The following is a 55,853-nucleotide window of genomic DNA, read 5'->3' on the forward strand; positions in this document are numbered from 1 at the left end:
GGACGCCGGTACCGCGCAACGCCAAGGACGCCGGTACCGCGCAACGCCAAGGACGCCGGTACCGCGCAACGCCAAGGACGCGGGGCCCTCAAGGCGAGCGCATCTCCCCGCCCGTCCCGTCACGCGGGCCACGACTCACCCGTGCCACGACCTCCACAGCGCCGCGTACGCCCCGCCCGCCGCGACCAGCTCCTCGTGGCTGCCCAGCTCGCTGATCCTGCCGTTCTCGACGACGGCGATGACGTCCGCGTCGTGGGCGGTGTGCAGCCGGTGGGCGATGGCGACGACGGTGCGGCCGTCGAGGACCCTGGCCAGGGACCGTTCCAGGTTGCGGGCGGCGCGCGGGTCGAGCAGGGACGTCGCCTCGTCCAGGACCAGCGTGTGCGGGTCGGCCAGTACCAGGCGGGCCAGCGCGATCTGCTGGGCCTGGGCCGGGGTGAGCGCCAGACCGCCCGAGCCCACCTCGGTGTCCAGCCCGTCGTCGAGCGCACGGGCCCAGCCGTCCGCGTCGACCGCGCCGAGCGCCGCCCACAGCTCGGCGTCCACGGCACCGGTCCGCGCGAGGCGGAGGTTGTCGCGCAGGGAGCCCACGAAGACGTGGTGCTCCTGGTTGACCAGGGCCACATGGGAGCGGACGCGCTCGGCGGGCATCCGGGACAGCTCGGCGCTGCCCAGGGTGATCCGGCCGTCCCGGGGCGCGTAGATCCCGGCGAGCAGTCGGCCCAGCGTGGACTTTCCCGCGCCCGAGGGGCCGACCAGGGCCAGCCGCGTGCCGGGGGAGACCTCCAGGGACACCTTGCGCAGGACGTCCACGCCTTCCAGGTAGCCGAAGTGCACCCGGTCGGCGTGCACATGGCGTCCCTCGGGCGCCACCGACGGATCCCCGGCGTCCGGCTCGATGTCCCGGACCCCGACGAGCCGGGCCAGCGACACCTGGGCCACCTGCAGCTCGTCGTACCAGCGCAGGATCATGCCCACCGGGTCGACGAGCATCTGAGCGATCAGCGCGCCGGTCGTCAGCTGGCCGACGTCGATCCAGCCGTGGAGGGCGAACACACCGCCGATCATCAGGACCGAGGCGAGCACGGTCACGTGGGTGACGTTGATGACCGGGAAGAGGACCGACCGCAGCCAGAGCGTGTACCGCTCCCAGGCCGTCCACTCCCGGATCCGGCGCTCCGACAGCGCGACGCGGCGATCGCCGAGGCGGTGGGCCTCGACGGTGCGCCCGGCGTCCACGGTCTCGGCGAGCGCGGCGGCCACGGCGGCGTACCCGGCGGCCTCGGAACGGTAGGCCGAGGCCGCCCGCCGGAAGTACCAGCGGCAGCCGACGATCAGCAGCGGCAGGGCGAGCAGCACGGCGAGCGCCAGCGGCGGCGCCGTGACCACCAGCCCGCCCATCAGCAGGACCACCCACACCACGCCGATCGACAGCTGCGGCACCGCTTCGCGCATGGCGTTGCCGAGGCGGTCGATGTCCGTCGTGATGCGTGACAGCAGGTCGCCGGTCCCGGCCCGCTCCAGCACTCCGGGCGGCAGCCCGACCGACCGGACGAGGAAGTCCTCGCGCAGGTCGGCCAGCATCCGCTCGCCCAGCATCGCGCCGCGCAGCCGCACCTGACGGACGAACACGGCCTGGACGGCCAGCGCGGCCACGAAGAGCCCGGCCGTGAGTTCCAGCCGCAGGTCCCGGGCCCCCTCGGACACCCGCTCCACCAGTCCGCCCAGCAGCCAGGGACCGGCCATCGAGGCGATCACGGCGGCCGTGTTGACGGCGACCAGCAGCAGGAACGCCCGCCGGTGCCGGCGCAGCAGTTCGGCCACATAGGCGCGGACGGTCTCGGGGGCGCCGACCGGCAGGGTGTTCGCCGTCGTCGGGGCCGCCGGGTCGTACGCCGGTGGCGCGACGCCGATCATGCCTTCTCCTCGATCTCTTCCAGTTCCTGCAGTACGTCGTCGTCCTGCAGTGCGTCGCCCTTCAGCACGTCCTTCAGGGCGACCGAGCCGTTCAGCGCGGTCTCGTCGTCCGTCTCGCGGGTGACCACCGCCCGGTAGCGGGGCTCGGTACGCACCAGCTCGCGGTGGGCGCCGACCGCGACGGCCTCGCCCTCGTGCAGGAACACGACCCGGTCGGCGCGGTCCAGCAGCAGCGGGGAGGAGGTGAACACCACGGTCGTGCGCCCCGCGCGCAGCTCCCGTACGCCCTGCGCGATCCGGGCCTCGGTGTGTGAGTCGACGGCCGAGGTCGGCTCGTCCAGGACGAGCGCTTCGGGGTCCGTGATCAGCGACCGGGCGAGCGCGAGCCGCTGGCGCTGACCGCCGGACAGGGACCGGCCGCGTTCGGTGATCCGGGCGTCGAGGGGATCGGCGGCGTCCAGCGAGCCCTGCACCAGGGCCGCCAGCACGTCGTCGCACTGTGCGGCGGCCAGCGCCTCCCGCGGCTGGACGACGCCCGACGCGGGTACGTCGAGCAGCTCCCGCAGCGTGCCGGACAGCAGCACCGGGTCCTTGTCCTGGACGAGGACGGCCGTACGGGCGCTGTCCAGCGGGAGTTCGTCGAGCGGCACACCGCCCAGCAGCACCGAGGTGCCCTCCTGGGACGGGTGCCCGCCCAGCCGTTCCGCCAGCAGGCCCGCCGCGTCCGGGTCGCCGCACACCACCGCCGTGAGCCGCCCGGCTGGCGCGAGCAGCCCGGTCTCCGGGTCGTACAGGTCACCGCAGGGGGCGCCGGCCGCGCGCGATCCGGCGGTGTCCGTGGGCCGCTGAAGCGACAGCACTCCCGCGGCCCGCTTGGCGGAGGGCCGGGAGAAGGAGTACGCCATGGCGATCTCCTCGAAGTGCCGCAGCGGGTAGGTGAGGACCATCACCGAGCTGTAGACGGTGACCAGTTCGCCGACGGTGATCCGCCCCTCTCGCGCCAGCCGCACGCCGTACCAGACGACGGCGATGAGCAGCAGACCGGGCAGCAGGACCTGGATCGCGGAGATCAGGGACCACATGCGGGCGCTGCGCACGGCCGCGTGACGGACCTCCTGGGAGGCGCTGCGGTAGCGGTCGAGGAACAGTTCCTCGCCGCCGATGCCGCGCAGCACGCGCAGGCCGGCGACCGTGTCCGAGGCGAGTTCGGTGGCGCGTCCGGCCTTCTCGCGCTGGGTGTCGGCGCGCCGGGTGGCGCGGGGCAGCAGGGGCAGCACGGCGAGCGCCAGCGCGGGCAGCCCCACGGCGACGACCACGCCGAGCGCCGGCTGGTAGACGAGCAGGCCGACGCAGACCAGCACGACGGTGACCAGGGCCGCGGTGAAGCGGGACAGGGCCTCGACGAACCAGCCGATCTTCTCGACGTCACCGGTCGAAACCGCCACCACCTCACCGGCCGCGACGCGCCGGGTCAGCGCCGAGCCCAGATGGGCGGCCTTGCGGGCGAGGAGTTGCTGGACGCGGGCGGCCGCAGTGATCCAGTTGGTGATCGCGGTGCGGTGCAGGAAGGTGTCGCCGACGGCGTTGCCGACGCAGGCCAGCGCCAGCAGGCCGCCCGCCAGGGCGAGCCGGTCGCCGGAGCGGTCGACGACGGCCTGTACGGCGACGCCGACACAGAACGGCAGCGCGGCGACGGAGGCGAAGTGCAGCAGCCCCCAGGCCAGCGACTTGAGCTGACCGCCCAGCTGATTCCGGAAGAGCCACCACAGGAATCGGGGACCCGAACGCGCGTCCGGCACGCCTGGGTCGGGGTACGGAAGGTCTTGAATCTGCATGACGTCCCAGTGGCTCGTGTCAGGGGGGATGGGGTCCGGCCGAAGGCAGCAAACCGTGACAGGTTCGCCTCGCCGCGTGGCCGGAGGCAACAGGTTTTCCGCCCACCGAACGGAATCGGCCCGGCCTCGGCGGCCGGCGTCCCCGCCGAGTTCGGCACCGACTGGCACGACCCGGTCACGGCCGCCCCGCCCGTGGCGAGGCCGTCCGGCACGTCCTGCGAAGTCACCCTCGCCCGGGCGCAGTTCGGTGACTTCGGCCCGTACCGCGGCACCTGCGCCCCGTCCGCCGGCCGCGGCGACGGCTGGAGCAGAGTGGTGCTGCGGCTCGACGGCGAGGTCAAGGGGCGCCAGTGCGACCGGCTCGGCTGCCTCCGCGTCGGCGGGATCGAGGTCTTCCGGAGCCCGGACACTCACCCAGGCGTGCCCGAGGGGCAGTCCGGCCGGAGCACGCCCGTGAACGTCCTCGTCCGGCAGGACGAGCAGCGCGAGCGGGTCACTGGGAAGCCCACCGTGCACAGCGAGGGCGACCTCGCCAAGTCGTCTCTGCACACGCCCGGTTCGCAGCACGCAGTCGACACCGAGGGCCCACCGGCTGACCGTCGGCGGCTACGTCGACACGTCGCACGGCCGCGTCGGAACCACGGTCAGCCGCTCGTTCGCCCACGCCTCCACGCACCCCTGGACCGACGGTGAGGCAACGGCACTCCCGAAGCCGCCTGGACCGACGACGAGTCGGTGACCGTCGGCAGCCGGACCGCGCGGACCCGCTTCACCTGCACGATGGGCGGTACGACCACCCTCGGCGCGGGCGACCGGCTGCGCACCTCGCTGACTCTCGGCGACCGCGCCACTGCCGTGACGCTTTTACATGGCTGAAACGCCGCGGCCTTGTGTGCGATCAAGACAGCCTCCAGGCTGTCCGAAAACGGAAACTGCATTCCGCATCGCAGAAGCCCCCTGCTTCTGTGCGCCCCGTCCCCTAGGAGACTTCGTGCCGCCGTCCGTACCGTCCCTCCCGCGACGCGTCGCACGCACTCTACGCACCTCGCTTTTCGCGCAGGTTGCCTGCGCGCTCGTCCTCGGAATCGTCGTCGGAAAGCTGTGGCCTGACACGGCCACGGCGCTCCAGCCGCTCGGCGACGGTTTCACCCGCCTCATCAAGACGGTCATCTCGCCGCTCGTGTTCTGTGTGGTCGTCGTCGGCATCGCCAAGGCCGGTGACCTGAAGGCCTTCGGCCGGATCGGGGTCAAGGCCCTCGTCTGGTTCGAGATCGCCTCCACGGCCGCCCTGGTCATCGGTCTCGTCGCCGCCAATGTCGTCGGCCCGGGCAGGGGCATGAACGTCGACCCCTCCTCGCTGAACACCGCGGCGGTGGACGAGACGACGGGCGGCGGGCATCTGCCCACCACGACCGAGTTCGTCCTGAACGCACTGCCGGAGAGCTTCGTCGGCGCCTTCGCCGGGAACGAGCTGCTCCAGGTCCTCATCCTGGCCTGCCTGGTGGGCGCGGCCCTGCTGCACCTCGGGCACACCAAGGTGCCGAAGATCCTGCCCGCGATCGAGCAGGCCCAGGAGATCGTCTTCGCGGTCGTCGGCTTCATCATGCGGCTGGCCCCGCTCGCCGTGTTCGGTGCGATGGCCCACCTGGTCGGCAACTACGGCCTGGGTGTGATGCGGACGTACGCCAAGCTCATCGTGCTCTGCTATGTGGCGGCGGTGCTGTTCGTCGCGCTGCTGGCTGTGGCCCTGAGGGCCGTGACCGGCCTCAGTCTGTGGAAGTTCCTGCGCTACATCCGCGAGGAGATGCTGCTCGCGCTGGGTACCGCGTCCACCGAGTCGGTCATGCCACGCGTGATGCAGAAGCTGCGCCGGGCCGGCGCCCGCGACGACGCCGTGGGGCTGGTGCTCCCCACCGGCTACTCCTTCAACCTCGACGGCGCCTCGCTCTACCTCTCCATCGGCACGCTGTTCGTCGCCCAGGCCGTGGGCGTGGACCTCGGCCTCGGCCAGCAGATCACTGTCGTGCTGGTGCTGATGCTGACCAGCAAGGGCATGGCGGGCATCCCCGGTTCGGCGTTTCTCGCCCTGTCCGCGACCGCCTCGTCCCTGGGGGCGATCCCCGCCGGAGCCGTCGCGCTGCTGCTCGGCGTGGACCGCATCATGGACTCGATGCGCGTCGTCACCAACCTGCTCGGCAACTGCGTGGCAGTCTTCGCGGTGTCCCGCTGGGAGGGGGCCCTGGACACCGCCCGGGCGAAGAGGGTGCTCGACGGGGAGGACGCCTCCCCGCCGGACGACGGCGAGGAGGGTCCCGGCGGCGCGGCCGACGCCGAGGCGCTGGCGCCGGGAATCCCGGCCCAGAAGGCCAAGGAGCTCAAGGAGCCCGCCCCCGAGGCCGGTTGACCGAAAAGAAGGCGGGCCGTGACCACCGCTCCGGCGGCCACGGCCCGCTTTCGTGTGCCTGTCAGCAGGGCCGCACCGGCGTCCCGTCGATCAGTGTGTCCAGCAACCCCCCGAGCGCCTCACGCTGAGCCCCCGTGAGCGGAGCCAGGATCTCCTCAGCGGCCGACCTGCGCGCCGCCCGCAGCTCGCGCAGCGCGCCGCGGCCGTCGTCCGTGAGCTCGATGCGGATCACCCGCCGGTTCGCCGGGTCCGGGACCCGTCGTACCTTGCCGCTCGCCTCCAGACCGTCGACCAGCGTCGTCACGGCCCGCGGCACCACCTCCAGGCGCTCGGCCAGGTCGGCCATGCGCGGCGGTGAACCCCAGTGCGCCAGCGTGCGCAGCAGCCGGGACTGTGCCGGGGTGATACCGAGGTCGCGGTGCTCCAGGTGGCGCTTCTGGATGCGGTGCACCCGGCGGGTGAGCCGCAGCAACTGCTCGGCGAGCAGGCCGTCGGGGTCGGGCGTGGTCATGCGGGAACAATATCAGGATGCTGTTCATTGTGAGTCTAGGTAACAATGAGCTACGATCCGATCCGCCGCATCCCTCGTAGGAGCCCATGCATCCCGACCGTGAAGCCCCCTGGACCCCGCCGGCCGACGCGAAGCAGCAGCCCCGGCAGGTCCGCCGCATCCTCGGCCTCTTCCGCCCCTACCGGGGCCGCCTCGCGATCGTCGGCCTGCTGGTCGGCGCCGCGTCGCTGGTCTCGGTCGCCACGCCCTTCCTGCTGAAGGAGATCCTCGACGTCGCGATCCCCGAAGGGCGTACGGGCCTGCTCAGTCTGCTCGCCCTCGGCATGATCCTCAGCGCCGTCCTCACCAGCGTCTTCGGAGTCCTCCAGACCCTGATCTCCACGACGGTCGGCCAGCGCGTCATGCACGACCTGCGCACCACCGTGTACGGCCGGCTCCAGCGGATGTCCCTGGCCTTCTTCACCCGCACACGCACGGGCGAGGTGCAGTCGCGCATCGCCAACGACATCGGCGGCATGCAGGCCACCGTGACCTCCACCGCGACCTCCCTGGTCTCCAACGTCACCAGCGTGGTCGCCACGATCGTCGCGATGCTCGCCCTCGACTGGCGCCTGACGGTCGTCTCCCTGCTGTTGCTGCCGGTGTTCGTGTGGATCAGCCGCCGCGTCGGCAACGAACGCCGGAAGATCACCACCCAGCGCCAGAAGCAGATGGCCGCCATGGCCGCCACCGTCACCGAGTCGCTCTCCGTCAGCGGCATCCTGCTCGGCCGCACGATGGGCCGCTCCGACTCGCTGACGAAGTCCTTCTCCGACGAGTCCGAGGAACTCGTCGACCTGGAGGTGCGGTCGAACATGGCAGGCCGGTGGCGCATGGCCGTCATCACGATCGTCATGGCCGCCCTGCCCGCCGTCATCTACTGGACCGCCGGCATGGCCTTCCGGTTGGGCGGCCCCGCGGTCTCCATCGGCACGATCGTCGCCTTCGTCTCGCTCCAGCAGGGCCTGTTCCGTCCGGCCGTGAGCCTGCTGTCGACGGGTGTGCAGATCCAGACCTCGCTCGCCCTCTTCCAGCGCATCTTCGAGTACCTCGACCTGCCGATCGACATCACCGAGCGCCCCGACCCGGTGTGCCTCGACCGGGTCAAGGGCGAGGTCCGCTTCGAGAAGGTCTCCTTCGGCTACGACGGCAAGGGCGGCCCGGTCCTCGACGGCATCGACCTCACCGTCCCGGCCGGTGGCAGCCTCGCGATCGTCGGCCCGACCGGCGCCGGCAAGTCCACCCTCGGCTACCTGGTGCCCCGGCTCTACGACGTCACCGGCGGCCGCGTCACGCTCGACGGGGTCGACGTCCGCGACCTCGACTTCGGCACCCTGGCCCGCGCGGTCGGTGTCGTCTCCCAGGAGACGTACCTCTTCCACGCCTCGGTCGCCGACAACCTGCGCTTCGCCAAGCCCGGTGCCACCGACGAGGAACTCCACCAGGCGGCGAAGGCGGCGCAGATCCACGACCACATCGCGGCCCTGCCCGACGGCTACGACACCGTCGTCGGCGAGCGCGGCCACCGCTTCTCCGGCGGGGAGAAGCAGCGCCTGGCCATCGCCCGCACCATCCTGCGCGACCCGCCGGTCCTCATCCTCGACGAGGCCACCAGCGCGCTGGACACCCGCACCGAGGCCGCCGTCCAGGACGCCATCGACGCCCTGTCGGCCAACCGCACGACCCTCACCATCGCCCACCGGCTGTCCACCGTGCGCCGCGCCGACCAGATCGTGGTCCTCGACTCGGGCCGCGCCGTCGAACGCGGCACGCACGAGGAGCTCCTGGAGCAGGGCGGCCGGTACGCGGCGCTCGTACGCCGGGACGCCCAACTGGAACCGACAAGATGAAAATATGCCGGGTTTGTGGCGATATGCGGGTTACCGTGCCCGCATGCAGAAGAACACTCCGCCACGGAGCACGATTCGACTGACGCGCCGGGGCCGCATCGCCCTCGTCGCGACCGGAGCCGTCGTGGTCGGTACCGCCGTGGCGGTGCCGCTGCTGACCCTGGGGACCGAGGAGGAGGGCCGGCCCACGACCCTGGCCGTCCCGGAGGGCTGGCGTGCGAGCCAGGTCTACGCGGCCGTCGACAAGGCCCTCGAACTGCCCGCCGGAAGCACGAAGAAGTCCCTGGACAAGGCCACGCTGAAACTGCCGAACGACGCCGAGGGCAATCCGGAGGGCTACCTCTACCCGGCCACCTATCCGCTCGAGGAGAAGACCACGCCGGACAAACTCCTCGCGCTGATGGTCGACACCGCGAACGAGAAGTTCAACGGCGCGCCCATCGCCGCCGGGGCGCAGCGCAACGCCATGAACGTGTATCAGGCCGTCACCATCGCCAGCCTCGTCCAGGCGGAGGCGGCCACCAGGGCCGACATGGGCAAGGTGGCCCGGGTCATCTTCAACCGTCTCGAACGCGGCATGCCGCTGCAGATGGACTCCACCATCAACTACGCGCTCAATCGCTCCACCCTCCGCACGACGGAGAGCGACACCCGCATCGACAGCCCCTACAACTCGTACCAGCGCATGGGCCTGCCGCCCACGCCCATCGACAACCCCGGCGAGGAGGCGATGCGCGCGGCCGTCAACCCGCCCCCGGGGGACTGGCTGTACTTCGTCACGGTCCGCCCGGGCGACACCCGCTTCACGGCTGACTACCAGGAACACCAGCGCAACGTCGCGGAGTTCAACGCACAGAGGAAGAAGAGCGGGGCGCAGGCGGCCGGGTGACAGCCCGTGGACCCCGGTCCGCGTCACGCGGCGGCCGGTTCCCGTTCCAGCAGCCGCCTGATGTCCCGTACGGCCGCGCGGCCGGCCCGGTTGGCTCCGATGGTGCTGGCCGACGGGCCGTAGCCGACGAGGTGGACGCGGGGGTCCGCGGCCGCGTGCGTGCCCTCCATGCGGATGCCGCCGCCCGGGGCGCGCAGCCGCAGGGGCGCGAGGTGGTCGATGGCGGCGCGGAAGCCGGTGGCCCACAGGATGACGTCGGCGTCGATGTGGCGGCCGCCGGTCCAGGCCATCCCCGTGGGTGTGATGCGGTCGAACATCGGCTGCCGGTCGAGCACCCCGTCCTCGATGCCCTGCCGGATCGCGTCGTTGAGCGGCAGCCCGGTGACCGAGACGACGCTGCGGGGCGGCAGTCCCTGCCGTACCCGCTCCTCGACGAGCGCCACCGCCGCGCGGCCCGCTTCCTCGTCGAAGGGCCCCTCACGGAAGACGGGCGGGCGTCGCGTCACCCAGGTGGTGGCCGCCGCGTGCGAGGCGATCTCCAGCAGATGCTGGGTGCCCGAGGCGCCGCCGCCCACCACCACGACCCGCTGCCCGGCGAACTCCTCGGGCCCGGCGTACTGCGCGGTGTGCAACTGCCGTCCCCGGAAGGTCTCCTGGCCCGGGTAGCGCGGCCAGAACGGCCGGTCCCAGGTGCCGGTCGCGTTGATCAGGGCCCGCGCCGGCCACACGCCGTCCGAGGTCTCCACGAGCAGCCGCCCGCCGGTCCCCTCACGCACGGCCCGTACGTCCACCGGGCGCCTGACCCGCAGGTCGAAGGTCCGTTCGTACTGGTCGAAGTACGCGCTGATCACCTCGGCGGACGGCCGCTGCGGGTCCGCGTCCGTGAGCTCCATGCCCGGCAGCGCGTGCATCCCGTGCACCTTGCCGTACGTCAGTGACGGCCACCGGAACTGCCAGGCACCGCCGGGGCCGGGGGAGTGGTCCAGCACGACGAAGTCGCGGCCCGGCTGGTAGCCGGATCGCCGCAGGTGATAGGCGCCGGCCAGTCCGGCCTGACCCGCGCCTATGACGACCACGTCGACCTCGCGTGTGTTGTTCACGCTTCTACCAACCGGGACGAGGCCGTGGATCTTCCCTCCATGGATCTTCCTGCGCGGATCTTCCCGGCGGACCGCTCGCGCGGCGCCGAACGAGTGGACTCCTCCGGTCGGCGGACCGCAAAGGCGCCGGCCGGGGAGCCGCCTGGTGATGATCCTCCCGACCCGCCACCTCCGGAAGAGGCGCCCCTCATGCGACGTACCCCCTCCCGCCGCCTGTTCGCCGCAGCACTGCTCGTGGCGTCCGTACTGGCCCCCATGGCGGCGTTGCCCGCCACGGCCGCCTCCGTCCCCGCCCGGCACGACCGCGACACCTCCACCCGGCACGACCACGACACCTCCACCCGGCACGGCCTCGGACGCGAGGTCTCCGAACGGCTGGACCGGGCCATCGCCCAGGTCCGCGAGCAGGCCGGCATCCCCGGTGCCGTAGTCGGGCTGTGGATGCCGGGCAAGGGGAGCTACGTCCGCGCGACCGGTGTGGCCGACACCGTCACCCGCATGCCGATGACCGCCGACTCCTACGTCCGGATCGGCAGCGAGACCAAGACCTTCACGGTCACCGCACTGCTCGAACTGGTCGACGAGGGCCGGATCGCGCTGGACGACCCGATCGCGAAGTACGTCCGGGGCGTGCCCAACGGCCATCGGATCACGCTGCGCCAGCTCGCCGGGATGCGCAGCGGCCTGTTCCCGTACACCGCCGACGCCGGCTTCATCCACGACCTGCTGAGCGACCCGGAGCGCTACTTCAACCCCCGCGAGGTGCTCACCTACGGCTTCCGGCACGCGAACACCTTCGGGCCGGGAGAGGACTTCCAGTACTCCAACTCCAACCTCGTCCTGCTCGGCCTGGTGATCGAGAAGGTCACCGGTCGCAAGCTCGCCGACGTCATCCACGAGCGGGTGCTCCGCCCGGCCGGGCTGCGCCACACCCTGTTCCCGCGGGACGACGAGTTCCCCGAGCCGCATCCGCGCGGCTACACCGACCAGACGCTCAGCGGCGAGGTCGAGGACGTCACGAACTGGAACCCCAGCTGGGCCTGGGCGGCCGGGGCGATGATCTCGGACCTGCACGATCTGCGCCGCTGGGCGAAGGTCGTCGCCACCGGTGAGCTGCTCAGTCCCGAGACCCAGGCGCAGCGGCTGCGGATGCTGCCCACCGGGTACCCCGGGACCGACTACGGCCTCGGCATCTTCGAGACCAACGGCTGGATCGGGCACAACGGCTCGATCCCGGGCTACGAGACGGTGACCGTCTACCTGCCCTCGCAGCAGGCCACCCTGGTCATCATGATCAACACGGATGTCACGGTCGAGGGCCAGGAGCCGTCGACGCTGCTCGCCCGGGCGGTCACCGCGGTCGCGACCCCCGGCAACGTCTACGACGGCTCGGTCGTCACCAGGCCGTGACGCGCGGCTTCCCCGCCCCGTGGCGTGGGAGCCCCACGGCCGCCTCACGACCGGTGGAGGGGCGCACCCGTGTCGTCGACGGCGGCAGGCCGCCGTCGAAGCGGGTGGGGGTGAACCCGGCGACGTCCACCTCGCGCGGGATGAGATGCCGTGACGCGTGGCGGCGGTCTTTGCTCGGAAGCGGTCAGCGGCTTGTCGACGGCGATCGTGATCCACGTCGTCCAGGTGCGCCGTACGGGGCCCCTGCTCGCAGCGGCGTCCCGATCGGCGGGGCGTCCGTGTAGCCATCCGGCCCGGCGTGGTCCGGGGGAGCCCGGCGTGTGCGTCAGGATGGGGGCATGTCAGATGTCTTCACCACCCGAGTTCTGAACGTCAGCACCGGTACCGCGGAGAGGGTCCTCGACATCACCGGCGACTGCGAGTCCTTCCTGCGTGAGGCGGCGGCCGGCCGCGACGGCCTTCTCAACGTCTTCGTCCCGCACGCCACGGCCGGCATCGCCGTCCTCGAGACCGGCGCCGGCAGCGATGACGACCTCCTGGCCGCGCTGCACACCCTGCTGCCCGCCGACGACCGCTGGCAGCACCGGCACGGCAGCCCCGGCCACGGCCGCGACCACGTTCTGCCCGCCCTCGTCCCGCCTCACGCGACCCTGCCGGTGCTGGGCGGCCGGCTGGAGCTCGGTACGTGGCAGTCGGTGTGCCTGGTGGACACCAACAAGGACAACCCGGAACGGAAGGTGCGCCTGAGTTTCCTGGGATGAGCGCGCTCCCGCCGCCCCGGCCTGCCGGCCGCCGGTCCCACGTGGCCCGGGCGCGCCGTGACGTCCGCCCGTAATGCCCGTATCCTCATCAATGCCAGATTCTCTTCCGAGCAGCGGCCTACCGCGGGCGCAAGTGAGGCGAAGAGTGGTTCGGTCCGGCGAGGAACCCAGGTCGGCGGGGCGTGCGACGGACGGCACGGGGCCCGCCAGTCTTCGTGAGCTGTTCCTCCAGGGTGAGCCGGTCGAGACGGGCGTACGGACGTCCATCCTGAGCTCGTGGCAGCGCTGCCGGTCCCTGGGCCTGTCGCCGGACACGCTCGGCCTCCCCTTCCGGGAGGACTTCGACCCGGGCGGCCGAATCGTCCGGGCGGCCCTGCCGGTGCTCGACCGGCTGCAGGCCACGTTCGCCGGCAGCCAGGTCAACATCTCGGTCGCCGACGCGAACGGGACGGTCCTGCTGCGCCGCTTCGGGGACCCGTCGATGGTCAGGAGCCTCCCGGCCATTCAGGTCGTCCCGGGGTTCGTCTTCGCCGAGCAGGTCGCCGGTACCAACGGCATCGGGCTGGCCCTGGCGGAGCGGCGGCTCATCCGCGTCTACGGCGCCGAGCATTTCGCGGAGCGCTCCCAGCAGAGCGCCTGTGTCGCGCTACCCGTCCGTGACCCGCTCAGCGGGCGCATCGAGGGCGTCCTGTGCCTGGGCTATCCGCGCGGCTTCGAGCGGCCCGCACTGGGCGTCGCGATCCGCAGGGCGGCCGACGGCATCGAGCGGCGGCTGCTGGGGCAGAGTTCCGCGCGCGAGCGGGCCCTGTTGCGGACGTACCTGGCCACCGGGGCCGGGACGCCCGGTCCGCACCGTGGGGTGGCATTGGACGCGCTGGCGACGGAGTTTCACCCCCGCGACCAGGCCATTCTGAGGGAGAAGGCGGCCGAGCTGATCTCCGGTGCGCAGCGGGGAGCTGCCGAGGTGACCCTGCCCGACGGCCGGCGGGTGGCGCTCGTGATCCGTCCGGTGACGAGTGGCGCCGGTGTGCGGGGCATCGCCGTCGAGGCCGTGCTGTCCGGCTCCCCGGCGGTGGAGCCGCTCGTCATACCGCACCAGATGGACGAGCTGTCCGGCCTCACCGCCCCCGCCGCGCGCCCGCCGATCACCCTGCCGTCCGGGCACGTCGCCGTGGCCCCGGGCCCGGTCGTCACGACCGAAGGAAACGGCGGGACAGCGAGCCCCGGCGGGACCGACGGCCCGGGTGAGCACCGCGGGTCCGGAACGCCCGCCGTGCCCGTCGCGGCGCACAGCGACCCGCCCGCCGCCGGGCCCGCCACGGCCGACGGCCGCCGGACTGCCTCCGAGCCCGCCGCGTCCGGCAGTGACCGGACCACCGCCGACCCCGGTACGGTCGGCACCGCTGACGGGGGCAGGGGTCTCGCCGGGCCCGGCGGGGTTCTCGCGGCCGGTGGGGGCCGTGGTGCGGGCGAGCACGCGGAAGCGGCGTTCCCAGCCCGGGGGCTGGTGATGCTGGGGGAGCCGCAGGTCGGGGCCTACGCCCTGGCCGCGCGCCGCCGTCTGGAACTGCTGTCCGAGGCCAGCACCCGCATCGGCACCACCCTGGACGTGCGTCGCACCGCCGAGGAACTCGCCGAGACCGCCGTGCCCGGACTCGCCGACTTCGTCACCATCGACCTGCCCGATGCCGTACTGCGTGGCGAGGAGTCCGCCGACCCCCTCGCCGACCTGCGCCGCACGGTCGTCCACGGCATCCGTGAGGGCCTGCCCTTCACCCCGCCCGGCAAGCGCGTCGACTTCGGCCCGGCCGCGCCCCAGCTGCGCTGCCTCGGCAGCGGCGAGGCTGTGCTGGAACCGGACCTGAAGGCCGCCGCGGGCTGGCTCGCCCAGGACGCCGAGCACGCCGCGCCCCTGCTGGCCCACGTGCACTCCCTCATCGCGGTGCCCCTGCTCGCCCGCGGTGTCGTCCTGGGTGTCGCCTGCTTCTACCGGGCGGAGGGTTCCTTCGGGGACGACGACCGCTCCCTGGCCCAGGAACTCGCCTCGCGCGCCGCCCTGTCCATCGACAACGCCCGGCGCTTCACCCATGAGCGCACCATGGTCCTCGCACTCCAGCGCCGGCTGCTCCCGCACGGCCTGCCCGACCAGGACGCCGTGGAGGTCGCCCATCGCTACCTGCCCGCCGAATCCGACGTGGGCGGCGACTGGTACGACGTCATCCCCCTGTCCGGCGCCCGCGTCGGACTCCTCGTCGGCGACGTCGTCGGTCACGGCATGCTCTCCGCGGCCACCATGGGCCGGCTGCGCACCGCCGCGCGCAGCTTCGCCGAGCTCGACTTCCCGCCGGACGAGGTCCTCACCCACCTGGACAACCTCGTGGGCCGCCTGGACCGGGAGGACCCCGACGGCAAGGGCGCCGGCGTCATCGGCGCGACCTGCCTCTACGCCGTCTACGATCCGGCCGCGCAGCGGTGCCTGATGGCCCGCGCTGGTCACCCGCCGCCCGCGCTCGTCCGGCCCGACGGCACCGTGACCTACCCCGACCTGCCGGCCGGGCCCCCGCTCGGCCTCGGCGGCCTGCCCTTCGACACCGCCGAGGTCGACCTTCCCGAGGGCAGCCAGCTGGTCCTGTACACCGACGGGCTCATCGAGGACCGGCACCGCGACGTCGACGTGGTGCTGGAGCAGTTGAGCGAGGCCCTGGCCCATCCCGAGCGTGCCCCCGAGGAGACCTGCCAGGCGATCCTGGACACCGTGGCGCCCGCTCACCCGCACGACGACATCGCCCTGCTCGTCGCCCGCGTCCACGCCCTGGATCCCGGCCGGATCGCCGCCTGGGAGCTGTCCGCCGACCCGGCCCTCGTCGGCGAGGTCCGGGCGTCCGCGATCCGGTGGCTGTCCGACCGGGGGCTCGACGAGGCCGCGTTCGCCGCGGAGTTGATCCTCAGCGAGCTGATCACCAACGCCATCCGGCACGGCGCCGGGCCCATCCGGGTGCGGCTGCTCTACGGCCGGACCCTGATCTGCGAGGTCTCCGACGCCAGCAACACCGCACCCCACCTGCGCCGGGCGGCCAGTACGGACGAGGGCGGACGGGGTCTGTTCCTCGTCGCGCAGCTCTCGCAGAGCTGGGGTACGCGCTACCTGCCCGAAGGCAAGGTCATCTGGGCCGAGTGCGGGCTCGACGCGGCCTGACGCGGCCACGGACCCAGGGCGGCGGCCGCAGGCCGATCCCGCTCCGGCCGCCCTGGAGGTCTCGCCCCGGAGGAGTCGCGGCGATCCGAGAAATGCCCGAAATGCTGTAATTTGATCGCGTGCGCGACGCTCCCGACACGCCCCCGGAGACGGCTTCACCCTTCGGGCCGGAACCCCTGGTCCGGATCCGCGGACTCAGCAAGCGGTTCGGCGGCACCGTCGCGCTGGCCGGGGTCGACCTCGACGTGTACGCCGGCAGTGTCCTCGCCCTCCTCGGGCCCAACGGCGCCGGGAAGTCCACGCTCATCAAGATCCTCGCCGGAGTCCACCACGCCGACGCGGGGCAGATCACCGTCGCCGGGGAACCCCTCGGCGGCCCCACCGTCGCCCGGAGCATGTCGTTCATCCACCAGGACCTCGGTCTCGTGGAGTGGATGACGGTCGCCGAGAACGTCGCCCTGACCACCGGGTACGGGTGCCGGACCGGGCTGATCTCCTGGCGGCGCACCCGCGCGCGCTGTGTCCGGGCCCTGGGGATCGTCGCCGCCCACCTCGACCCGGACACGCCGGTCTCCGCTCTCGCGCCGGCCGACCGTTCACTGGTCGCGATCGCCCGCGCCCTGGCGGCTCACGCACGGCTCATCGTCCTCGACGAACCGACCGCCCGCCTGCCCGCCGCGGACTGCGCCCGGCTCTTCCGCGTCCTGCACGACCTGCGCGACCGCGGGCACGCGATCCTCTACGTCAGCCACCGTCTGGACGAGGTGTACCGGGTCGCGGGCACCTTCGCCGTCCTGCGGGACGGCCGCGTGGTCAGCCACGGCCGGCTCGCCGGCCGCAGTCCCGCGCGGCTGGTCCGCGACATCGTCGGCGAGGCGGACGGACCGGTCGTCCACCGCCCTGCCGCGACCCCGGCCGACGCACCCCCCGTCCTGACCCTCGACGGCGTGCGCACGGCCCGGGCCGGACCCGTCGGCTTCGAACTCGCGGCCGGGGAGATCCTCGGCCTGGTCGGTCTCTCCGACGCCGGGCACATGGACCTGGGCCGCGCCCTCGCCGGCGCCCGGCCCCTCCTGGCCGGGCGGGCCCTGCTGCACGGGCGGCCGTACCGGCCCCGCACCGTCGCGGAGGCCGTCGCCCTCGGGGTCGGGCTCGTGCCGGGCGACCGGCTGCGGGAGGGCTGCCTCGCCGAGCTGACCGTACGGGAGAACCTCCTGGCCAACCCGAGCGCGGGCGGCCTGCCGGTACCGCGCTGGATCGGCCCCCGCGGCGAACGGGCCCGGGCCGCCGCCCTGATCGAGCGGTTCGCGGTGCGCCCCCGCGATACCGAGGCCCCCATCGCCACGCTGTCCGGCGGCAACCAGCAGAAGGTCATGATCGGCCGCTGGCTGCGGACCGACCTGCGGCTGCTGATCCTGGAGGAGCCGACCGCGAGCGTCGACGTGGGCGCCAAGGCCGCGATCCACGGCCTGCTCCACGAGGCGCTGGAGGCGGGCCTCGCGGTGCTGCTGCTGTCCACCGACTTCGAGGAGGTGGCGAGCGTGTGCCGGCGCACGCTGGTCTTCGTGCGCGGAACCGTGACGGCCGAGCTGAGCGGCCCCGCCCTCACCGTCGCCGGACTCACCCGGGCGGCCTCGGCCATGCTCCCGTCCACGGGCGGTCACCCGTGACGCCGCCGTCCCGGCCGCGGCGCCGTCCCGGCGGCCACCACATCGGCGCCTACGGCCTGCTCGCCCTCACCGCCCTGCTCTACCTGGTCTTCTCCCTCGCCCTGCCGGACACCTTCCCCACGCTGGACACCGTCGACTCGATCCTGTCCAACCAGTCGATCCCGGCCGTGCTCGCGCTCGCCGCGATGGTGCCCGTCGTCACCGGCGCGTTCGACCTCTCGATCGGCTACGGCCTCGGCCTGGCCCATGTGATGGTGCTGCAGCTCGTCGTCAACGAGGGCTGGCCCTGGCCGCTCGCCTGCCTCACCGTGCTCGCCGGAGGACTGGTCGTGGGCGTCCTCAACGGTGTCGTCGTCGAGTTCGGCCGGATCGACTCCTTCATCGCAACCCTCGGCACCGGCAGCATGATGTACGCCGTGACCGGCTGGATCACCGACGGCGGCCGGATCGTCCCCGGCCCGCAAGGCCTGCCGCCCGCGTTCACCGACCTCTACGACTCCTCGTTCCTCGGTCTCCCCGTCCCCGCCTTCTACGTGCTCGCCCTGGCGGCCGTCCTCTGGCTGGTGCTGGAGCGGATGCCCCTCGGCCGGTACCTGTACGTCGTCGGGTCGAACCCGCGCGCGGCCGACCTCGTGGGCATCCCGACCCGCACGTACACCGTCTACGCGTTCGCCGCCTCGGGCCTGATCGTCGGCTTCGCCGGTGTGCTGCTCGCCGCCCAGCAGCAGATCGGCAACCCGAGCGTGGGCCTCGACTACCTGCTGCCCGCCTTCGTCGGCGCCCTCCTCGGCTCCACGGCGATCAAGCCCGGCCGGCCCAACGCCCTCGGCACCGTCGTCGCCGTGGCCGTCCTCGCCGTCGGCCTCACCGGCATCGCCCAGCTGGGCGCCGAGTTCTGGACCGTCCCGCTGTTCAACGGCGGCACCCTGCTCATCGCCGTGGGCCTGGCCGGATACGCCGCCCGCCGCCGGCTGCGCGGCGGCGCGGCCCGCGACGCACCCGCCGCGCCGCCCCCGTCCTCCCCGGCGCGGGAGGGCGGCACGGCCCCGCCCTGACCCTCCCGGCGCGTCCCGCCGCTTCGATCCCCTCACTGGAGCTCCCGTGCACCGCACCCGCAAGGCCGCCCCCGCAGTCCGCACCGCGCGGCTCGCCTTCTGCGCCCTGCTGGCCACGGCCGCCGCCCTCACCGGCTGCGAACGGGGCTCCTCGGACGGCGCGGACGAGACCGTGACGGGTTCGAGCGGCTGCCCCGCCGTCCACGCCCGGGCCCGGGAAGCCGTCACCCGGGCGGAGCGGACCGACATCGACTGGGGTGGACCCACCGGCGGCCCCGCGGCGGTGCCCGGCAAGACCATCGTCTTCGTCGCGCAGACCATGACCAATCCCGGTGTCGCGGGCGCGGCGAACGGGGTCCGGGACGCCGCGCGGGCCATCGGCTGGAACGTCCGGGTCATCGACGGCGGCGGCACCCCGGCCGGCATCCAGGCGGCCATGAGCGACGCCGTCGCCCTGCGGCCCTCGGGCATCGTCATCGGCGGGTTCGACCCCGACTCGACGGCCCGGCAGGCCGCCCGGGCCAACGCGCAGGGCATCCCGCTCATCGGCTGGCACGCGGTCCCCGAGCCCGGCCCCAGCCGGCAGCCCGACCTCTTCACCAACGTCACCACCCGCGTCCAGGACGTCGCCCGCATCAGCGCGCAGTGGATCATCTCCGACTCCGACGGCCGTGCCGGGGTCGTGCTCATCACCGACGCGTCGATCCCCTTCGCGCGGAACAAGTCCGACCTGATCCGCGAGGAGCTGGAGAGCTGCCAGGGCGTGCGGCTGCTCTCGGTGGAGAACATCCCGATCCCGGACGCCAGCAGCCGCACCCCCCGGGAGATCTCCTCCCTGCTCTCCCGCTTCCAGGACCGCTGGACCCACTCCGTGGCCATCAACGACCTGTACTTCGCCGACGCCGCCCCCGCCTTCCGAGCCGCCGGGGAGAAGGGCTCCGGGCCGCCCTTCAACATCGGGGCCGGCGACGGCGACCCGTCCGCCTTCCAGCGCATCAACAGCAGGCAGTACCAGGCCGCGACCGTACCCGAGCCGTTGTCCCTCCAGGGCTGGCAGATCATCGACGAGTTCAACCGCGCCTTCTCGGGCCGTCCCGACAGCGGGTACGTGGCCCCCGTGCACATCGCCACGGCCGGCAACAGCGAGGGTGCCTCCAGCTGGGATCCGTCGGGCTACCGGGAGGCCTACCGGCGGATCTGGGGGAAGTGACGGCCGCTCAGGTGCCGATCTCTTCACGGAACATGCACGGAACCTCGGAATCCCTTTAGGTTTCAAGGGCTACTGTCGCGTCAGTCGAGTGGCCGCCGGGGGCCGATCCGAGCGGGGCCCGTCCGCGGCGGCCCTCGCTCCCCCCCCCCATGAGGCACAGGAGGCCCGGTGTGCACGACGGCGACGTAGTGGTGATCGGCGGCGGCTACGCCGGTGTCCGGCTGGCCAAACGCCTGGACGGCACCGCCCGGGTCACGCTGGTGGACCGCAAAGAGGTCTTCTTCCACCGCATCGCCTCCCTGCGCGCCGGAGTGCACCCCACATGGACGCAGACGCCCTTCATCCCCTACGACCGGCTGCTGCGCCACGGCCGGGTGGTCACCGGCAAGGCCGTCCGCATCGACACCGCCGAGCGGCAGGTCGTCCTCGCCACGGGCGAGCGGCTGCCGTACGACGTGGTCGTGATCGCCACCGGCGCCGACTACCCCGAGCCGGCCCGCTTCACCGGTACCACGACCGAGGAAGCGGCCAAGTCGTTCGCCGAGCACCAGCGCAACGTCGCCACGGCCGAGCACGTCCTGGTCGTCGGCGGCGGCCCCGGCGGCGTCGAACTCAGTGCCGAGATCCGCCTCGCCCGCCCGGACGCCCGGGTCACCCTCGCCCACTCCGGGCCCGCGCTGCTGGACGCCACGGGCAGTGCCCGTCCCGGCCGCAAGGCCCTGGCCTGGCTGGAGTCCCACGACGTCGAGGTGCGGCTCGACTCCTTCATGTCGCCCGGCAACGACTACGGCACCTACCGCGACGCCCGCGGCACCGTCATCGACGCCGACCTGTCCTTCTGGGCGACGGGCACCACCCCCAACACGCTCTGGCTGCGCCTGGCCGGCCACGGCGACTGGCTCAACGGAGCCGGCCGCGTGAAGGTGGACCGGGCCCTCCGGGTCGAGGGCTGGCTGGACGTGTTCGCCGTAGGCGACGTGAACGACGTCAGTGAACTCAAGATCACCCCTGCCGCCCTCGCCCAGGCGGACATCGCCGCCCACAACATCCGCTCCTACCTGCAGAGTTCCGGCAGGCACCGCAAGGAACCGCGCCTGTACCGCCCGATCCAGCGCACCCCGCTCATCGTGCCCTTCGGTCCCGCCGACGGTCTGACGGTGCTGCCCGTGCCGGGCGGCGAGTCAGCCGTTCTCGGCAGCCGCACCACCACCCTGGCCAAGGCGAAGAGCCTCATGACGCCCTACATGCGCCGTCAACTCGGCTACACGGCGGCCTGACCCGCGGCCGCCCCGCCCCACCACCCGACCCCCCCTCGTTACCCGCGAGTTCAGCCTGGGGTAGGGTCCCCACCGTTTCCGGCTACCGACTGATGGTGTGCCGGTACAGGGCGTGTCGGAGGGTGGGCAAGAGGATGGAATCCCAGCGGGGTGACGGCGGATCCGTGGACCTGGACGACACGAGGCTGGAGACACTCGCTCCCGAACCGCTGCTGACCAGGGACTACGAGGTGCGTCCCGCGCTCGTGTACGAACGGCTGCGGCAGCGGCACGGCCCGGTCGCGCCGGTCGATCTGCTGGGGGTGCCGGCCTGGCTGGTCCTCGGCTACCGCGAGTCGCTCCAGGTGCTCCAGGACGACGACGGCTGGCCCAAGGGCCTGGAGAACTGGCGGGCCCGCTCCGAGGGCAGGGTGCCGGCCGACTGGCCGCTCGGACCCTCCCTGGAGGTCAACCACATCCTGATCCAGGGCGGCCCCGGCTACCGGCCCCTGCGCAGCGCGTGGGACGTCGCCCTCAGGCCCTTCCAGGACCCCCGCAACCCCCAGGCCAAGCGTCTGAAGGCCGCCGTCACCGCCTACGCCGACGAGCTGATCACCCTCGTCGGACAGGGCGGCAAGACCGGCGTGGCGGACCTGTCCGCGCAGTTCTCCCGGCCGCTGCCACTGATGGTGGCCAGCCATCTGCTGGGCTTCCCCGGCTCACAGGGCGACGACGCGCTGATGGACATGTGGCGCGTGCTCGACGCCGGCCCGGACGCCGAGGCGGCCCTGGAACGCCTGCTGGCGACGCTGGCCGAACTGGCCGCGCAGAAGCTGGAGAAGCCGGGCGACGACTTCCCCTCGTACCTGCTGGCCGCTCACCCGGATCTCTCGCTCGACCATCTCGCCCGTGAACTGTTCATGCTGCTCGGCATGACCTCCGACCACGTCGGCATCCTCATCTCCAACACCGTCGTGGAGGTCATCTCGGGCGAGGGCAGCGTGCGCGCCAGCCTGTCCGCCGGGATGGTCAGGGAGACCATGAACCGGGTGGTCATGCGCAAGCCGCCCCTGGTCAACTTCGTCCCGCGCTTCGCGGCCGGGGACACCCGGCTCGGCAACTACACGATCCGGGCCGGCGACCCGGTGTGGGTCTCCCCGGGCGCGGCCCATGCCGACCCGCTCTTCGCCGACCACGTCGCCTCGGGCACCACCATCAGCACCCGGGCCCACCTGTCCTGGGGAGCCGGACCGCGCCAGTGCCCGGCACGGGAGCTCGCCTCGACGGTCGCGGCGGTCGGCGTGGGGCGCCTGTTCGAGCGGTTCGACTACCTCGATCTCGCCCTGCCGGCCGACCAACTGCCGTGGCGCTCCTCGCCGTTCATGCGCGGGCTGCGCTCCCTGCCCGTGCACTACGAACTCGCCTCCGCGCCGCCCCCGCGGCCCTGGGCGGACGACCCCGCGCCGGGGGTGGCCGAGGAGGTCCTGCCGGACCCGTCCGCCCGGCAGCGCTCCTCGCTGTGGCGCTATCTGACGGGCCTCATCCGCGGCGGCCGCTGACCTGGAACGACCGAGTCGAACGCCCATCCCGCACCGGCGTTCCTCACGGTCCCGGGATGACGCTTTCACGCCGCACGCGTGACAAACGGTGCTGGCCGGAGGACCCCCCGTGCTGGGATGCTCGTATCAGATCCCGGGACAGGGCGCGAGGGCCCGCGGGGGCCGGGCAGGTACACCTCGATGACCTGCCCGGCCGTTCCTCCGGCAGGGCACGGAGCGGGGACGTGCACGGGGCCGTGAGGCTCACACCCAACCCGACTCCGCGGCGATCCGGATCGCGTCGATCCGATTGCGGCCGCCCGTTTTCCGGGTGATCGCCGACAGATGGTTGCGGACCGTCGCCGCGGTCAGGCACAGCCGCTCGGCGATCTCCCGCGTGGGCGTGCCGTCGGCGGTCAGCCTCAGCACCTCCACCTCGCGCGGAGTCAGCGGATTCGCTCCCGCGTCCAGCGCCGCCAGCGCGAACTCGGGGTCGATGAACCGCTGCCCCCTCACCAGCTTGCGGACACCGTGGACGAGCCGGTCCGGCGGGGCGTTGGTGCTGATGACACCGGCGGCGTGCAGACCGAGCATGCGGCGCAGCCGCTCGGGAGTCGTCGAGGCCATCATCAGCAGCATCCGGCACTCCGGCAGCCGTGCCCGCAGCTCACCCCGGACGGCGATCTCCTCGCCCTCTCTGGAGTCCACGCCGATCACGGCCACGTCCGGACGGCACGCCAGGGCACGCGCGACCACGTCACCGTTGCCGTCGGCCTCGGCGACGACCTCGATGTCGTCCTCCCGCGACAGCAGAGCGGCGAACGCTCCCCGCACGAGACGGGTCTGCTCGACGAGAAGAACGCGGATCACGGTCGCTCCCTCTCCGCCGTACGCGGCCCGCAGGGCCACCTTGCTCGGATTATCGCCGCACACCGCGGGAATTTCAGGTCGGTCCGTGGCGCGACCGACCGTCCCGGGAGCGGCCGCCCACACCGCAAGGGCGGCCGCCGGGACCGGGGGTGATCGAGTGGTGAGGCCTTGGAGCCGGGCGTACCGTCGAACGGTGGACACCGCAGGCAGCAGCCCGCAGCCGGCTTCACCACAGGCGACCACCACCAGAGAGTCCGGTGGTGGCGGAAACGCGATGGCCCTGCTCGTCATCGCCTCGTGCCAGTTGATGGTGGTCCTCGACATCACCATCGTGAACATAGCGCTGCCGCACATCCAGAGCTCGCTTGAGTTCTCCACCACGAGCCTGTCCTGGGTGGTGAACGCCTACACCCTCACCTTCGGCGGCCTGCTGCTGCTCGGCGGCCGGGCCGGCGACATCCTCGGCCGGCGGCGCGTCTTCGTCTTCGGCGTGCTGCTCTTCGTACTCGCCTCCCTTCTGGGCGGCTTCGCCCAGAACGCCGGCCAACTCCTCGGCGCCCGCGCCCTGCAGGGCGTCGGCGGCGCCATCGCCTCCCCGACCTCCCTCGCCCTGATCAGCACCACCTTCCGCGAAGGACCGGAACGCAACCGCGCCTTCGGGGTCTTCGCCGCGGTCTCGGCCGGCGGCGGCGCGATCGGCCTGCTGGCCGGCGGCATGCTGGTGGAGTGGCTGAACTGGCGGTGGGTGCTGTTCGTCAACGTGCCCATCGGCCTGCTCATCGTGCTGGCCACACCGCGCTTCATCAGGGAGTCCGAACGCCACCCCGGGCGCTTCGACATCACCGGCGCACTCACCTCCACCGCGGGCATGGTGCTGCTCGTCTACGGCTTCATCAGGGCCGCGCAGGACGGCTGGCGCGACGCCCTCACCATCGCCTCGTTCGCCGGAGCGGTCGTCGTCCTTGTGGCGTTCATCCTGATCGAGCGGCGTTCGAAACAGCCCATCACACCGCTGCACATGTTCGCCGACCGCAACCGCGCGGGCACCTACGGCATCATGCTGTGCCTGGCCGCCGCCATCTTCGGCATGTTCTTCTTCCTCACGCTCTTCGTGCAGAACGTGCTGGGGTTCAGCCCGCTCGCGGCCGGACTGGCCTTCCTTCCGGTCAGCGCGGTCATCGCCGTCGGCGCCGGACTGGCCTCGCGGTTCCTGCCCGTCTACGGGCCCAAGCCGTTCATGGTGGGGGGCGCGATCCTGGCGGCGGTGGGCCTGGCCTGGCTGACCCTGACCGACGTCCACTCCACCTACGCGGGCAGTGTCCTCGGCCCCATGCTCGTCTTCAGCCTCGGCATGGGCATGGAGTTCGTGTCACTGACCCTCATGGCGCTGTCCGACGTGCCCACGCCGGAGACCGGCGCGGCCTCCGGACTCCTCAACGCCACCCAGCAGGTCGGCGGCTCCCTCGGCCTGTCCATCCTGGTCACGATGTACGGCACGGCCAGTACCAACGAGGCGGACCAGCAGGTCCCGGCCTTCCTCGAGCAGGCCACCCCCGCCGAGCGCATCCGGTTCGAACGCACCGGGCAACTGCCCAAACCCTGGTCCGACGAGATCCTCACCGCCGGCGTCTCGGCCGCCTTCATCATGGCGGCGATCTTCACCGCCGTCGCCGCGCTGATCGCCCTGGTCGTCATCCAGGTCCGCCCCTCCGACCTGCAACGCCTCAAAGGAGGAGCGGGCCCCGGCCCGGTGTGAGGCCCGCTCCCAGCGCTCTGACGGCCCGCTACGAACCGATCCGCGCCGCGATGACCGGCGCCAGCCGGTCGGCGATGACCCGGTGCCCCCGGTCGTTGGGGTGCACCGAGTCCGACAGATCGGCCGACCCCAGCCAGCCCGTCGTGTCGACGAAGGACACCCGCGCGTCACCACCGGCGACGGCGGCCTTGACCGCGGCCTCGGTCTGCGGGACGAACCGTCCCCGGAACGTCTCCAACGCGAAGATCCACGCCTGCGGGTACGCGGCCCGCACCTTGCGCAGCAGACTTCCGTACGCCGACTGGAACTGCGCCGAACTCACCCCGTGCCCGACGTCGTTGGTGCCGAGGTTGATGACGACCGCTTCGGCCCGGTAGCGGGAGAAGTTCCAGTCGGGCGTCGCCGCGTTCGGGTTGAGCTTGGTGAACTGCCGCTCCAGCCCCACGCATCCGTCCGCCGCGGCCACCAGGCACGCCCCGCCCTGCGCGATCTGTGTGTGCTCGACGCCCAGCCGCTCCCCGATCAGCCAGCCGTACGCGGTGCGGGCGTTCTGCGAGGTCGTCGTGCCCACGGTGATCGAGTCGCCGACGAACTCCACCAGTCCGCCCGGGGCCGGCGGCGCGAACGTCGTTGCCCCGCTGTCCAGGACCAGTCCCTGGAAGACGGCGTCGCCCCGGTACGACCCGGCCACCACCTGGTAGTTGACCTGGAGGGTGTGGTTGCCGGGGGAGAGGGCCGACGGGGTCAGGTTCACCGTTCCCTTGACGTCGTCGTAGAACTTCACGGGCCCGTTGTCGATCCGCGCCCACAGGTCGATCGTGCCCCGCTGCTTCAGCTTGACCGTCCGGCCGGTGAAGCCGACCCGGTAGTAGGCGCCCGCCCAGTACGGGGTGTAGGCGGTGCCGGAACTGGTGGTGTCCCAGCGGCCGACGAACTTGATGTTCGGGTCGCCGGGCTGCCCGGGAGCGGCCGCCTTCACCTTGGCGGTGCTGCCGAGCCGGGCCCGTACGACCGGAGCCAGACGTTCGGCGAACCTGGCGTGCCCCGCCTCGTTCGGATGCCCGTTGCCGTCCTCGTAGTGGGTGCCGTCCGTGAGCCAGCCGGTGGTGTCGACGTAGTGCACCCGCGCGTCACCGGCGCTGTTGCGGGCGCTGACGGCGGCCCGGGTCTCGGTGACATAGCGCTTCTTCAGCGTCTGCACCGCGAACAGGTGTGCCGTGGGGTACTTGGCGCGCACGTCCCGCAGGAACGTGGTGTACGCCGACCGGAAGGCGGCGCCGGACACCCCGTGCCCGATGTCGTTGGTGCCGAGGTTGACGACGACGGCGTCGGCGCGGTAGCGGGAGAAGTCCCAGTTCGTGTCACCCGTGCTCGCCGTCCTGAAGAACTGCCCGCTCAGACCGGCGCACCCGGACTGCGCGACGAGGCAGTACCCGGACCGGGCGATCTGCGTGTGCCGCATGCCCAGCCGCTCTCCGGTCCGCCAGGCGTACGAGTCCAGCGCCAGCCGGTCGGTGAGGGCCCCGGCCGTGATGGAGTCGCCGACGAACTCCACCAGCCCCGTCGGGGCGCCGGCGGCGACGGTCCGGGCCCCCGGGTCCAGGACCAGGCCCTGGAAGACGGTGTCGCCGGAGCGGTAGGTCACGCGCAGGGTGTGGGTGCCGGGGGAGAGCGGCCGGGGAGTGAGGTTCACCGTGCCGCGCACGCCCGCGTGGAAGACGTCCGGTCCGCCGTCGATGCTCGCGTAGAAGTTGACCGCGTTCCTGGCCCTGACCCTGACCGTGGTGCCGGTGAAGCCGGTCTGCAGATAGGCGCCGGTCCAGTGGGGCACGGCCGCGGTGCCGGAGGAGGTGTCCCAGCGTCCGACGTAGGCGATGTTGGGGTCGGACACCGAGCCGTCACCGGGGGCGGCCTGCGCGGGCGAGCCTCCGGCCCAGGACAGCAGGCAGACCATGAGTACGGCCGCGAGGAGGGCCGGCAGGGCGCGTCCGGGGGAGGTGTGGGGGGAGATCTGCACGGGGTTCCCTTCACATGGATGGAGTGGGAGCGCTCCCATAGGCAGCCTTTCGAGAGAACCAGTGAAACGGTTCAACGTCAAGTGGTTGACTGCGGAAGGAGTTTGAGAAGCGGCATCGACCGCTGCTCGTGCGCCGCCGGGGCCGTTCGGCCGAGTGGCGGGTGTCCGCGGCGCTCTCCGTCGGGTGAATCCGTGCCCGGCGGTGCCCGAAACGCCCTCCGCGGCGGAACCCTCACTGGGTGAGCGAAGGAGGAGGACAGCCACGCCGGCTCGGGCGGCTGCTGCGCGACGGGCTCGGCGTCCGCCGCGCCCTGCACCGGCGCCGGCTGATGCGGCAGGGCTACGACCGGACCAGGACCTGGCGGGTCCGCAAGAACGGCGGGTACGTGGCGCTGCTGGTGCTGACGTTCCTCGGGGCGCTGCTCCTGCTGTTCCTGGCCGTCACGGCCCTCATCACCCTGCCGCAGGAAAAGAGCTTCGAATCACCCGTCAGATGGATCGACCAGCAGTGCACGGCGGACAGTTTCAGCTGCACCGTCCTGCAGTCGCTCTTCATGCCGTTCCTCACCCTCGCCCTGGCCACCGTCACCTATCTGTTCTTCCGGTTCAGCCATGTGCGCCGGGCCTACGTGCGCAAGGCACTCGGCGATCCTCATGAACTCGTGGAGACCGCGGGCGGCATCTTCGGCCGGGTCGTCGGCCGCGACCAGCTCTGCTCCGTCCTCATGGAGGACCTGCGCGACCGGCGCTTCCGCCGTACGCACGTCGTCGTCGGCGGCATCGGCACCGGCAAGACGGCGCTGGTGGTGCTGCTGACCCAGCGGCTCGCGGAGCGCGGCGCGGTACCCGTGCCGCTGCGGCTGCGCGCCGCCGACAACAACCTGGACTTCCGCGAGCTGGCCTTCGAGCGCTTCTGCCGGGAGGTGCAGGGCCACATCCGTTCCGGCGCGGAGGCCGAGAAGGTGTGGCGGCGGCTGAGCCAGCAGGGCCGGATCGTGGTGCTCGCGGACGGCCTGGACGAGGCGCTCACCACCGAGGACCTGACGGAGGAGCGCGACACCCTCATCCGACTGGCCATCCGCCGCGCCAACGAGGAAGGCCTGCCCCTGATCATCACCTCCCGACCGCACGACTCGCTGCGCGGCATGGAGGCCTCCCTCACCGAGCTGGAGCCGCTGAGCGAGGAGGCCGCCCTCACCTACATCTCGTCCGGAGGCGCCGGGGAGGACCGGCAGCGGCTGGACTGGATCGTCGAGCGGGCGGGCATCGCGGAGGCCCCGACCTATCTGGAGATCGCCGCCGAACTGCACGAGCAGGGACTGCTGGAGCGTGCCCTCAGCGCCCCCAGGGAGGAGGAGGCGGTGGAGACCCGGGGCGGCGACCGGGCGTCCCTGCGGTTCCATCTGTTCGAGACCTGGCTCAGCGCCCTCATCAGCGGCCGCTTCCGGCCGCACCTGCCGCTCTCCCCGGAGGAGCGCCGCTCGACGGTCCACTACCTGTCCGCGCTCGCCTGTGTGGGGCTCGCCCTCGACACCTCCGAGGTGCGGTTCGCCGACGTCGTCGACGAGCAGGACCCGGCACGCTCCCGCTTCCCCGAGATCGTCAGGGAACTGGCCCGCAGGGTCGGCGACAGCGGCATCGACCTCAGGCTCGCCGCCCACTGGGGAGCCCGCATGGAGCTGGTCGAGCTGGGCGGGGACCGCGTCCGCTTCCAGCACAGCGTGATCCAGGCCCAGCTCGGGGCCCGCTTCCTGAGCGCGGTGATCCACCCGGACGTCCCGGACGAACCGCGCCAGGGATCGTTCTTCCCGGCAGCCTTGCAGAGCCCGGGCCGGGAGCTGCTGATCGCCATGGTCCTGCACTCCCGGCTGCCCGACGGCGCCTGCGTCCACGAGGAACCCGGCGCGGCCGGCCCGGACGGGACGTGCTGGTGCCCGGTGAGCGCCGCCCGGGACCTCCTGATGGAGGCCGCCTGCCAGGCCCAGAAGGTCCGGAACTCCGGCCACGACAACGACGACAGGCAGGAGGTGCGTCCCCTCTTCGGCCGCACCCTGCACAGCAAGGCCCTGGAGCTCTACGCTGCGGCCCTGGAGATCGACAGCGTCGACGCGGAACCGGAGCAGCATCTGATCGCCATGCGGCTGTGCACGTCCTGGCCGGATCTGCGGGCCCGCGACCCGCACACCCTGCAGACCGCGAAAGCCCTGCTCGTGGCCCGGTTCGGGGAGGCCATGCGCGGAGTCGCCCAGCGCCAGACCCTGCGGCCGGCCTACCTGGAACTGTTCGAGATCGCGCGCCTGGAGCCGTCGTACGCCGTCCGTCTCGCCATCGCCCAGGAGATCGGGGCCGGCGGTGACCTCGCCTTCACCGCGCTCCAGCCCCGGTTGCGCGGGCCCCAGGCGGTCGAGAACCTGCGGGTCGAGCGGGGGCCCGACTGGGTGATGGAGCTGTACGACGAGCAGCAGCCCGAGCTGGTGGGCGAGAGGGAGAGCAGGCTGCGCCGGCAGGGCGAGGGCCAGGTCGCCCGCATGAAGCGGGAACTGAAGGAACGTGAGCAGCAGCGGCGGCAGGAACGCCTGCGGGAGCGCGAGGACCGCGAGTCCGAGGAACGGCAGTGGCGGGACAACACCCTGTGCGCCTGGCTGATCCCGCTGCTCGTCGGCTCGGTCACCACCCACCGGCACCAGGACACGCCGTACGCGTTCCTGGAGAGCTGGGTGCGCCGCGTCGGCATCCCCGAGGACAGCCCGGACTCGCACGCCGGCCTCGACCTCAACGTGGAGGTGGCACTCGCGCAGGGATTCAAGTACGCGGCGAACCGCCGGCACCGCCATCCGCACGCCCGGTCCGAAGCCCGTGAGTACCTCAGCGAGCAGGCCTGGGACATGCTCAAGCGCACCCGCTTCTGGTTCACCCGCCTCACGCTGCTGCACGCGCTGACCCTCTGGGACCTGCCCGACGGCGCCGCGAACTCCCACCCCTCGAGCGGCCACGGCTCCGACCCCGCCCAGCAGGTCCGCCAGTGGCTGGCCCGGCCGGACGGCGAACCGGAGCACCCCTTCGTGACGGCGGCCGCGAAACTGTGCGTCTGGGCGCTCGAGACCCGGCAGCCCGAACGGTTCCTGTGGGTCGACGAGTCGGGCGTCGCCGCGCACGTCGGATCCCAGACGTCCCGGGGCGAGGCGCGCAAGCACAACCTCTGGATCCCGCCCTCCACCGGCTGGAGCGCCCTCCACCCGAGCGCGCAGCAGCTCCTCGCCGACGTGCTGCTGCTTCTCAACCTGGCCGAACGGGGTGACTGGCCCACCGACCGCATCCGCCGCCTCCAGCACACCGCCCGCCCCGACCTGCCGCCCTGCCTCACCCTGGACCGCACCCCGCTCGACCCCGGCCGCACCGCCGTCCGCACGGCCTCCTCCCAGGCGGGCTCCAACTGCCGCGACGACTGCGCCTTCGAACTGTGCCCCTACCCGCCCAAGGGCCTGGACGGCCAGCGCGTCGAACTGGGCGAGGCCTTCTGCCGCGCCCAGTCCACCCTCCTGTCCCACTCCCGTTCGGGACTGCGCCGCAAGGCACCCTGGCAGCGCCGCACCAACCTCACGGAGTTGCGGAGGTTCTGGGAGTCGATGGGGCACCGGGCACAGCACAATGCCCGGCCGCGGTGAGCCGGCCCCGCCGCCGCGCGGACCCGGCAGGGCGCTGCTCGACGGCCGGACCGTGGCTGTCAGCTGTCAGCTGTCAGCTGTCAGGCCGGGGCCGGGGAAACGTCTCCAGGGCCTCCGCCAGGCCCGACGCGTCGGTGCCGAGCTTGCGGTACACCGACGACAGTAGTTGCCGCACACCCTGCTCGGTGAGGTTCAGTTCCTTGGCGACGACCGCCGCGGCGCGGCCCCGCACCGTCCCTTCGGCGGCCTTGCGCTCCTGCGCGGTCAGCGTGTCGGTCTGTGCGTAGCGCAGGGGCAACGGCCGCAGCCCGGCCGCGGACAGTTCCCGCCTGGCCCGGGCGGCGAGGCCCTCGGCACCGCAGTGCACCGCGCCTTCCAGGCCCTGGTAGAGCCGGTCGGCGGCGTCGTGCAGCCGGCCGGCGCGGGCCAGCGCGGCGCCGTGGCCGACCAGGGCGCGGGCCAGTTCGTACGCGGCGGGCGACCGCTGCAGATGGTCGACGGCCTGCGCGTGCAGATCGAGCCCCGCCTCCCCGCCCGTCACCTCCGCCTGGGTGTGCAGCGCCTGCCCGATCGCCGATGCCGCGCCGAAGTCCCGGGCCCGCTTCACGGCGTCCTGCGCGTGGCGCACCGCCCGGTCGGGAGCACGGCGGGACAGCGCCGAGGCCAGTCCCAGCTGCCAGGGGCACCAGGCGGGGTTGCGCCAGTCCCGGCCCTCCAGCCACTCGCCGACGCCGGACAGCAGGGCAGCGGCGTCGTCGGAACGCCCCTCCGCCAGGAGCAGCTCGGCGTGGACGGTGCGCGGGTCGGGGTAGATGACGGCGTTCGGGATGACGTCGCCGTACTGATACCGGTCGGCGAGCCGGCGTGCCGCCACGACGCGGCCGCGGGCCAGCAGGGTCTGGATCAGGATGCCGACGGCGAACCACTGGGCGGGCACCGCGCCTTCCACCCGGTCGGCGATGCGCAGGCCCTCCCGCACCAGGTTCTCGGCCTCGGCCAGGCAGCCGCGGCGGTACCGGATGTACCCGGAGAGCGTCTGCCCCAGGGCCAGATGGGAGCCGTGCCAGCCCTTCGACGCACACTCGGCCATGCCCTTCGCGAACAGTTCCTCCGCCCGCCGCGGCTGGTCGCAGTACATGAACACCAGCGCGACCGAGACGGGAACCTCGAAGCCGCGGTTCTCATGGGTCCAGCTCAGCCCGCCGCGCAGGGCCTCCTCGGCGTACCCGAGGGCCTTCTGCCGTGGCTCGCCGCACATCATGGCGTCCCAGGCGCGCAGTCCGAGGATGTAGCGCTCCTCCAGACCGCGGCCGGGCAGCCGGTCGGCGAGCCGGGCCAGCGCCCGCGAGCGGCCGGACGAGTCCGCCTCGTCGGTGCGGAACGCGCTCCACACGAAGTGGTCGGCCTGCATCCGCAGCCGGATCCGCGGATGGGCGGCGGCCCGCTGTGCCTCGTCGGCGGCCACGGTCGCCGCTTCCGCCATCCGGTCGGTGTGGGCCAGCGCCTGGGTCAGCCGGTACACCATCGAGGCACGCAGCTCGGGGTCGGTGCCCGGTTCCGCGAGTGCCTCCCGCAGATGCGCCACGGTGGCCGTGGGTTTCATGAGGAAGGTCGCGCAGGCGAGTTCGTGCAGCAGCGCGGCGCGATCCTCCGGCAGAGGCGGCTCCTGCAGGGCCCGGTTCAGCAGCCGCCGGGCCGCCTCCGGGGCACCGGAGTGCAGCGCTTCCCGGGCGGCCTCCCGCAGACAGGCGACGGCCTCGGTGCTGCCCTCGCAGGGCACCTCCAGCAGATGCCGGGCCGCGGCGGCGTGCCCGAGCCCGGCCGCCCGGACGGCCTCCGCGGCCGAGTTGTGCATGCCCTCCCGCAGGCTCGGTCCGATGGACCGGTAGATCGTGGTGGCGATCAGCGGGTGGACGAACTCCAGGCTCTCGCCGGTCCCCTCGCCGTCGGCCAGGATGCGTGCGGCGCGCAGCTTCTCCGTGGCTTCGGCCGCAGCCGTGCTGCCGAGCGCCGCGATACGGGCGGCCAGTTCCGGCGAGATGGCCTGCCCGAGGACGGCCGCAGCGTAGGCGAAGCGGACGGTGGTGGTGCCGAACCCCTGGAGCCGTTCGATCAGTCCGGGCCCCTTCACCGCGGCTGCCAGGTCGCGCATCGCGGGCAGGTCCTCGCTGGTGCCCCTCAGATTGCGCTCGCCGAGCCTGATGGAGAGTTCCACCGCCTCGAACGGGCTCCCTCCGGTGACCTCCCAGCATTCCTCGCAGAACTCGTCCTCGGCCTCTTCACCGACCTCGTCCCTGACGATCCGCGCCACGGCCGTGGCGCTGAGCGGCGCGAGGGCGAAGGGGCGGGTCCCCAGGCCGGCGGCCGGGGCGCTGAAGGCAGCCGCTTCGAGGGGCAGTTCGTCGGGCCGGAAGGCGACGGCGATCAGCAGCGACAGGTCCACGGCCCGGGGTGCGAACGAGGCGAGCCAGCTCAGTGACTCGACGTCTGCCCAGTGCAGGTCGTCCAGCAGCAGGACGACGGGTGCCTTCATCACCGCGAGGCGGGTCATCACCCAGTCGAGACCGTCACGGACCCCCGTCGGGTCCGGAACATGACCGCTCGGCGTCGCGACCAGGCCGAGCGCGGCGGCGACGATGTCGTACCAACCGCCCAGGAAGGTACGGAGCTCCTTCTCGTCCATCGACGCCAGCGCGGGCTGGACGACCTGGCGCACCACGTGGAACGCCAGCTCCTGCTCCTTCTCCCCGCCCCTGCCCGACAGCACGGTGAACCCCTGCGCCCGGGCGCGGGCCCGCGCCTCGCTCAGCAGGGCCGTCTTGCCCATCCCTCCCGGGCCGGTGAAGGCGAGGAGTCCCCCGCGTGGCGCCTGGGGCACGCCGTCGACGGTGTCCCGCAGGCTGGTCAACGCCGAGTCGAGCGCCCGGAGCTCCCTGCGCCGCTCGAGCAACGGCCGGGCTTCGGGCGTGGGTTGCCGCAGCTCGTGCGCCATGTGCCGTACCGCTTCCTGTCGTCGGCCATCGGGAGGCAGCGCAGAGCGTACGCCTCCCGATGGGCGTTGTTCCGGATTCTGGAACGAGCACGACAAAGAAGGGTGAATGACCCGCTGTTACTGCGTGACGTGCGGGCTGCGCGGGTACCGTGGCTCGAATGGGCACCCGCCCCGCGGTCTGACGCAGCGCCCCCTCACGGCAGGGTCGGGGCCGCCGCGTCCGCGTAGCGCGGCACCGTTCGGGACCAGTAGTAGCAGCCGCGGATCCAGCCGGCCATGCCTTCCACATAGCCGGCGCCCGAAGGGCTCAGCTCCGGTTTGATCTCGTCGTAGAGCCTCTCGAACTCGCGGATCGTGCGGTTGATCTGCTGGATGGCCAGGGTGACGGCCACCGGCAGGGGACAGCGGTGGGCCCGCTGGTAGGCGAGGGCCAGGTTGATCATTTCGCCGGACCGTTGCTCCTTGACCGCGGAGAAGAGGTCGGGGATCCACACCGCCGCGTCGGCCGACAGCCGGCTCAGGTGCCGCATGAGCGGGTGATGGAGTTCCGCGGAGGTCAGCTCGCAGGGCTGCGCGGCCTCGCACAGCGGGTAGAAGGGCTCGACGCCCGCGGTGAGGGACCGTATCGAGGTGCACAGCCCGGACCCTATGGGGGAGGGGTGGCTCTGGGCCACCGCCTCGTACAGCAGGCCGTGCACGTACTCACGGCTCTTCCACGCCCAGCGCGCGGCCTGTGCCGGTGTGCACCGCTCGCGGATCTGCCGGTAGAGGTCGGACAGGGCCGCTCCCAGCGGGGTGCCGGGCGGTGCGCCGTCCCGCAGGATCGCGATGCTCTCGCACAGCATGGGCAGCAACTGGCCGGGCCGGTGCCGGCCGAGCTCCTCGGCCCGGTCGTCGAAGACGAACTGGTAGGCGATCTGGTGGGCGACGAGCTGCAGAATGCCGGGATCCGCGTCAGGGCTGTTGTAGGACGCCAGCTCGGCCGGACGGGTGTGGGAGATCATGGCCGAGACCCCGGGTTCGTCGCTCAGCCCCGTCGCGCGCAGCCAGTGGTCGACACCCGCCGCGGCCGCCGGCTCGTGAGGATTGCGCCGGAACGGGAAGGGCATGTACAGGTGAGCGTCGATCAGTTCCACCAGGGTGGAGGCAGGAACCACGTCCTGCGCGACGGCCGCCCTTTCCTCATGCGTGGTGGACACCGTTGTCACCGCCCCTCCGGGCCTTCTCCACGCCGGGCGCGGCCGTCGTGGCTCCGGGCGCGAGGGTCACGGCGTGCGGCGCTGTGCCGCCCGGTGCGTCCGCCCGTGCCGTGCAGATCATCGTCAGGGACCTCGGTCCCAGCGTCGCCCCGGGGCGCGGTGGTGCGATGCGCCCGGCCGGATGCCTCAGCCGCCAGCGGGCGGCGACGGTGGCCAGGGCCACCGTCATCTCGGCCATGGAGAACAGGTCGCCGATGCACTTGCGGTTGCCCGCGGCGAACGGGATCAGCGCCCCGTGCGGACCGGCGGCGGCATCGCCCTCCAGCCGGCGCTCCGGCAGGAACCGGTCGGGTTCGGGGAACGACGTGGGGTCGTGGTGCAGGAGATACGGGCTGTAGAGGACCGTGGTCCCCCGCGGCAGCCGGCGTCCGGCCAGCTCCGTCTCCCGGGTCGTGACGCGCGTGAACAGCCAGCCGGGCGGGGAATGGCGCAGCGTCTCGGTGAGCACGGACCGGGTGTAGACCAGGCGCGGCAGGTCGTCGACGCCCGGTAACCGGCCGGCGAGGACGGTGTCGACCTCGGCGTGCAACCGCCGCTCCACCTCCGGGTGCTGGGCCAGGAGGCTGAAAGCGGAGGCCAGGCACATCGAAGGGCTCTCGGAACCGGTGAGCAGGAGGGACACCAACTGGTCGTGCACCTCCCGGTCGCCGGCCGGTATCGCGCCGTCCTCGGCCTCGGCCAGCAGGAGCTCCAGCAGATCGTCGCGGGGAGTGCCCCGGCGGCGCTCGGCGATGGCCGCGTCGATGAGCTCGCGCACCCGCTCCACCGCACGCCGGTAACGTCGGTTCGCGGGCGTGGGAAGGCGGAACAGGACGTCGACCGGAACGACCGTGCGCACGAACAGGCCGCGGACGATGGCGGTGAGGCAGTGCCGCACCTCGTCGGCCGCGGCGGGCCCGAGCGAGTCGGACAGCAGCAGCCTGCTGATCAGCCGGGTCGTCAGACTCAGCGTGGCGGCACTGACATCGACCTGCTGCCCACTGCGCCAGTCACGGCAGAGCGACTCGGCCTCCTCGGCCATCAGGTCCGTCCGCGCGGCGACGGCGGCGGGGCGGAAGGTGGGTTGCAGCAGTCGGCGCTGGCGCCGGTGCTCCGCATGCGGGCAGGTGACGACGCCGTTGCCCATCAGCGCCCGCAGCCTCTCGTACTGCGGTCCGCCCTTGTCGAACGTGTGGGTGTCCCGCAGCATCCGGTGGACCAGTTCCGGGTGACACACCATCCAGGCCCGCTGGGGGCCGAGGCGTATCTCGACCAGATCGCCCCGCGCGGGAAGAGAATTCAGAAAATCCAGCGGTCGACGGAACAAGGCGATACCGTGGCCGATGGATGGGAATATGCCTGGAGCAGTACCAACCGTCCATGCCTGTTCCGATTCAGGAACGCAGCCGTTCATCGAATACCACCTGCTTCAGTCGACCTGGGAAAACGGTGACGTTTCACCGACGTGGTGCTTGACCCATGTCCTGCCCAGTCCACGGCGGTCGCCGACTTGACGAACCCTTTCTCCAGGGGGGCGCACGGGTGCACGGGGAAGCGCTGGGTGAATCACTTCCGATGCACGTTCTGTGACAGGTGTTCATCTTCCGTCACGTCGGCTCCTCGAAGAGCCTCGACATCCTTTCCGTATACACGGATCCGGAGAAGAACGCCGCTGTGAAGGACCGGGCGGCCCCATGGCCGACGGAGGGGCCCGTCCGGTCCCCCCGGTCAGGTGCGGCGGTAGCTCTCGGGCGGCGCCAGATACCCGCCCACCGGCCCACCCGTGTCGATCACGATCTGGTCCACCGTCATCCCCGGATCCACCATGAACACCCTCAGCACATGCTCACCGGGCGCGGACACGGTCACCCGGGCCGTCAGCTTCTCGATGCCCTCCTCCACATTGCGGGCCCAGGCGTCGCCCCGGTTGCCGGTGGCGATCGCCTGGCCCGACAGGACCGTCGGGGGCTGGTCGTCGAGGCCGACCGCGAGGCGCCGCTTGCCGCGTTCGTCGAGGGAGGGCAGCCGGAAGACCGTCACCGGGAACGTGCCGGCCGTGCTGAACCGGACCCGGTACCGCAGCTCCGGCGACCGGGTGGTGAGATCCTCGGTGATCGGCTGCGCCGTCGTAGGAACCGCCTCGACAGCGGCCGCACGGCGGCCCAGCCCGCGGACGATCCGCCACCGCGCCCTGCCGCGCGGCACCGCGCGGTCGAAGTGCGCGGCGTCGATCGACACATAGCCGTGGGCCTCCACGAAGCCGCGGGCGCGCCGGCGGGCCCGCTCGCCGTCGTTGACCACCAGCAGCGGCACCTGGATGCTCCGGCCGGCACCGGCGAAGGTCAGCGTCGGACGGTGTGTGCCTTCCGGCACCCGCGGCCAGTCGATCTCGGCCCACACCCGGATCTGGTCGCTGAGTTCGCCGTCCGTCGCACTCAGCCGGATCCATGGGGCGCTCGGCTCGGCCCGCCACTCCAGCGGCAGGAAGCCGGTGTTGAAGACGTCCACGAAGCGGCGGCCCCGGGTGTAGGAGGAGAAGGACAAAGGACGGTCGGCTCCCGTCTCATTGCCCTCGGAGGCCAGGCCCAGGCCGGACGTCTCCTGCCGGGGAAGCCTGGTCACGGCCGGGCGGCCCGGCGCCTTCGGGATCTGGGAGGGGTAGGGGTTGACGATGCCGTCCCACTTCCCGCCCGCGATCTCGGTGGTGTAGCGCCGGGTGATCGCCTGCTCCTCGGCGTGCGCCGCCTCGGCCAGGTCCGCGAAGCGGTTGGTGCCCGCCCCCCGGCCCTGCCGGACGGCGAGCGCGTTGCGGTCCGCCCAGTAGTACTTCAGGTTCATCAAGTACGCGCCGTGGACGGGGTATTCGACCAGCTCGTAGTAGGCGTCCCGGTAGGCCTCGGGCAGCTTCGAGCCCAGCCGCCGCGCACGCTCCAGCAACTGCTCGTAGGCCGTCATGCGCAAGCCCGCCTCGTCGCCGTGGTGCACCGTCGAGAAGACCGCACGGTCGATGAACTCCGGGCGCCGCTCCGCCGCCAGGCGGTAGTACTCGGTGCGGACGGCGGCGATCTCCGAGCCGTACCGCCGGCCGAACTGCCGCCCGGCCCACTCCACGAGGAAGTCCTCGACGTCGCCGGGGCCCCAGCGGTCCACGTCCCAGGCCATGTCCAGGCAGAAGGACAGCCCCGTCTCGATCGACTTGATGTCACCGACGTTGAAGATCCACATGCGGTCCACCTGGTGCTCGTGGACCCGGCGCAGCTCCTGCCACACCTTGCTCAACTGGGTGGTGTCCAGCCACAGATAGCTCCGGGGGCGTCCCCAGTAGGAGAGGTGGTAGTAGATGCCGTTCCCGCCGGGGCGGCGGCGCTCGGACTCGTTCGGAAGCTGGCGCATGTTGCCGTGGTTGTCGTCCGGCCAGATCAGCGTGACGTCCTCGGGGACCTGGACGCCCGCGTTGTACAGCTCCAGGACCTCCTTGTACGGGATGAAGATCTGCGGCTCGGCCGCCGGGCCGACCTCCTCGGCCAGGATGCGGCGCTGGTCGGCGATGATGTCGTTCATCACCGCGACCTTCTCCGGGACGGTGGTGGCGTACTTCGTCTCCAGCGCGGAGTCGTGCAGCCCGCGCATGCCGATCGTCCAGCTGCTCTCGAACGCGGCGTTCTGCCGGGCTCGGGCCCGCCAGTACGCGGAGATGACGGAGGGGTTCACCGTGTAGTCGTAGAGGGGCGGGGTGCCGTCTTCGGCCCGGTGCTCCTCGGCCCACGGCTCCCATTCGTGGACGCCGTTGCGCAGCATGGCCTCGGGGTGGCTGGAGCCGATCACGATGCCGTAGCGGTCGGCCAGTTCGGGGTTCTCGCGGTACTTGTTGAAGAAGTCGGAGTAAGGGTGCATCGCGGGCCAGAGGTAGTTGGCCTTGAGGCGGAGCAGCAGCTCGAAGACCCGCTCGTAGGTCTTCGGGCCGATGTGCTTGTCCGGCTCCTGGGTGCGGTGGGACCAGGTGGTGAGGTTCTGCTCGTCGTTGATGAAGATGCCCCGGTAGCGGACGGCGGGTTCCCCGCGGATGAACGGGCCCGCCGGGACCGTCACCGTGTCACGGCGGGCGACGGGGACGTCGGCCCACCAGTACCAGGGCGAGACGCCGATGCGTTCCGAGGTGTCGTAGACGCCGTAGACCGTGCCGCGGCGGTCGCTTCCGGCGATGACCAGGGCGCGTCCGACGCCGGGCAGCGGGCGGTCCACGACCTGGGTGACGGATGCCTCCCAGCGGCCCTTCACCCGGGAGACGTCCAGGCGTCTCTGCGAGACGAGCCGGTCGATCACCGGGCTCGCGCCGATCGTCCCCACCAGGACGAGGAGTTCGGCCCGCCGCGGCACCGTGTGCAGGAGCCTCGGCCGTACGCCGCCGACGCGCTCCACGTCCGCCTGGAGGTCACCGGCGGCGCGGAGGACGGCGGGGTCGTCCGCCGCGTCCACGAACACGTCCACGGCGGTGCCGTCCCGGAGCAGCGGGAAGCCGGAGCGGCCGGCCGGGGCAGCGGCCTCGGCGGTGGTGACGGGAAGCAGGGGAGCGGCGCCTGCGGCTGCCATGCCCCGTAAGAAGGACTTGCGGGTCACGGACGGGAGCGACGGTATCTGCGGCACTGGGCACTGCCTTTCCGCGACGGCTCCGCGGCGGTTCCTCGTACGGGCCGTCGGCGGGGCTGCGCGCACAGGGGATTGGCATGAGCATTATGGAAAGCGCTTGCCGCTGCACCCTAGGCGAGGCCGCAGGAGGGCGTCCAGACGTGGGCGGTGGGTCCGCTGTCGCACCGCATCCGCCGTGATCACTCCCGTCAACAGCGCGGTTCGCGGCGGGACATGGGCCAACGGCAGGGGGCGGGCCGGGGTGGGCGCTGCCGTGCGTCCTGAGGGTCATCGGTAGGTTGGCGCTTGCCTCGTCCGCCCCCCCCACGGAAGGTCAACCCGGTGCGCCCTCGACGTCTCCGTTCCGCTCTCACCGTCCTCAGTGCCGTCGCGACCGCGGCCACCCTGGCACTCGGCCAGGCCGGCCCGGCCACCGCCGACACCCAGCGGTCCGCTCCCGCCCGCCAGGCGGCTGCCGCCCACGGCCTCACCTCGGTGACCGACCTGCTGGCCCAGCGGCTGCTGCTCGCCGACAAGGTCGCCGCCGCCAAGTACGGCACGGCCACGCCGATCGACGACCCGGCGCGTGAGGCGCAGATCCTGGAGGACGTCAGGGCCCGGGCAGCCGGCCTCGGTCTCGACCCGGACGGCGTGGCCGCCGTGTTCCGGGACCAGATCGAGGCGAACAAGCTGGTGCAGCGCGGTCTGTTCGCCCGCTGGGACGCGAACCCCGACGAGCGCCCCACCGAGCGTCCCGACCTGGCCAAGGAGGTCCGCCCGGCCCTGGACCGCATCACCACCGGGCTGCTGGCCGCGCTGCGGGAAACGGAGCGGGCCCGGGGCGTGCCGCCGTGCGGTCCGCGCCTGGCCGCGGCAGCCGGCTGGTCCGCGTACACCCACCGGCTCGACGTCCTGCACCTGGAAGGGCTCGGGCGGGCGCTGCCGTCGGTGTGTGCCGGCTCCTGGTAGACCCGCCGTTCTAGAGAGAACCGCCGGTCTCGACGAGCCGGGCCAGGTTCGCCAGGGCCATGCGCGTGCCCGTCTCGTTGTCGGCGGCGGGCACGGCGTCCGGGATGCCCTCGTGGACCATGAGGACGTCGGTTCCGCCGCCCTCCGCGTCCGTGAGCGTGGTCGTCAGCGTCATGGCGCCGCCCAGCGCGGGGTCGGCGGCCTCGAACTCGAGCACCTCGACCACCTGCTCGTCCGGCACCAGCCGCGCGAAGCGGCCGTGGTAGGTGTCGGTGCGGGCGGCCGACTTCCCGGAGGCGTCCGGCGCCTCGTAGGTGAGCGAGACACGGAACCTGCCGCCCTCGCGGGGGTCGAACTCGTGCACATCGCCGCGCATCCCGGCCGGCACCCGCCAGCGCGCGATCGCCTCCCCGCTCACCAGCGCCCGGTAGACGGCGGCACGGGGGGCGTCGACATGGCCGGAGACCCGGGACGTGTACATGCGCCCACCCTAGGCGGTGTGGTCCGCCCCGTTCGGCAACGGCGGTTCCGCGTCGAGGCGGCGCAGCTCCTCGTCGGTCAGGAGGCGCGAGCGGAGCAGGAAGCGGACGCCCTCCGGGGCCTCCAGCGAGAAGCCGCCGCCGCGGCCGGGAACCACGTCCACGGTGAGGTGGGTGTGCGACCAGTACGTGAACTGGTCCGCGCTCATCCAGAACGGGGTGTCACCGGCCACGTGCCCCAGGAGGACGTCCGAGGCGCCGACCCGGAACTCGCCGCGCGGGTAGCACATCGGGGCGCTGCCGTCGCAGCAGCCGCCGGACTGGTGGAACATCACCGGCCCGTGCGCCCCGGTCAGTCGCCGCAGCAGTTCCTCGGCGGCGGGGGTCAGTTCGACACGTCCTGTGCGCACGGTCATGCGTTCCTCCTGGCGGGACGGTGGGGTTGGGACCGGTCCGTATCGCGAGTTGTCCAGTATCCGCCCCCGTACGGGCGGGGGCCACAGGGCGGGCGCGGTACCTGTCCGCTCCCGCCTCGTGCGGCGCTCGGATCAGGCCGCCGTGGCCCCACCGCCTCGTGCCAGGCCGCTCCTCGGTGATGGCCTGCCGCCAGGCGGGCACGACCCTGGGCGGCAGGTCCACCGCCAGGGCGCACGGTCATCCGGCTGCCCGTACGGTACGTGGCCACGAACCGCCGCTCGGGCAACTCCCCGTCCACGACCGCGGTTTCGCCGTGCCCGGGTGCGGTGGGGCTTCACGTCTTCGGCCGGGGGCCGCCGGCCGCAGGGTGGGGATGCGGCGGTGGCGGTGTGTGTTGGGGGCGGCCGGCCGGGCTCTTCACCGGCCCGTCGACGACTCCCTCCGCCACACCGTTATCGAGGCCGACGCCCGCCTCCCGGCCGTGCCGCCCGGACCGGGTACCTGGCCGGGGGCGCTGGTTGAATGCCCGGCATGATCGAAACCGACACGCACGAGTCCGACCGCTGGGTCCGGTACTTCGCCCGGCGCGGATACCCCCGTGCACGGCGGCTCGCCTCCGGCATGGAGGGGACCGTCTACCTGCTCGGGGAGGGGACCGTCGCGAAGGTGTGGGCCGGGCGGGCTCCCGGGAACTTCGGTCTCACCCGACGGCTCTACGCCGACATCGCCGGGTATCCCCTGCCCTTCGGCACTCCGCGGATCCTCGACGCCGAGGAGTGCGACGGGGTGCTCGTCAGCTATGAACGCGAGCTGGGCGGAAGCCCGTTGCGCACCGACGGAGACGCCGAGCCGCCCGCCCGTGACCTGCCCCGCCGGGAGACCGACGCCCTGCTCACCGTCCTGCGCGGGCTGGCCTCCGTCCCGGGCAGCGAGGCCATGCGGCGCCTGGTGATCCAGGGGGACGACCGGCCGCTGTGGCAGGGCCACGCCCGCTTCTCCGACGCGCTCGCCGCCCTCGTGGAGCGGGCCGCCGGCCGGAACCGGGAGGCCCTCGCCGCGCAGGTGCCCGGGCTTGCGGACGTCGTGTCCGGCACGGCCGCCTCGCTGCGGGCGCTGCCCGACCGGGCCGACAGCGTCATCCACGGCGACCTGGTGCCGCCCAACATCCACGTGGACCAGACCGGGCGCCCGGTCGCCGTCCTCGACTTCGGGTTCTGCACCACCGCGGGCGACCCCGCCTTCGAGGCCGCGGTCACGGCAGCCGTCTGGGACATGTACGGACCCCACGCCGCCCACCACACAGCCGAGCTGAGCCGTCTCTTCGCCCGGGAACTGGGCCATGCCGAAGAGGTCCTGGCCCTCTACCAGAAGGCCTACGCCCTCATCACGTACGACCTCTTCGGCATGGGCCCGCACGACGGCCACTTCCGCTGGTGCGCCGCGCTGCTGAGGTGACGGACTACAGCAGGTCGCGGGGGACCTTCTCGTTCCAGGTGCGGGAGAAGACCCGCCGGTCGGCCTCGTAGGCGTCGAGGGTCGCGTCGACGAAGAAGTCCGTCTCGTCGCACGTGAGCCGGGTGTGGGTGACCACCCGCACGTCCCAGTCGTCCCGCTGGAACCGCATGGTCCACGTCGTCTCGCCGCCGACCGAGGTGAAGTCGTCGGCGACCGCCGTGTAGCGCTCGTGGGCGCGACGCCCGGCCTCCAGGCCGATGTCCTCGAAGCGGACCGTGCCCCGGTCCTTCACGATGTCCAGCTCGGAGTGGTAGTCGATCAGGTCCCGCTTGACCTCCCAGCGCTCCTCCGGGGGGGTCACCTGGGTCATTTCGAGCGGGGGAGTGCCCTCGGGTTCGCCGAAGGGGGACGACGGCACCTCGTCGGGCTCGTCCACCGGCCGCACCGGCAGGGTGAGCGTGCTGGAGTTTTCGTGGACGCTCAGCAGGGCCGGCTTCGGCGCCGGCCAGGCCAGCGGCCAGTAGGACGTCGACAGGGACAGCCGGATGCGGTGGCCCGGCGGGAACGCCTGCGCCACACCGTTCAGCGGAAGGGTGGCCCGGTAGCGCCGGCCCGGCTCCAGCGGCTCGGGGGATTCCGTGCTGTCACGGCGGGTCAGGTTCAGGATGCCGTAGGAGACGCGGGTGGCCGCGCCGTCGGGGCTCACGTCGGACAGTCGCGCGGCCACCATGGCGACCGGCTCGCTGACCGACAGGTCGAGCTCCACGCTCGGCGAGCCGAGGATCTCCAACGGCTCGGTCAGCGGCGCGCTGTCGAAGACGAGCGAACCGCCGTCCTCCTCCCGCTGGTCGTAGGGCAGGTCCGGGGGCGCGTTGTAGGAGGCCCACTTGCCGGCGAACTGGCCCACGGACAGCGGCGAGCGCACGGTCATCGCCGCACCGCTCCCGGATGCCGTTGCCGTCCCGTCCCGCGCAGGCCCGATCGTGTGCCGGGTGAGCGGGTGCGTCACGGGCCGGATGTGCGGGGACGGCCAGTCCGGCTCGCCGACCCAGCGGCCCGGCCGCTCCTCGTAGGACGTGGAGGGCGGCACGCTGTCCTGCATCCACGCCATCAGCACGGGGCCGTCCATGACGCCGTTGTCGACGCCCTTGAGCCAGTGGTCCCACCACCGCACCAGCTCCTGGAGGTAGCCGATCGCGGGGCCGGGCTCCCCGAGGTGGGGGAACTTGTGCGACCAGGGGCCGATCAGGCCCTTGCGGGGCACGTCCAGGTTCCCGAGCAGCCGGGTCACGGCGTTGGAGTAGCCGTCCGCCCATCCGCTGGAGGCCAGGACCGGGCAGCGCACGCTCGCGTAGTCCTCGCACACCGAGGCGTGCCGCCAGTAGTCGTCACGGCGCTGGTGGCGCAGCCACTCCAGCACCCAGGGTTCGGTGTTCTCCAGCCGTTCGTGCCACATCCCGCGCCAGCGGTCGCCGACCACGGCCGGGTCGGGCGGGCAGGTGCCGTAGGCGAACATCGTGCCCGCCTCGGCCAGGTTGTCCGACAGCAGGGCACCGCCCATGTAGTGCATGTCGTCGGCATGCCGGTCGTCGGTGAACGAGGCGATGGCGATGGCCTTCAGGCTCGGCGGTCGGCGGGCCGCCACCTGCAGCGCCGCGAACGCGCCCCAGGAGATGCCCATCATGCCCGTGCCGCCGTCGCACCAGGGCTGCTCCGCGAGCCAGGCGAGGATCTCCTCGGCGTCCGCCTGCTCCCGTTCCAGGTACTCGTCGCGCAGCACGCCCTCCGAGTCGCCGGTGCCGCGCAGGTCGACGCGGACGCAGGCGTAGCCGTGCCCGGCGAGGTAGGGGTGGTGGATCGAGTCCCGTACGGCCGTCAGATCGCGCTTGCGGTACGGGATGTACTCCAGCACCGCCGGCACCGGCTCCTGGTCCGAGGAGGTGGGGCGCCAGATGTGCGCGGAGAGCCGGACCCCGTCGGACATCGGGATCGTGACGTGCTCTTCCTCCTTCGTCTCGTACGGCAGGTTGGTCACGTAACGCATGGAACCCACGTGCTCCTCACTCTCGCGCGGCGTCGTCCTCGGCCGGGGCGTCCTCGAAGGCCAGGCCCAGGGCGGCCACGCAGTGGTCGAACTTCTCCCGCAGCTCCGCCTCGTCCGCACCGCCGGTGTAGATGTGCGCGAGCTCGTAGCTGTAGCTGTCCTGCCCGGGGAGGTCCGAGAGCCGGTCGCCCTGCCCGGGGATCACCTCGATGCGGACGCCCGGGGTCTCCCGTTCGATGCGGGCGATCTCCTCGGGGCTCGGCACCCGGCGGACCACTCCGTCGGTGAACCAGCGGTGGTACCACTTCGCGGCCATCGCGTAGGAGCCCTCGCGGTGCGGCATGTGCGGGTCCTCGCCGAGGGCGAGGCTGATCATGCAGTGGTGGTTGGGCACGCCGTCGACGTACTGGAACAGCTCCGCGTGCGACTGGGAGTGCCGGGGGTTGATCTCCAGCAGATCGATCTCCTGGGTCCGCGGATCGTAGAAGTACTCGATGCTGAAGGTGGCCGAGTCCATCCCGATCTGCCGCATCACGCGCTCGCTGACGTCGTGGAGCCGGGCGATGACCGGCGGCGGCAGCATCGAGGGGTACTGGTGGCGCAGGAAGCAGGCGGAATCCGGGTACTGGATGGAGTCCAGGACTCCGTAGACGGTCACCTCGCCCTGGTGGACATAGCCCTCCACGGCCACCTGGACGCCGGACATCGCCTCCTCCGCGAGACAGACCCGGCCGCCCACGCCGTTCATCTCCGGTGGCAGGTCGATGCGTTCGAGGATGTGCTCGAAGGGCCGGCCGATACGGGATATGCCGTCCCGGATCTCGGCGACGGCCTTGCGGAACTCCTCTTCGTCACCGACTCCGAAGGCGAGTTCGGACGAGTACGAGAGCGCGGGTTTGAGCCACATCGGGAAGGCCACGTCGTCCGGCGGGCGTGGCGGCTCGGCCGACAGGTCGACCTGGCCGAAGCGCGGGTGCCGGTCGGTGACCTTCTGCTGCTCCAGCCGGCTCCAGTACTTGTGCTCGCACTTGACCACCGACTCAAGGCTGGTGCTGCGGGTGCCGTAACGTTCGCTCAGCATCGGGACGAGGGTGCTGACCGGGAAGTCCCAGTAGCCGACGATCGCGTCGACGCTGCCGTCGAACGCGTCGAGCACACCCTGGGCCTTGTCGAGCAGCGTGGGCAGGTGTGCTTCGCCGACCTGAAGCTCCTCGATCGTCAGCAGCTGGTGAAAGCGCAGCTGGTCGGCTCCCGGGACCTGCTGAAGCGTGGGCAGATTGGCCTCGTCGAGCCCGATCACGAAGACGTTCTTCACCGTCTCGTCAGACACGGCTCTCCTTCCGACGGCGTACGGCCCGAAGGCCGCCTTGCAAGATCGTCGGAGTACCCCTCGTGCCTGCCGGCATTCCGGTCCGGGCACCGTGCCCGATTCGGACGGGAGGGGACATGCCTGCCGCCGTCATGGGAACGCGGGGGCGGGCGAGGACGGCACGGCCGGTGAATCGGGCCGCGCCGTGTGCGGCACCGGCCCACGGGAAGTCGTTCAGACCCAGCAGGAGAAGTCCGCGCCCCAGGCCGTGTCCGAGCCGGGCCCGTCCAGCGACTCCGACCAGCAGCAGCGGTCCGGGTCTCGAGGCCGGCCTGCGCACTGCACCGGACGAGCCGTCGACGGGCCGCCGGGAAGCCGGCGGCATGACCGCGCCGATCACCGGCGGCGGACTCCGGCATCGCACGGGCCGTGGCGCTGCTGTCCACACGGGAGGGCGCCGACGTATCCCTCGTCCAGCCGCCCGAGGAGCGGGTGGATGCCGAGCGCGGGCGCGGCGAGGTGGCGGAACAGGGCAGGCGGTGCCTGCTCCCGCCCGGCGACCTCTCCGCCCCCGGCGTGCTGCCGCGAGCCCGTCGAACGGACGTCGGCGGAACCCGGCGCGCGGGAACAGCCTGGTGAGCAATGCCGCCCGTCTCAACGGACAACGGGAACCCGGGCAGGTGACCGCGCGGGGCGGGCGTGCCGGCATGGTCGCGCGGGCCCGCCCCGGACACCCCTCAGCGAAGCGGGTCCCGCACCTGCCGCCGGACGGGCTCGCCACATCGGCAGCCTCTGGAACGCGCGGCCCGGCCCGAGGAGATGGCGCCGACGCACGTCCACCTCGCCTCCGGCGCCGACTCCGGCTGCACCGTCGGCGAGGTCACCGCGGTGACCGGCGGCATCGTCGACACGCGGTAGCCCCGGCTCACAGCGCGGCGGGCAGGGGCTGCTCCGCCCAGATGGTCTTGCCCGTGGCCGTCTGGCGGCTGCCCCACCGCTCGGCGAGCTGGGCGACGAGCAGCAGGCCTCGTCCGCCCTCGTCGAAGACCCGGGCCCGGCGCAGGTGCGGCGCGGTGTTGCTGCCGTCGGACACCTCGCAGATGAGGGTCGAGTCGCGGATCAGCCGCAGTTCGATGGGGGCGCCGCCGTACCGCAGCGCGTTGGTGACCAGCTCGCTGACGATCAGTTCGGTGGCGAACTCCGCCTCCGTCAGACCCCATTCGGCCAGCTGCTCACCCGCCATCTTGCGGGCCCGGGCCACGGCCGCGGCTTCCGGCGGCAGCTGCCAGGTGCGGACCTTCCCCGCGTCGAGCACGGCCGTCCGCGCCAGCATCAGCACGATGTCGTCCTCGGGCCGGCCGCTCAGCACCGTGCGCAGCACCCGGTCGCAGGTCTCGTCGAGCGTCCCCGCGGGGCTGCTCAGCGCTCGGTGCAGCAGGCCGAGCCCGGCCTCGACGTCGTGGCCGGGCGCCTCGATCAGGCCGTCGGTGTAGAGGGCGAGCAGGCTGTTCTCCTCCAGTTGCACCTCGGCGGCCTCGAACGGCAGGCCGCCCAGACCCAGCGGCGGCCCGGCCGGCAGATCCAGGAACCGTACGCCGCCCTCGGGCGTGACCAGCGCGGGCGCCGGATGCCCGGCGCGCGCCATGGTGCAGCGCCGGGACACCGGGTCGTACACCGCGTACAGGCAGGTGGCACCGACCTGCCCCGACGCCTCCTGCGCGCCGCGCACCTCCGGGCCCTCCTCCCGGTCCAGCCGGATGACGAGGTCGTCCAGCTGGGTGAGCAGCTCGTCGGGCGCGAGATCGACGTCCGCGAGCGTCCGTACGGCCGTCCGCAGCCGGCCCATCGTGGCCGACGCCTGGATGCCGTGGCCCACCACGTCGCCCACGACCAGGGCGACCCGGGCGCCGGACAGCGGGATCACGTCGAACCAGTCGCCCCCGATGTCCGCCCCGGCCCCGGTGGGCAGATAGCGGTAGGCGACGTCCATCGCCGCCATCTCCGGAGGCCGCTCGGGAAGCAGACTGCGCTGGAGCGCCAGCGCCGTACGGCGTTCACGGGTGAAGCGGCGGGCGTTGTCCACGCTCACCGCCGCCCGGCCGACGATCTCCTCCGCGAGCAGCAGGTCGTCCTCGCTGAACCACTCCGCCGTCCGGTGCCGCAGGAAGTGCACCAGACCCAGCGTCACACCCCGGGCACGCAGCGGCACCATCATCACCGAGTGGATCATGTACGTGGACATGGACTCGGCACGGCCGGGGGAGGCGTTGAGCCACTCCCGCAGCTCCGGGTCCCCGGGCCGGTGCCGGGCGCCCCGGCCGCTGCCCAGGGTTCGCAGCGGCAGTGTCCCCACCGGGTAGCGGGTCGTCTCGCCCGTGGCGACCACCGACTCCGGGCAGCCCTCCAGTACCGACCGCTGGGCGGTGCGCCGCACGGTGACCGGCGTGTCCGGCGGCAGCGGACCCGGCTCGTGCCCCAGGGCGACGGACTCCAGCAGATCCACGGTGACGAAGTCCGCGAACCCCCCGGTCACGGCGACCTCGGCCATCTCCTCGGCCGTCCGGGTCACGTCCAGGGTGCTGCCGATCCGCAGACTGGCCTCGTTGAGCACCGCCAGCCGGCGGCGGGCCCAGTACTGCTCCGTCGTGTCGAACACGGTCGCCGACATGCCCTGGACCGCGCCGGCCTCGTCCTTCAGCGGTGACAGGAACATGGACCAGGCGTGCGGCCCGGTGTGGCCCGGGGCCTTGCTGTGCTCCTCGTGGAAGATCATCTCGCCGGTGCGCAGGACCTCCCGCTGGAGGCGGTCGTAGGTGTCGAAGGGCGGGTTCGGTTCGATCTCCCACAAGGTCAGGCCCTTCATCTCCTCCTCGGGCCTGCCCATGACCTCGGCCATGATCTCGTTGGCCGCCACCAGCCGGGCGTCCCGGTCGTAGACCGCCACCGGCACGGGCAGCTGGGCGAGTGTGAGGTCCCACAGCGGCAGGGCCCCCCGGCCGGTCCGCGCCGCCGGGTACGCCGGCACGGTGCCGGTCACGAGCCAGCGCCGCCCGCCCGCCGCGTCCGCCAGCGGCGTCCCCTGCAGCCGGACCACGACGCGGTTGCCCTCCCGGTGCCGCAGCGCCACCTCACCGGCCCAGCGCCGGCCGTCGGCCACGTGCCGCCGCGTGGACTCGGGGAGATCGGCCGCGAGCAGGCCGGTGACGGGCATGCCCAGAAGCTCGGCGGGTTCGTAGCCGAGCAGACGGCGGGCTCCGTCGCTCCACGCCATGATCGCCCCGTCGGTGTCGACGACGACCGCCAGGTCCTCCGGTACGCGTCCCTCCACGGTGCCTCCGGATGTGCCGCCCCTGCCTGTTCACGAGTTCCTGCACCCGATTGTCCCGCTACCGGCTCGCTGAGGCTCGTCTGCCGAGGGCTCCTGCGGTGACCAGCAGGAACGCTCATACGGCCGCGCGGATCGCCTGCTCGAACCCCTCGCCGTGCCCCTCGGCGAGCCGCTCCACCCGTGTGTCCTCCCCGGCGCGGCAGGGTGATCCTGGCGCCGAGGTGGCCCGTCCCTGGACGGCGGAACCGTCCCGGACGCGCGCCTGGGGCCCGGGGCTCTCCCGGCCCTGCGGGGTCCGCTCTTCCACGTGCGTTGATTCGGCAGGGGGCCGCCCGGGTCCGTCAGCCGGCCAGGCGCTCCACCAGCAGGAACCCGCCGATGACGATCATCATCGCACCGGAGGCACGGGTCACCACCCGGGCCGCGGAGGGCCTGGTCCTGAGGACCGTGCGGGCCAGGACTCCTACGGTGAGGTAGACGACGGCGCAGGCCGTCATGTGCAGCGAGCCGAGCAGGCCGGTCTGGCCGGCGACCGGCCAGGCCCCCGCCGGGTCGATGAACTGGGGGAACAGGGAGAAGTAGAGCAGCAGGGCCTTGGGGTTCAGCCCGCTGATCCCGATTCCCCTGAGCATGACCCGCAGGCGGGAGGAGCCCTCGGTGCCCGCTTCCTCCTGGGAGACCGCCAAGGCGGCCGGCTGCCGGAGCACCCCCCAGCCGAGCCACACGAGGTATCCGGCCCCGGCCACGGTCAGCGCGGTGAGCAGCGTCCCCGAGCTCGCCACGATCACCACCAGTCCCGCCACGGCGAGCAGCGTGTACCCCGCGTATCCGGCGATCAGTCCGGCGACCGCCGGCACGACCGACCGGTCCCGCAGACCCGCAGTGATCGCGTAGGCCCAGTCCGCGCCGGGGGTGAATACCAGCAGCAGGTCCACCGCCAGGAAGGCCGCCAGCGTGGTCGTGTCCATCGATCGTTCCCTCTCACATGCTGGGGTGCGAGAGGAAGGCTAGGCCGGGTCCGGCCGAAGGTGTTCCCTTCTTTACTCCTTGATCGCGGAATCTGGGGCAGAATCTTCTCCATGGATGCCCTGGACCGGAAAATTCTTACCGAGCTGCAGTTGGACGGCCGCCTCACGGTCACGGAACTGGCCGCGCGCGTGAAACTGAGCGTCTCGCCCTGCCACCGCAGGCTGCGCGATCTCGAACGCGAGGGTGCGATCCGCGGGTATCGCGCGGTGGTGGACCCGGCCGCCGTGGGCCTGAACTTCGAGGCCCTGGTCTTCGCCACCCTGCGCTGGGAGGACGCCGACACGGTCTCCGCGTTCGAGGAGGCGGTGGCCAGCGTCCCGCACGTGCTCCAGGCGCAGCGCCTGTTCGGCGACCCCGACTACCTCCTGCGGGTCGCCACCACCGACCTGGCGGCCTTCCAGCAGCTCTACGACCAGCAGCTCGCCCGGCTCCCCGGGGTCCAGCGCCTCAACTCCACCCTCGTGATGAAGCACGTCGTGGACGACCGCCCCCTGCCCGAGTGAGCGGCCCCCACGCGTGCGGCGCGCCTCAGCAGCCCAGCCCTCCGGCGAACGGCATCGACCGCCACTGCTCGACGGCCGGTTTCAGCGCGTCCACCAGCAGGGGCAACTGCGGCGCGAGCGCGAGGCAGGCCACCGCGCGGGACATGCCCACCGCGTCGACGACCCGCAGCACGTCCTTGTCCAGCTGTCGCAGCCCCAGACGGTCGGCTGCCGCGTCGTACGCGGCCTCGCACTCGGGGCCGAGGGTCGCCAGATCCCACTCGACTGGCCCGAGCGTGGTCAGTTCGAAGTCGGAGTACAGCGCGCCGTCCGGCCCGGAGACGATGTTGGCCGCCGGGGCATCCCCGTGGACCGGCTGGAACTCGATGCCGGGGAACACCGCCTCGAATCCCGCGCGTGAGCCGACGACCGGCTCCAGCACCTCCCACTCGCGCCGCGCCCGGTCGAGATCGGCCGGCTCCAGGAGATCGGGGCGCGCTTCGAGCGCGGCGAGCCCCTCGGTGACGAACCGCGGTTCGGCCGCCGAGAGGAACGGCAGCTCACCCGGGTAGGAGCGCAGCGCGGCGTGCAGGTCGGCGACCAGACCGGCGTGCTGCACGAAGTCGGGCTCGGTGCTCTGGTCCAGCTCGACGAACTGCCAGAACGTCATCGAGAACCCGTCCCGCCGCACGGGCTCCCGCGGCACGAGCGGACTCGGCGGGATCACCGGGTGCCCCTGATCCGCGAGCCACCCCACCACGTCCAACTCCTGCCGCTGCCGGGCGGCTTGGGAGTCGGCGTCGGCGTACGGCGGCAGGACGGCCGGCACCCTGACCACCACGGGTGACGGGGCCAGGTGCACCACGACGGAGAACACGTCGTACATGACCCTCGCGTCGGTCACGTCGAGGCCGAGATCACGCCCCGCGACGACGGCTGCGGCGAGGGCGCGGGAGGTGCGGGCAGACATCTGCTCGGGTGTCATGAACCCTTCCATGCTGCGATGGTGACACGCCGGGCGTGGAGCCGCACCGGGTCAAGGACCGCCATCCGCTTTGGGCGCCCGGGTCGACAACCGGTGCACCGCAGGGCAACCGGCCGGTCCGCGCCCGTCCTGGCGTGGCCGGGCCCCTTGCACCAGTCGCTCGGAAGCGAGGAAGCGGCACATGCCGTACATCACCGTGGGCCAGGAATACTCCACCGCCATCGACCTGTACCACGAGGACCACGTCTCCCGGCAGCCGGTCGACCTCATCCACGGCTGGGACGACGGATGCGGCAGAGCGGGAACGTCCCGGCGGAGCGGCTCGTTGCCCATGAGTTCACCCCCGCCCGATCGCCGGCCCAGGGAGCACCGTGCCCGACACCACGCCCGACCCGTCCACCGTCCTCCCCGCACTCCCGGCCCTGAGCGCGCAGGCCGAGCGGCTGATCGACCTGGGGGTGCACGAGATCGCCGGGCTGTCCGCCGACGAGATCCGCACGTTCGCCGCGAGGGCCGGTGCCGAGGGCGGCGGTGCCCTGCTGGCCGTGCACCAGGACCGAGCCCCCGCCTCCGCCCTCGCTCCGTCGCTCCGCCGCGACGGCAAGCCGGGCTTCGTCGTCGTCGACATGTCCGACGTCGACGAGTTCGCCCCCTACGCCGTCGAACTGCCCGACGCCCCGCTCTACGTCGTCACCGGCATCGACAGGGGCGACCACATGGCCAACTGGTCCCCTGACGAGGCACTGCCCGCCCTCACCAAGGAGGACCGCACCCCGCTGGTGCTCACCGAGGGCGTCCACTGGGTGCTCCAGCAGCCCGAGGCCCTGGAGCGCAACCTCTGCTTCATGACCATCGGCTCCCGGCTGCGCAAGCCCAACGGAACCCTGGACGCCCGCACCCCGGCCATCTGGATCAGCAACGGCACCGGCCGGGACGGCCGCGAGCGCCGCAACGCCCCCAAGGTCGGCTGGTGCTGGTGGAACAACCGGCACACCTGGCTGGGCTTCGCCTCCGCGACGGGCCGCAGGGCCTGAACGGGGTCCTTGTAAGGCCCCCTGAGGCCGGTGCCGCGCTTTTCGCTGCCCGCGAGCGGGAACCCACCGGGACGTCGGGTCGGGCCGGCGGGCAGTCATGGCGCTGCGTGCCGTTCGGCTGATGGGCGCCGAAGCCGCCCCACACACCGGGGTTCGGTGCCGCTCGATGACGTCCGGCGGGGCATTCAGGCCGGCTCGCCCCTGAGGTCCCGCAGCGCCTGGTACACGGACCACACCACGGCCACCAGCGGTACGGCCACCACCGCACCGATCACCCCCGCCGCGACCGCGCCACCGACCACCGCCAGGGCGACCACCACCGGGTGCAGCCGAACGGCCCAGCTCATCACGATGGGGTGCAGGAGGTGGCCCTCGATCTGGCCGATGACCACGATCAGGGCCACGACCACGAGGGCGATGAGCGGCCCCTTCGACGCCAGGGCGACGACCGCAGCGACCGCCAGGGCGATGGGCGAGCCGATCAGGGGGATGAACGCGGCCAGGAACTCCAGCAGAGCCAACGGCACGGCGAGCGGCACCCCGAGAGCGAACAGCGCGACGCCCACGAGGACCGCGTTGGTCCCCGCCACCAGCAGGATGCCGTGCGTGTAACCGGTGAAGGTCCGCCAGGCGGCCCCGGCCCCGACCGCGAACCGCTGCCGGGCCCGGTCGGGGAGCTGGCCGCACAACCACTGCCACTGCTTCTCGCCGGAGTGCGTGAAGAAGACCGAGCAGAACAGGGCCAGCGCGAGCACGGTCAGCACCTCGACCAGTCGGCTCGCACCGCTGAGAGCCGTACTGATAAGGGTCGAGCGGTGGTCCGACAGGAGCTTGCCGATCCGTGACTGGAGATCATCGAACGCGTCCGCCGGCAGCCGGAAGGGCGGGTCCTCCAGCCGCCGCTCGATCCGGTCGATACCCGTCACGAACTCCTTCTCCAGCCCGGTTCGCTGGTCCGCCACGGACTCACCCACCAGGGCCAGCGCCCCGAGGACGAGGACGATGCCGCCGATGAGCGCGGCGGCGACCGCGAGCGGCCGGGGCATGAACCGGGCCAGCAGACCGGCCACGGGCCGGAGCACCGCGGTGATGACGAGACCGAGGAAGACGGCGACGGCGATCCGGTGGAACTGCCCGAGCACGGAGAAGGTGAATCGGACGACGATGCCGACCGCGATGAGCCGCCACGCGTACGCGGCCGCGGTCCGCAGCACGCCCGGTACGCGCGACTCGGCGTCGTTCAGACGCGGCAGCGCCGAGGCGGGTGGATCAGGGGGCGTCGACATCTCATGCCCGTACCACCCGCAGGCCGCCCAACCGCGGGGCGAGCCCCGAATTCCCCCGAAGGCCGGTACCGGCCGGTCGGTGGAGCCCTCGGACCGGGTGTTTCAACAACGCTCGTGATCCATACACCTAGCGCACCGGGAAGCCGAAGGAATACCGGAGATCTCGTTCTTGACGGTGGCGACCATGGCGTTCGTTCCGCGGCGCTCGAAGTGCGTGGAGTCGATGTTCCATCCGAGCGGGCGCAAACCGCGGGACGCGGCGAGATGGCGGCTGTAGGGAGTGAAGGCCCCTCCGGGCGTCCGGTAGTACAGCGGGTGGACGCCCCGCGACGCCTTGGTGATCACGCGCTCGGCGTCCAGGATCTGCTGCGACTGGTAGGCCTTGGACTTGTGGTCCATGCCTCGCAGTCGCCGTGGAGCCCGTGCGCAGGGCAAGAGGGCGGAAGGGGGTTGGGGGATCCGTCTGTCACCGACCACGGACAATCCTGCCGCCCGGCGGTCTCCAGCCGTGAGCTCGCGGGCCCCGTCCTGACCGGCGGCCGTCAGGCCCGCGAGCTCCGCGGAGTCGGCGCGGGCGACTGGCTCTGGTGCCGTCTCGGTGTGCTCCCCGCAACAGCGTGGGCACCGGCCGGACCGGTTCCCCCGTGTGCCAAGTCGGCTACCCGACAACGACGTTGGGCCTGCGCGGAGAAGCGGCGTCGCTCCGGCGCCGTCGAAGGGGCGGTGGTGGGGCCGCTGAGCCGCTCTAGTCGGTCTCACGCTCCAGGACGCGGCGGGCCGCCTCGGCCTCTGCCGCCGGGGGTGACAGTTCGTCGAGGGTGTCGAGCTCGTCGTCCGCTTCCAGCTCCCGTTCCCAGGCCGCCGCGAGGCCTTCCTGCTCCTGGCGCGGCCTGGCGCCGACCGCTTCGCGGTGCTCCGGGTCCAGCGCTGCCAGGAATCGTCCGAGCGGATCCGTGGGCATACGGGGCTCCTTGTCGTATGGAGGGGGTGCCACCTGCCCCAGCATGGCCGAAGCCCTGCGCGCCGGCCGCCCGACACAGCCGGGGAACACCGCGTTGGCCCCTTCGCCGGCAGGTCGCGGGCGCAGCACGTCTCGCGGGCCACCGCATGCCCGTCCTCGCCGAAGTCGCCGTCGGCGCCGCCGATGACGGTGCCGGTCCGGATGACGTCCCGCGCTGCGGCCGGCGTCTTCTTCGCCTCGGCGATCACCTGCACTACGCTCACCTTGTCG

General features: G+C 72.5%; 38 protein-coding genes and 2 pseudogenes. 19 read left to right on the forward strand and 21 right to left on the reverse strand.

Annotated elements, in window-relative coordinates; translation table 11 throughout:
* Positions 1-135: 135 nt before the first annotated feature.
* Both ACFU3E_RS11505 and ACFU3E_RS11510 read right to left on the reverse strand, forming a co-directional pair.
* Positions 136-1,917 carry an ABC transporter ATP-binding protein gene (locus ACFU3E_RS11505; RefSeq protein WP_384155058.1) on the reverse strand — a complete coding sequence of 594 codons (1,782 nt, stop codon included), beginning with the start codon at positions 1,915-1,917 and terminating at the stop codon, positions 136-138.
* The gene (locus ACFU3E_RS11510) at positions 1,914-3,752 is read right to left on the reverse strand and encodes an ABC transporter transmembrane domain-containing protein (RefSeq protein WP_384155060.1); all 1,839 of its coding nucleotides are present in this window, start codon (positions 3,750-3,752) and stop codon (positions 1,914-1,916) included. The genes ACFU3E_RS11505 and ACFU3E_RS11510 overlap by 4 nt, the downstream gene beginning before the upstream one ends.
* A gap of 114 nt (positions 3,753-3,866) precedes the next feature.
* Between ACFU3E_RS11510 and ACFU3E_RS11515 the strand changes: the two are divergent.
* Positions 3,867-4,610 (forward strand): annotated as a pseudogene (locus ACFU3E_RS11515) (peptide-N4-asparagine amidase); the annotation flags it as partial.
* Positions 4,611-4,743: 133 nt separating this feature from the next.
* Positions 4,744-6,156, forward strand: a complete 1,413-nt coding sequence (locus ACFU3E_RS11520; RefSeq protein ID WP_384155062.1) for a cation:dicarboxylate symporter family transporter — start codon at positions 4,744-4,746, stop codon at positions 6,154-6,156.
* Between the two features lie 61 nt (positions 6,157-6,217).
* Here the strand turns inward: ACFU3E_RS11520 and ACFU3E_RS11525 are convergent, their stop codons facing one another.
* Positions 6,218-6,667 carry a MarR family winged helix-turn-helix transcriptional regulator gene (locus ACFU3E_RS11525; RefSeq protein ID WP_384155064.1) on the reverse strand — a complete coding sequence of 150 codons (450 nt, stop codon included), beginning with the start codon at positions 6,665-6,667 and terminating at the stop codon, positions 6,218-6,220.
* A gap of 86 nt (positions 6,668-6,753) precedes the next feature.
* Here ACFU3E_RS11525 and ACFU3E_RS11530 point away from each other — a divergent pair, with 86 nt between their 5' ends.
* Together ACFU3E_RS11530 and mltG are read left to right on the forward strand one after the other, a co-directional pair.
* A complete protein-coding gene (locus ACFU3E_RS11530) occupies positions 6,754-8,556 on the forward strand; it encodes an ABC transporter ATP-binding protein (protein WP_384155066.1) in 1,803 nt (600 codons plus the stop codon).
* A 43-nt stretch (positions 8,557-8,599) separates the two neighbouring features.
* On the forward strand, positions 8,600-9,445 hold the full coding sequence (gene mltG, locus ACFU3E_RS11535; RefSeq protein ID WP_384155068.1) for an endolytic transglycosylase MltG: 846 nt from the start codon (positions 8,600-8,602) through the stop codon (positions 9,443-9,445).
* Positions 9,446-9,468: 23 nt separating this feature from the next.
* Here mltG and ACFU3E_RS11540 read toward each other — a convergent pair whose 3' ends face one another.
* Positions 9,469-10,545 (reverse strand): NAD(P)-binding domain-containing protein, encoded by a 1,077-nt coding sequence (locus ACFU3E_RS11540; RefSeq protein WP_384155070.1) that lies wholly within the window; start codon positions 10,543-10,545, stop codon positions 9,469-9,471.
* A gap of 189 nt (positions 10,546-10,734) precedes the next feature.
* On the opposite strand from ACFU3E_RS11540, the gene ACFU3E_RS11545 reads away from it, so the two are divergent.
* From ACFU3E_RS11545 to ACFU3E_RS11580, 8 genes are all read left to right on the forward strand, one after another.
* On the forward strand, positions 10,735-11,955 hold the full coding sequence (locus ACFU3E_RS11545; protein WP_384155072.1) for a serine hydrolase domain-containing protein: 1,221 nt from the start codon (positions 10,735-10,737) through the stop codon (positions 11,953-11,955).
* 338 nt (positions 11,956-12,293) lie between these two features.
* Positions 12,294-12,716 (forward strand): YjbQ family protein, encoded by a 423-nt coding sequence (locus tag ACFU3E_RS11550; RefSeq protein ID WP_384155074.1) that lies wholly within the window; start codon positions 12,294-12,296, stop codon positions 12,714-12,716.
* Between the two features lie 145 nt (positions 12,717-12,861).
* Positions 12,862-15,912, forward strand: a complete 3,051-nt coding sequence (locus ACFU3E_RS11555; protein ID WP_384155076.1) for a SpoIIE family protein phosphatase — start codon at positions 12,862-12,864, stop codon at positions 15,910-15,912.
* A 119-nt stretch (positions 15,913-16,031) separates the two neighbouring features.
* On the forward strand, positions 16,032-17,582 hold the full coding sequence (locus tag ACFU3E_RS11560) for a sugar ABC transporter ATP-binding protein (RefSeq protein WP_384155078.1): 1,551 nt from the start codon (positions 16,032-16,034) through the stop codon (positions 17,580-17,582).
* On the forward strand, positions 17,579-18,637 hold the full coding sequence (locus tag ACFU3E_RS11565; protein WP_384155080.1) for an ABC transporter permease: 1,059 nt from the start codon (positions 17,579-17,581) through the stop codon (positions 18,635-18,637). The genes ACFU3E_RS11560 and ACFU3E_RS11565 overlap by 4 nt, the downstream gene beginning before the upstream one ends.
* Positions 18,638-18,683: 46 nt before the next feature.
* Positions 18,684-19,847: a substrate-binding domain-containing protein gene (locus ACFU3E_RS11570; protein ID WP_384155082.1), complete on the forward strand. Its 1,164-nt coding sequence runs from the start codon at positions 18,684-18,686 to the stop codon at positions 19,845-19,847.
* A gap of 170 nt (positions 19,848-20,017) precedes the next feature.
* A complete protein-coding gene (locus ACFU3E_RS11575; protein WP_384155084.1) occupies positions 20,018-21,124 on the forward strand; it encodes an NAD(P)/FAD-dependent oxidoreductase in 1,107 nt (368 codons plus the stop codon).
* Between the two features lie 134 nt (positions 21,125-21,258).
* Positions 21,259-22,662, forward strand: coding sequence for a cytochrome P450 (locus ACFU3E_RS11580; protein WP_384155086.1), 1,404 nt, complete (start codon positions 21,259-21,261; stop codon positions 22,660-22,662).
* A gap of 243 nt (positions 22,663-22,905) precedes the next feature.
* Here the strand turns inward: ACFU3E_RS11580 and ACFU3E_RS11585 are convergent, their stop codons facing one another.
* The gene (locus ACFU3E_RS11585; protein ID WP_384155088.1) at positions 22,906-23,511 is read right to left on the reverse strand and encodes a response regulator transcription factor; all 606 of its coding nucleotides are present in this window, start codon (positions 23,509-23,511) and stop codon (positions 22,906-22,908) included.
* 274 nt (positions 23,512-23,785) lie between these two features.
* Here ACFU3E_RS11585 and ACFU3E_RS11590 point away from each other — a divergent pair, with 274 nt between their 5' ends.
* On the forward strand, positions 23,786-25,267 hold the full coding sequence (locus tag ACFU3E_RS11590) for an MFS transporter (RefSeq protein WP_384155277.1): 1,482 nt from the start codon (positions 23,786-23,788) through the stop codon (positions 25,265-25,267).
* Positions 25,268-25,295: 28 nt separating this feature from the next.
* On the opposite strand, the gene ACFU3E_RS11595 is transcribed toward ACFU3E_RS11590, so the two are convergent.
* On the reverse strand, positions 25,296-27,284 hold the full coding sequence (locus ACFU3E_RS11595; RefSeq protein ID WP_384155090.1) for a GDSL-type esterase/lipase family protein: 1,989 nt from the start codon (positions 27,282-27,284) through the stop codon (positions 25,296-25,298).
* A 239-nt stretch (positions 27,285-27,523) separates the two neighbouring features.
* Here ACFU3E_RS11595 and ACFU3E_RS11600 point away from each other — a divergent pair, with 239 nt between their 5' ends.
* On the forward strand, positions 27,524-30,949 hold the full coding sequence (locus ACFU3E_RS11600; protein WP_384155092.1) for an NACHT domain-containing protein: 3,426 nt from the start codon (positions 27,524-27,526) through the stop codon (positions 30,947-30,949).
* 73 nt (positions 30,950-31,022) lie between these two features.
* On the opposite strand, the gene ACFU3E_RS11605 is transcribed toward ACFU3E_RS11600, so the two are convergent.
* From ACFU3E_RS11605 to ACFU3E_RS11620, 4 genes are all read right to left on the reverse strand, one after another.
* The gene (locus ACFU3E_RS11605) at positions 31,023-33,941 is read right to left on the reverse strand and encodes an ATP-binding protein (RefSeq protein WP_384155094.1); all 2,919 of its coding nucleotides are present in this window, start codon (positions 33,939-33,941) and stop codon (positions 31,023-31,025) included.
* A gap of 194 nt (positions 33,942-34,135) precedes the next feature.
* Positions 34,136-35,140, reverse strand: coding sequence for a (-)-alpha-amorphene synthase (locus tag ACFU3E_RS11610; RefSeq protein WP_384155096.1), 1,005 nt, complete (start codon positions 35,138-35,140; stop codon positions 34,136-34,138).
* Positions 35,124-36,506 (reverse strand): cytochrome P450, encoded by a 1,383-nt coding sequence (locus tag ACFU3E_RS11615; RefSeq protein ID WP_384155098.1) that lies wholly within the window; start codon positions 36,504-36,506, stop codon positions 35,124-35,126. The genes ACFU3E_RS11610 and ACFU3E_RS11615 overlap by 17 nt, the downstream gene beginning before the upstream one ends.
* Before the next feature lie 401 nt (positions 36,507-36,907).
* The gene (locus ACFU3E_RS11620) at positions 36,908-39,769 is read right to left on the reverse strand and encodes a glycosyl hydrolase 115 family protein (RefSeq protein WP_384155100.1); all 2,862 of its coding nucleotides are present in this window, start codon (positions 39,767-39,769) and stop codon (positions 36,908-36,910) included.
* 378 nt (positions 39,770-40,147) lie between these two features.
* On the opposite strand from ACFU3E_RS11620, the gene ACFU3E_RS11625 reads away from it, so the two are divergent.
* Positions 40,148-40,774 (forward strand): chorismate mutase, encoded by a 627-nt coding sequence (locus tag ACFU3E_RS11625; RefSeq protein WP_384155102.1) that lies wholly within the window; start codon positions 40,148-40,150, stop codon positions 40,772-40,774.
* Between the two features lie 10 nt (positions 40,775-40,784).
* Here ACFU3E_RS11625 and ACFU3E_RS11630 read toward each other — a convergent pair whose 3' ends face one another.
* Positions 40,785-41,255: an SRPBCC domain-containing protein gene (locus ACFU3E_RS11630; RefSeq protein ID WP_384155104.1), complete on the reverse strand. Its 471-nt coding sequence runs from the start codon at positions 41,253-41,255 to the stop codon at positions 40,785-40,787.
* 9 nt (positions 41,256-41,264) lie between these two features.
* On the reverse strand, positions 41,265-41,669 hold the full coding sequence (locus ACFU3E_RS11635; RefSeq protein ID WP_384155106.1) for a DUF779 domain-containing protein: 405 nt from the start codon (positions 41,667-41,669) through the stop codon (positions 41,265-41,267).
* A 532-nt stretch (positions 41,670-42,201) separates the two neighbouring features.
* Here ACFU3E_RS11635 and ACFU3E_RS11640 point away from each other — a divergent pair.
* Positions 42,202-43,125 (forward strand): phosphotransferase family protein, encoded by a 924-nt coding sequence (locus ACFU3E_RS11640; RefSeq protein ID WP_384155108.1) that lies wholly within the window; start codon positions 42,202-42,204, stop codon positions 43,123-43,125.
* Positions 43,126-43,129: 4 nt separating this feature from the next.
* On the opposite strand, the gene ACFU3E_RS11645 is transcribed toward ACFU3E_RS11640, so the two are convergent.
* Both ACFU3E_RS11645 and ACFU3E_RS11650 read right to left on the reverse strand, forming a co-directional pair.
* Entirely contained in the window at positions 43,130-45,169 is a 2,040-nt protein-coding gene (locus ACFU3E_RS11645; protein WP_384155110.1) for a CocE/NonD family hydrolase, read from the reverse strand.
* A gap of 16 nt (positions 45,170-45,185) precedes the next feature.
* On the reverse strand, positions 45,186-46,499 hold the full coding sequence (locus ACFU3E_RS11650; protein ID WP_384155112.1) for an acetyl-CoA carboxylase biotin carboxylase subunit family protein: 1,314 nt from the start codon (positions 46,497-46,499) through the stop codon (positions 45,186-45,188).
* 408 nt (positions 46,500-46,907) lie between these two features.
* Here ACFU3E_RS11650 and ACFU3E_RS11655 point away from each other — a divergent pair, with 408 nt between their 5' ends.
* A complete protein-coding gene (locus ACFU3E_RS11655) occupies positions 46,908-47,117 on the forward strand; it encodes a hypothetical protein (RefSeq protein WP_384155114.1) in 210 nt (69 codons plus the stop codon).
* A gap of 286 nt (positions 47,118-47,403) precedes the next feature.
* Here the strand turns inward: ACFU3E_RS11655 and ACFU3E_RS11660 are convergent, their stop codons facing one another.
* The 3 genes from ACFU3E_RS11660 to ACFU3E_RS11670 form a co-directional block, all read right to left on the reverse strand.
* Positions 47,404-49,806: a SpoIIE family protein phosphatase gene (locus tag ACFU3E_RS11660; protein WP_384155116.1), complete on the reverse strand. Its 2,403-nt coding sequence runs from the start codon at positions 49,804-49,806 to the stop codon at positions 47,404-47,406.
* Positions 49,807-49,921: 115 nt separating this feature from the next.
* Entirely contained in the window at positions 49,922-50,113 is a 192-nt protein-coding gene (locus ACFU3E_RS11665; RefSeq protein ID WP_384155118.1) for a hypothetical protein, read from the reverse strand.
* 34 nt (positions 50,114-50,147) lie between these two features.
* On the reverse strand, positions 50,148-50,774 hold the full coding sequence (locus tag ACFU3E_RS11670; protein ID WP_384155120.1) for a LysE family translocator: 627 nt from the start codon (positions 50,772-50,774) through the stop codon (positions 50,148-50,150).
* A 111-nt stretch (positions 50,775-50,885) separates the two neighbouring features.
* On the opposite strand from ACFU3E_RS11670, the gene ACFU3E_RS11675 reads away from it, so the two are divergent.
* Entirely contained in the window at positions 50,886-51,338 is a 453-nt protein-coding gene (locus ACFU3E_RS11675) for an Lrp/AsnC family transcriptional regulator (RefSeq protein WP_384155122.1), read from the forward strand.
* A 25-nt stretch (positions 51,339-51,363) separates the two neighbouring features.
* On the opposite strand, the gene ACFU3E_RS11680 is transcribed toward ACFU3E_RS11675, so the two are convergent.
* Positions 51,364-52,314, reverse strand: a complete 951-nt coding sequence (locus ACFU3E_RS11680) for a phosphotransferase family protein (RefSeq protein WP_384155124.1) — start codon at positions 52,312-52,314, stop codon at positions 51,364-51,366.
* 359 nt (positions 52,315-52,673) lie between these two features.
* Between ACFU3E_RS11680 and ACFU3E_RS11685 the strand changes: the two genes are divergently transcribed.
* Positions 52,674-53,336 carry a DUF5701 family protein gene (locus ACFU3E_RS11685; protein WP_384155126.1) on the forward strand — a complete coding sequence of 221 codons (663 nt, stop codon included), beginning with the start codon at positions 52,674-52,676 and terminating at the stop codon, positions 53,334-53,336.
* Between the two features lie 185 nt (positions 53,337-53,521).
* On the opposite strand, the gene ACFU3E_RS11690 is transcribed toward ACFU3E_RS11685, so the two are convergent.
* From ACFU3E_RS11690 to ACFU3E_RS11700, 3 genes and pseudogenes are all read right to left on the reverse strand, one after another.
* Positions 53,522-54,622, reverse strand: coding sequence for an AI-2E family transporter (locus ACFU3E_RS11690; protein ID WP_384155128.1), 1,101 nt, complete (start codon positions 54,620-54,622; stop codon positions 53,522-53,524).
* A gap of 144 nt (positions 54,623-54,766) precedes the next feature.
* Positions 54,767-55,021: pseudogene (locus ACFU3E_RS11695) on the reverse strand (polysaccharide deacetylase family protein); the annotation flags it as partial.
* A 346-nt stretch (positions 55,022-55,367) separates the two neighbouring features.
* Positions 55,368-55,583 (reverse strand): hypothetical protein, encoded by a 216-nt coding sequence (locus tag ACFU3E_RS11700; RefSeq protein WP_384155130.1) that lies wholly within the window; start codon positions 55,581-55,583, stop codon positions 55,368-55,370.
* Positions 55,584-55,853: the final 270 nt, after the last annotated feature.

It is taken from the genome of Streptomyces sp. NPDC057424 (assembly GCF_042803315.1).
Lineage (GTDB): Bacteria > Actinomycetota > Actinomycetes > Streptomycetales > Streptomycetaceae > Streptomyces.

Excerpts from the sequence above, each read along its gene's own strand:
- ACFU3E_RS11630 (WP_384155104.1), bottom strand. The coding sequence starts at position 41,255 with ATGTACACGTCCCGGGTCTCCGGCCATGTCGACGCCCCCCGTGCCGCC.
- ACFU3E_RS11580 (WP_384155086.1), top strand. The coding sequence starts at position 21,259 with ATGGAATCCCAGCGGGGTGACGGCGGATCCGTGGACCTGGACGACACG.
- ACFU3E_RS11545 (WP_384155072.1), top strand. The coding sequence starts at position 10,735 with ATGCGACGTACCCCCTCCCGCCGCCTGTTCGCCGCAGCACTGCTCGTG.
- ACFU3E_RS11635 (WP_384155106.1), bottom strand. The coding sequence starts at position 41,669 with ATGACCGTGCGCACAGGACGTGTCGAACTGACCCCCGCCGCCGAGGAA.
- ACFU3E_RS11550 (WP_384155074.1), top strand. The coding sequence starts at position 12,294 with ATGTCAGATGTCTTCACCACCCGAGTTCTGAACGTCAGCACCGGTACC.
- ACFU3E_RS11525 (WP_384155064.1), bottom strand. The coding sequence starts at position 6,667 with ATGACCACGCCCGACCCCGACGGCCTGCTCGCCGAGCAGTTGCTGCGG.
- ACFU3E_RS11645 (WP_384155110.1), bottom strand. The coding sequence starts at position 45,169 with ATGCGTTACGTGACCAACCTGCCGTACGAGACGAAGGAGGAAGAGCAC.
- ACFU3E_RS11670 (WP_384155120.1), bottom strand. The coding sequence starts at position 50,774 with ATGGACACGACCACGCTGGCGGCCTTCCTGGCGGTGGACCTGCTGCTG.
- ACFU3E_RS11620 (WP_384155100.1), bottom strand. The coding sequence starts at position 39,769 with ATGGCAGCCGCAGGCGCCGCTCCCCTGCTTCCCGTCACCACCGCCGAG.
- ACFU3E_RS11605 (WP_384155094.1), bottom strand. The coding sequence starts at position 33,941 with ATGGCGCACGAGCTGCGGCAACCCACGCCCGAAGCCCGGCCGTTGCTC.
- ACFU3E_RS11680 (WP_384155124.1), bottom strand. The coding sequence starts at position 52,314 with ATGGAAGGGTTCATGACACCCGAGCAGATGTCTGCCCGCACCTCCCGC.
- ACFU3E_RS11505 (WP_384155058.1), bottom strand. The coding sequence starts at position 1,917 with ATGATCGGCGTCGCGCCACCGGCGTACGACCCGGCGGCCCCGACGACG.
- ACFU3E_RS11530 (WP_384155066.1), top strand. The coding sequence starts at position 6,754 with ATGCATCCCGACCGTGAAGCCCCCTGGACCCCGCCGGCCGACGCGAAG.
- ACFU3E_RS11590 (WP_384155277.1), top strand. The coding sequence starts at position 23,786 with ATGGCCCTGCTCGTCATCGCCTCGTGCCAGTTGATGGTGGTCCTCGAC.
- ACFU3E_RS11510 (WP_384155060.1), bottom strand. The coding sequence starts at position 3,752 with ATGCAGATTCAAGACCTTCCGTACCCCGACCCAGGCGTGCCGGACGCG.
- ACFU3E_RS11700 (WP_384155130.1), bottom strand. The coding sequence starts at position 55,583 with ATGCCCACGGATCCGCTCGGACGATTCCTGGCAGCGCTGGACCCGGAG.
- ACFU3E_RS11640 (WP_384155108.1), top strand. The coding sequence starts at position 42,202 with ATGATCGAAACCGACACGCACGAGTCCGACCGCTGGGTCCGGTACTTC.
- ACFU3E_RS11675 (WP_384155122.1), top strand. The coding sequence starts at position 50,886 with ATGGATGCCCTGGACCGGAAAATTCTTACCGAGCTGCAGTTGGACGGC.
- ACFU3E_RS11690 (WP_384155128.1), bottom strand. The coding sequence starts at position 54,622 with ATGTCGACGCCCCCTGATCCACCCGCCTCGGCGCTGCCGCGTCTGAAC.
- mltG (WP_384155068.1), top strand. The coding sequence starts at position 8,600 with ATGCAGAAGAACACTCCGCCACGGAGCACGATTCGACTGACGCGCCGG.